Annotated in this window: 59 protein-coding genes and 4 tRNA genes (2 of these 63 only partly in view); 27 read left to right on the plus strand and 36 right to left on the minus strand. The window is 47.8% G+C overall.

The window, feature by feature from the left end:
• Positions 1-575, minus strand: partial view of a molybdopterin-binding protein gene (locus VJ249_00645; GenBank protein HKZ93076.1) — the 5' portion only. 256 nt of this gene lie to the left of the window's left edge; 575 of the gene's 831 nt are visible here — the first part of the coding sequence; the start codon lies at positions 573-575; the stop codon falls past the left edge of the window.
• Positions 576-701: 126 nt separating this feature from the next.
• On the opposite strand from VJ249_00645, the gene VJ249_00650 reads away from it, so the two are divergent.
• Entirely contained in the window at positions 702-1,367 is a 666-nt protein-coding gene (locus VJ249_00650) for a thioredoxin family protein (GenBank protein HKZ93077.1), read from the plus strand.
• A gap of 18 nt (positions 1,368-1,385) precedes the next feature.
• Positions 1,386-2,279 carry an MBL fold metallo-hydrolase gene (locus tag VJ249_00655; GenBank protein ID HKZ93078.1) on the plus strand — a complete coding sequence of 298 codons (894 nt, stop codon included), beginning with the start codon at positions 1,386-1,388 and terminating at the stop codon, positions 2,277-2,279.
• A gap of 20 nt (positions 2,280-2,299) precedes the next feature.
• On the opposite strand, the gene VJ249_00660 is transcribed toward VJ249_00655, so the two are convergent.
• On the minus strand, positions 2,300-2,722 hold the full coding sequence (locus tag VJ249_00660) for a hypothetical protein (GenBank protein ID HKZ93079.1): 423 nt from the start codon (positions 2,720-2,722) through the stop codon (positions 2,300-2,302).
• 135 nt (positions 2,723-2,857) lie between these two features.
• Between VJ249_00660 and VJ249_00665 the strand changes: the two genes are divergently transcribed.
• The 3 genes from VJ249_00665 (at position 2,858) to VJ249_00675 (ending at position 5,516) form a co-directional block, all read left to right on the plus strand.
• On the plus strand, positions 2,858-3,886 hold the full coding sequence (locus tag VJ249_00665; protein ID HKZ93080.1) for a zinc-dependent dehydrogenase: 1,029 nt from the start codon (positions 2,858-2,860) through the stop codon (positions 3,884-3,886).
• A gap of 81 nt (positions 3,887-3,967) precedes the next feature.
• Positions 3,968-4,372, plus strand: coding sequence for a DoxX family protein (locus VJ249_00670; GenBank protein HKZ93081.1), 405 nt, complete (start codon positions 3,968-3,970; stop codon positions 4,370-4,372).
• Between the two features lie 100 nt (positions 4,373-4,472).
• On the plus strand, positions 4,473-5,516 hold the full coding sequence (locus VJ249_00675; GenBank protein HKZ93082.1) for a zinc-binding dehydrogenase: 1,044 nt from the start codon (positions 4,473-4,475) through the stop codon (positions 5,514-5,516).
• On the opposite strand, the gene VJ249_00680 is transcribed toward VJ249_00675, so the two are convergent.
• A complete protein-coding gene (locus VJ249_00680) occupies positions 5,513-6,151 on the minus strand; it encodes a LysE family transporter (GenBank protein HKZ93083.1) in 639 nt (212 codons plus the stop codon). The genes VJ249_00675 and VJ249_00680 overlap by 4 nt on opposite strands.
• A 16-nt stretch (positions 6,152-6,167) precedes the next feature.
• Positions 6,168-7,190, minus strand: a complete 1,023-nt coding sequence (locus VJ249_00685; protein HKZ93084.1) for a hypothetical protein — start codon at positions 7,188-7,190, stop codon at positions 6,168-6,170.
• A gap of 696 nt (positions 7,191-7,886) precedes the next feature.
• Here VJ249_00685 and VJ249_00690 point away from each other — a divergent pair.
• Both VJ249_00690 and VJ249_00695 read left to right on the plus strand, forming a co-directional pair.
• Positions 7,887-9,083: a multicopper oxidase domain-containing protein gene (locus tag VJ249_00690; GenBank protein ID HKZ93085.1), complete on the plus strand. Its 1,197-nt coding sequence runs from the start codon at positions 7,887-7,889 to the stop codon at positions 9,081-9,083.
• Between the two features lie 357 nt (positions 9,084-9,440).
• Positions 9,441-10,088: a Snf7 family protein gene (locus VJ249_00695; GenBank protein HKZ93086.1), complete on the plus strand. Its 648-nt coding sequence runs from the start codon at positions 9,441-9,443 to the stop codon at positions 10,086-10,088.
• 1 nt (position 10,089) lies between these two features.
• Here the strand turns inward: VJ249_00695 and VJ249_00700 are convergent, their stop codons facing one another.
• From VJ249_00700 to VJ249_00710, 3 genes are all read right to left on the minus strand, one after another.
• Entirely contained in the window at positions 10,090-10,308 is a 219-nt protein-coding gene (locus tag VJ249_00700) for a hypothetical protein (protein HKZ93087.1), read from the minus strand.
• 72 nt (positions 10,309-10,380) lie between these two features.
• Entirely contained in the window at positions 10,381-10,899 is a 519-nt protein-coding gene (locus VJ249_00705; protein ID HKZ93088.1) for a hypothetical protein, read from the minus strand.
• A gap of 154 nt (positions 10,900-11,053) precedes the next feature.
• A complete protein-coding gene (locus tag VJ249_00710; protein HKZ93089.1) occupies positions 11,054-11,551 on the minus strand; it encodes a hypothetical protein in 498 nt (165 codons plus the stop codon).
• Between the two features lie 392 nt (positions 11,552-11,943).
• Between VJ249_00710 and VJ249_00715 the strand changes: the two genes are divergently transcribed.
• Both VJ249_00715 and VJ249_00720 read left to right on the plus strand, forming a co-directional pair.
• Complete coding sequence (locus VJ249_00715; protein HKZ93090.1) at positions 11,944-13,602, plus strand: CTP synthase; 1,659 nt, start codon at positions 11,944-11,946, stop codon at positions 13,600-13,602.
• Between the two features lie 68 nt (positions 13,603-13,670).
• Complete coding sequence (locus VJ249_00720; GenBank protein HKZ93091.1) at positions 13,671-14,753, plus strand: flippase-like domain-containing protein; 1,083 nt, start codon at positions 13,671-13,673, stop codon at positions 14,751-14,753.
• Here the strand turns inward: VJ249_00720 and VJ249_00725 are convergent.
• The 4 genes from VJ249_00725 to VJ249_00740 form a co-directional block, all read right to left on the minus strand.
• Positions 14,736-15,878, minus strand: coding sequence for a dihydrolipoamide acetyltransferase family protein (locus VJ249_00725; GenBank protein HKZ93092.1), 1,143 nt, complete (start codon positions 15,876-15,878; stop codon positions 14,736-14,738). The two genes, VJ249_00720 and VJ249_00725, sit on opposite strands and share 18 nt — an antisense overlap.
• 124 nt (positions 15,879-16,002) lie before the next feature.
• Entirely contained in the window at positions 16,003-16,986 is a 984-nt protein-coding gene (locus VJ249_00730; GenBank protein HKZ93093.1) for an alpha-ketoacid dehydrogenase subunit beta, read from the minus strand.
• A complete protein-coding gene (locus VJ249_00735; GenBank protein ID HKZ93094.1) occupies positions 16,983-17,963 on the minus strand; it encodes a thiamine pyrophosphate-dependent dehydrogenase E1 component subunit alpha in 981 nt (326 codons plus the stop codon). Before VJ249_00735 ends, VJ249_00730 begins: the two co-directional genes overlap by 4 nt.
• Before the next feature lie 38 nt (positions 17,964-18,001).
• Complete coding sequence (locus VJ249_00740; GenBank protein HKZ93095.1) at positions 18,002-18,925, minus strand: D-2-hydroxyacid dehydrogenase; 924 nt, start codon at positions 18,923-18,925, stop codon at positions 18,002-18,004.
• Positions 18,926-19,037: 112 nt separating this feature from the next.
• On the opposite strand from VJ249_00740, the gene VJ249_00745 reads away from it, so the two are divergent.
• On the plus strand, positions 19,038-19,772 hold the full coding sequence (locus tag VJ249_00745; protein ID HKZ93096.1) for a lactate utilization protein: 735 nt from the start codon (positions 19,038-19,040) through the stop codon (positions 19,770-19,772).
• A gap of 58 nt (positions 19,773-19,830) precedes the next feature.
• Complete coding sequence (locus VJ249_00750; GenBank protein ID HKZ93097.1) at positions 19,831-21,036, plus strand: redox-regulated ATPase YchF; 1,206 nt, start codon at positions 19,831-19,833, stop codon at positions 21,034-21,036.
• Between the two features lie 8 nt (positions 21,037-21,044).
• Here VJ249_00750 and uppS read toward each other — a convergent pair whose 3' ends face one another.
• The 6 genes from uppS to VJ249_00780 form a co-directional block, all read right to left on the minus strand.
• Positions 21,045-21,830, minus strand: a complete 786-nt coding sequence (gene uppS / locus VJ249_00755) for a polyprenyl diphosphate synthase (protein HKZ93098.1) — start codon at positions 21,828-21,830, stop codon at positions 21,045-21,047.
• A gap of 167 nt (positions 21,831-21,997) precedes the next feature.
• Entirely contained in the window at positions 21,998-23,191 is a 1,194-nt protein-coding gene (locus tag VJ249_00760) for a DUF373 family protein (GenBank protein ID HKZ93099.1), read from the minus strand.
• Between the two features lie 63 nt (positions 23,192-23,254).
• The gene (locus tag VJ249_00765) at positions 23,255-24,127 is read right to left on the minus strand and encodes a hypothetical protein (protein HKZ93100.1); all 873 of its coding nucleotides are present in this window, start codon (positions 24,125-24,127) and stop codon (positions 23,255-23,257) included.
• A gap of 65 nt (positions 24,128-24,192) precedes the next feature.
• Complete coding sequence (locus VJ249_00770) at positions 24,193-24,903, minus strand: acetate--CoA ligase family protein (protein ID HKZ93101.1); 711 nt, start codon at positions 24,901-24,903, stop codon at positions 24,193-24,195.
• A gap of 90 nt (positions 24,904-24,993) precedes the next feature.
• Positions 24,994-25,641, minus strand: a complete 648-nt coding sequence (locus VJ249_00775; protein HKZ93102.1) for a 4Fe-4S binding protein — start codon at positions 25,639-25,641, stop codon at positions 24,994-24,996.
• Between the two features lie 553 nt (positions 25,642-26,194).
• Positions 26,195-26,381 (minus strand) — tRNA-Tyr (locus VJ249_00780).
• Positions 26,382-26,485: 104 nt separating this feature from the next.
• Between VJ249_00780 and VJ249_00785 the strand changes: the two genes are divergently transcribed.
• A tRNA-Ile gene (locus VJ249_00785) sits at positions 26,486-26,560 on the plus strand.
• A 34-nt stretch (positions 26,561-26,594) separates the two neighbouring features.
• Here VJ249_00785 and VJ249_00790 read toward each other — a convergent pair.
• From VJ249_00790 to VJ249_00800, 3 genes are all read right to left on the minus strand, one after another.
• Positions 26,595-27,659 carry a Xaa-Pro peptidase family protein gene (locus tag VJ249_00790; GenBank protein HKZ93103.1) on the minus strand — a complete coding sequence of 355 codons (1,065 nt, stop codon included), beginning with the start codon at positions 27,657-27,659 and terminating at the stop codon, positions 26,595-26,597.
• Between the two features lie 76 nt (positions 27,660-27,735).
• The gene (gene thyX / locus VJ249_00795) at positions 27,736-28,341 is read right to left on the minus strand and encodes an FAD-dependent thymidylate synthase (protein ID HKZ93104.1); all 606 of its coding nucleotides are present in this window, start codon (positions 28,339-28,341) and stop codon (positions 27,736-27,738) included.
• Positions 28,342-28,427: 86 nt separating this feature from the next.
• Positions 28,428-28,715, minus strand: a complete 288-nt coding sequence (locus tag VJ249_00800) for a MoaD/ThiS family protein (protein ID HKZ93105.1) — start codon at positions 28,713-28,715, stop codon at positions 28,428-28,430.
• A 120-nt stretch (positions 28,716-28,835) separates the two neighbouring features.
• Between VJ249_00800 and VJ249_00805 the strand changes: the two genes are divergently transcribed.
• Both VJ249_00805 and VJ249_00810 read left to right on the plus strand, forming a co-directional pair.
• Positions 28,836-30,701 carry an aldehyde ferredoxin oxidoreductase family protein gene (locus VJ249_00805; protein HKZ93106.1) on the plus strand — a complete coding sequence of 622 codons (1,866 nt, stop codon included), beginning with the start codon at positions 28,836-28,838 and terminating at the stop codon, positions 30,699-30,701.
• 35 nt (positions 30,702-30,736) lie between these two features.
• Positions 30,737-31,255, plus strand: coding sequence for a 4Fe-4S dicluster domain-containing protein (locus VJ249_00810; protein ID HKZ93107.1), 519 nt, complete (start codon positions 30,737-30,739; stop codon positions 31,253-31,255).
• A gap of 30 nt (positions 31,256-31,285) precedes the next feature.
• Here the strand turns inward: VJ249_00810 and VJ249_00815 are convergent, their stop codons facing one another.
• The 4 genes from VJ249_00815 to VJ249_00830 all read right to left on the minus strand — a co-directional run bounded on the left by VJ249_00815 (position 31,286) and on the right by VJ249_00830 (position 34,440).
• Positions 31,286-32,410 carry a winged helix-turn-helix transcriptional regulator gene (locus tag VJ249_00815; GenBank protein HKZ93108.1) on the minus strand — a complete coding sequence of 375 codons (1,125 nt, stop codon included), beginning with the start codon at positions 32,408-32,410 and terminating at the stop codon, positions 31,286-31,288.
• A 70-nt stretch (positions 32,411-32,480) separates the two neighbouring features.
• Positions 32,481-32,666, minus strand: coding sequence for a hypothetical protein (locus VJ249_00820; GenBank protein ID HKZ93109.1), 186 nt, complete (start codon positions 32,664-32,666; stop codon positions 32,481-32,483).
• Between the two features lie 256 nt (positions 32,667-32,922).
• A complete protein-coding gene (locus tag VJ249_00825; protein ID HKZ93110.1) occupies positions 32,923-33,717 on the minus strand; it encodes an FKBP-type peptidyl-prolyl cis-trans isomerase in 795 nt (264 codons plus the stop codon).
• Between the two features lie 63 nt (positions 33,718-33,780).
• On the minus strand, positions 33,781-34,440 hold the full coding sequence (locus tag VJ249_00830; GenBank protein ID HKZ93111.1) for a metallophosphoesterase family protein: 660 nt from the start codon (positions 34,438-34,440) through the stop codon (positions 33,781-33,783).
• Positions 34,441-34,530: 90 nt separating this feature from the next.
• On the opposite strand from VJ249_00830, the gene VJ249_00835 reads away from it, so the two are divergent.
• The 3 genes from VJ249_00835 (at position 34,531) to VJ249_00845 (ending at position 37,385) form a co-directional block, all read left to right on the plus strand.
• Positions 34,531-35,718: a DUF72 domain-containing protein gene (locus VJ249_00835; protein ID HKZ93112.1), complete on the plus strand. Its 1,188-nt coding sequence runs from the start codon at positions 34,531-34,533 to the stop codon at positions 35,716-35,718.
• A gap of 90 nt (positions 35,719-35,808) precedes the next feature.
• Positions 35,809-36,606, plus strand: a complete 798-nt coding sequence (locus VJ249_00840; protein ID HKZ93113.1) for a GNAT family N-acetyltransferase — start codon at positions 35,809-35,811, stop codon at positions 36,604-36,606.
• 2 nt (positions 36,607-36,608) lie between these two features.
• A complete protein-coding gene (locus VJ249_00845; GenBank protein ID HKZ93114.1) occupies positions 36,609-37,385 on the plus strand; it encodes a hypothetical protein in 777 nt (258 codons plus the stop codon).
• A 60-nt stretch (positions 37,386-37,445) separates the two neighbouring features.
• On the opposite strand, the gene VJ249_00850 is transcribed toward VJ249_00845, so the two are convergent.
• Positions 37,446-38,063: a DUF47 family protein gene (locus VJ249_00850; GenBank protein HKZ93115.1), complete on the minus strand. Its 618-nt coding sequence runs from the start codon at positions 38,061-38,063 to the stop codon at positions 37,446-37,448.
• Between the two features lie 207 nt (positions 38,064-38,270).
• On the opposite strand from VJ249_00850, the gene VJ249_00855 reads away from it, so the two are divergent.
• Positions 38,271-39,686 (plus strand): NAD(P)/FAD-dependent oxidoreductase, encoded by a 1,416-nt coding sequence (locus VJ249_00855; GenBank protein HKZ93116.1) that lies wholly within the window; start codon positions 38,271-38,273, stop codon positions 39,684-39,686.
• Positions 39,687-39,850: 164 nt separating this feature from the next.
• Here the strand turns inward: VJ249_00855 and VJ249_00860 are convergent, their stop codons facing one another.
• From VJ249_00860 to VJ249_00885, 6 genes are all read right to left on the minus strand, one after another.
• Positions 39,851-40,126 (minus strand): winged helix-turn-helix domain-containing protein, encoded by a 276-nt coding sequence (locus tag VJ249_00860; protein HKZ93117.1) that lies wholly within the window; start codon positions 40,124-40,126, stop codon positions 39,851-39,853.
• Positions 40,127-40,319: 193 nt separating this feature from the next.
• Complete coding sequence (locus tag VJ249_00865; protein ID HKZ93118.1) at positions 40,320-41,480, minus strand: PLP-dependent aminotransferase family protein; 1,161 nt, start codon at positions 41,478-41,480, stop codon at positions 40,320-40,322.
• Between the two features lie 766 nt (positions 41,481-42,246).
• Positions 42,247-43,221 carry a hypothetical protein gene (locus VJ249_00870; GenBank protein HKZ93119.1) on the minus strand — a complete coding sequence of 325 codons (975 nt, stop codon included), beginning with the start codon at positions 43,219-43,221 and terminating at the stop codon, positions 42,247-42,249.
• 23 nt (positions 43,222-43,244) lie between these two features.
• Positions 43,245-43,388, minus strand: a complete 144-nt coding sequence (locus tag VJ249_00875) for a hypothetical protein (GenBank protein HKZ93120.1) — start codon at positions 43,386-43,388, stop codon at positions 43,245-43,247.
• A gap of 160 nt (positions 43,389-43,548) precedes the next feature.
• Complete coding sequence (locus VJ249_00880; GenBank protein ID HKZ93121.1) at positions 43,549-43,671, minus strand: hypothetical protein; 123 nt, start codon at positions 43,669-43,671, stop codon at positions 43,549-43,551.
• A gap of 105 nt (positions 43,672-43,776) precedes the next feature.
• A tRNA-Pro gene (locus tag VJ249_00885) sits at positions 43,777-43,854 on the minus strand.
• 154 nt (positions 43,855-44,008) lie between these two features.
• Here VJ249_00885 and VJ249_00890 point away from each other — a divergent pair.
• The 5 genes from VJ249_00890 to VJ249_00910 all read left to right on the plus strand — a co-directional run bounded on the left by VJ249_00890 (position 44,009) and on the right by VJ249_00910 (position 50,837).
• Complete coding sequence (locus VJ249_00890) at positions 44,009-45,460, plus strand: radical SAM protein (protein ID HKZ93122.1); 1,452 nt, start codon at positions 44,009-44,011, stop codon at positions 45,458-45,460.
• 69 nt (positions 45,461-45,529) lie between these two features.
• Positions 45,530-47,782 carry an anaerobic ribonucleoside-triphosphate reductase gene (gene nrdD, locus VJ249_00895; GenBank protein ID HKZ93123.1) on the plus strand — a complete coding sequence of 751 codons (2,253 nt, stop codon included), beginning with the start codon at positions 45,530-45,532 and terminating at the stop codon, positions 47,780-47,782.
• 257 nt (positions 47,783-48,039) lie between these two features.
• The gene (locus VJ249_00900) at positions 48,040-48,366 is read left to right on the plus strand and encodes a glutaredoxin domain-containing protein (GenBank protein HKZ93124.1); all 327 of its coding nucleotides are present in this window, start codon (positions 48,040-48,042) and stop codon (positions 48,364-48,366) included.
• The gene (gene nrdD, locus VJ249_00905) at positions 48,350-50,590 is read left to right on the plus strand and encodes an anaerobic ribonucleoside-triphosphate reductase (GenBank protein HKZ93125.1); all 2,241 of its coding nucleotides are present in this window, start codon (positions 48,350-48,352) and stop codon (positions 50,588-50,590) included. Before VJ249_00900 ends, nrdD (VJ249_00905) begins: the two co-directional genes overlap by 17 nt.
• 19 nt (positions 50,591-50,609) lie before the next feature.
• On the plus strand, positions 50,610-50,837 hold the full coding sequence (locus tag VJ249_00910; GenBank protein HKZ93126.1) for a hypothetical protein: 228 nt from the start codon (positions 50,610-50,612) through the stop codon (positions 50,835-50,837).
• A 7-nt stretch (positions 50,838-50,844) separates the two neighbouring features.
• On the opposite strand, the gene VJ249_00915 is transcribed toward VJ249_00910, so the two are convergent.
• Both VJ249_00915 and pyrB read right to left on the minus strand, forming a co-directional pair.
• Positions 50,845-51,612, minus strand: coding sequence for a GNAT family N-acetyltransferase (locus VJ249_00915; GenBank protein HKZ93127.1), 768 nt, complete (start codon positions 51,610-51,612; stop codon positions 50,845-50,847).
• Positions 51,613-51,640: 28 nt separating this feature from the next.
• Entirely contained in the window at positions 51,641-52,561 is a 921-nt protein-coding gene (gene pyrB, locus VJ249_00920; protein ID HKZ93128.1) for an aspartate carbamoyltransferase, read from the minus strand.
• Positions 52,562-52,654: 93 nt separating this feature from the next.
• Here pyrB and pyrI point away from each other — a divergent pair, with 93 nt between their 5' ends.
• Entirely contained in the window at positions 52,655-53,125 is a 471-nt protein-coding gene (gene pyrI / locus VJ249_00925) for an aspartate carbamoyltransferase regulatory subunit (GenBank protein ID HKZ93129.1), read from the plus strand.
• Between the two features lie 12 nt (positions 53,126-53,137).
• Here the strand turns inward: pyrI and VJ249_00930 are convergent, their stop codons facing one another.
• Together VJ249_00930 and VJ249_00935 are read right to left on the minus strand one after the other, a co-directional pair.
• The gene (locus VJ249_00930) at positions 53,138-53,485 is read right to left on the minus strand and encodes a nascent polypeptide-associated complex protein (GenBank protein HKZ93130.1); all 348 of its coding nucleotides are present in this window, start codon (positions 53,483-53,485) and stop codon (positions 53,138-53,140) included.
• A gap of 171 nt (positions 53,486-53,656) precedes the next feature.
• The gene (locus tag VJ249_00935) at positions 53,657-54,013 is read right to left on the minus strand and encodes a DsrE/DsrF/DrsH-like family protein (protein HKZ93131.1); all 357 of its coding nucleotides are present in this window, start codon (positions 54,011-54,013) and stop codon (positions 53,657-53,659) included.
• 104 nt (positions 54,014-54,117) lie between these two features.
• On the opposite strand from VJ249_00935, the gene lysS reads away from it, so the two are divergent.
• On the plus strand, positions 54,118-55,779 hold the full coding sequence (gene lysS, locus VJ249_00940; GenBank protein HKZ93132.1) for a lysine--tRNA ligase: 1,662 nt from the start codon (positions 54,118-54,120) through the stop codon (positions 55,777-55,779).
• A 424-nt stretch (positions 55,780-56,203) separates the two neighbouring features.
• Positions 56,204-56,279, plus strand: a tRNA-Arg gene (locus VJ249_00945).
• A 4-nt stretch (positions 56,280-56,283) separates the two neighbouring features.
• Here VJ249_00945 and VJ249_00950 read toward each other — a convergent pair.
• Entirely contained in the window at positions 56,284-56,985 is a 702-nt protein-coding gene (locus tag VJ249_00950) for a ubiquinone/menaquinone biosynthesis methyltransferase (protein HKZ93133.1), read from the minus strand.
• Positions 56,986-57,106: 121 nt separating this feature from the next.
• On the opposite strand from VJ249_00950, the gene VJ249_00955 reads away from it, so the two are divergent.
• Positions 57,107-57,671, plus strand: the 5' portion of a protein-coding gene (locus tag VJ249_00955; protein ID HKZ93134.1) for a presenilin family intramembrane aspartyl protease PSH. 338 nt of this gene lie beyond the right edge of the window; only the first 565 of its 903 coding nucleotides appear in the window; the start codon lies at positions 57,107-57,109; its stop codon lies beyond the right edge, outside the window.

Consider the following 57,671-nt stretch of genomic DNA (forward strand, 5'->3'; position numbering starts at 1 on the left):
CTGGTTTCATAAAACACTGCGTTGCCCGCCATTTTTTTCAATATGGGTTGAATTGACTCGTCAAATATGGCTTCCATTTCTGGCGGCACGCCGGGCAATGCAATAATGCTTGTGTCATCAACTTTAATGAGGACGCCTGGCGCGGTTCCAAGAGGGTTGTGTAATGGTTTTCCGCTTTCTGGCAACGTTGCCATCTTGACCCGAGGTGGGGTCAACTCCACTTTCTCTTCGATTCTGCCTTCCTGCAGGTACTGGTGATATTTTGCTTCGATCATTTTCATGGCTTCGGGGTTGACTTTCAATGGGCGTTTCAGGGCTTTGCCTATTCCTTCAAGTGTTTTGTCGTCAAATGTGGGTCCAAGTCCGCCTGTGGTGATTATCATTTGAGGCTTGCGCTTCAATGCTTCTAGAATCTCTTTGGAAATCTCGGCGATCTCATCGCCAATAACTGCCATGCGGCTGACAGCCAACCCTGTTGTGGTTATGCGTTTAGCCAACCACTGTGCGTTTGTGTTGGCGATTTTTCCGATTAGGAGTTCGTTTCCTACTCCGATGATTTCGATGTGATGTGTCATCTTTGTGTTTATCCCCTTCGTTTGTTAAGTCTGATTTGGGTTGTTGCTTTTGAGGTTTGTGTGGCTAACCTCGTAGTTACTTTTTTAAGGTTCGCGAAGGCTAGTGAATGCTTGGTGAAAACCGAGTTGAGCTTAATTCCTGAAGAACACAAGGCGCATTTGAAGGAAGAACTGCAGCGCAACATGACAGAGTCTGTGCGCATAGTTGTTTTCACTCAGGAAATGGAATGCGAGTTCTGCAGAGAATCGAGGCAGCTTGCACAAGAAGTGGCCAGTCTCATGCCAGATAAGATTCTGGTTGAAATCTACGACTTTGTCAAAGATGAGGCTAAAGCAAGGGAATATGGCGTGGACAAGGTTCCAGCTGTCATTGTTCTAGGCAAGAAGGATTATGGCATACGCTATTATGGCATTCCCTACGGTTACGAGTTTAACACCTTGATAGAAACCATAATCAACGTGTCCAAAGGCGCCACGAACCTTAGCGAGGACACTAAAGCGAAGCTGAAGGGGTTAGACAAGCCAGTGCACATACAAGTGTTTGTTACTTTAACATGCCCGTACTGTCCCGTTGCAGCTGGGTTGTCACACAAATTCGCTATTGAAAGCGACATGGTCAAGTCAGATGTGGTTGAGGTCGGCGAGTTTCCACACCTTGCACAGAAATATAGTGTAATGGGCGTGCCAAAAATTGTCATAAACGAGCGCACAGAGCTTGTGGGCGCTGTGCCTGAAGCCCAGTTTGTGGCGCATGTCTTGCAGGCGTCCAAGCCGCCAAGCATCTACATGTAAGCTTCGCTGGTCAGAGAGATGCAGGTAGCTAGGTCGGTTAGTGTCACCACTCTAGCAGACAATGTTGTTTACCATAGTGGTCTTTTAGGGCAGTTTGGCTTCTCAGCCTATCTAGAGATCAAGGATTATCGCGGTCAAAGGCATTCAGTTGTTTTTGACACTGGTCGTATTAGAAGCGCCTTGCTCTACAACATCAAAGCCCTCAAGCTGGATCTGTCTCAGTTAGAGTGCATAATCCTCAGCCACGGGCATCACGACCACACTTGCGCAACCGTTGAAATGATAAGAAGATCAAAGAGACGTGTCAAAGTAGTAGTTCATCCGAGCATCTTCTACCCGCGATTCGCAGTTGAAAAAGGCAGAAGACGATATCATGGAATTCCGAAAGGAGAACTGAAAGAAGACATGCTGAAAGCTGGTGCGGAAATAGTTGAAACCACTCGACCCATCGAAATCATCCCAGGGGTTCTGACCAGTGGAGAAATAGAACGTGTTACGCCATTTGAGAAAGTTACTTGGAAAAACTTCGCCATAATTGAGGGAAAGCAGGTGAAGGACAAGGTGCCCGAAGATCAAGCCCTCTTCATCAACATAGAAAAACGCGGCGTCCTCGTTATCAGCGGCTGTGCCCATGCAGGAATCATAAACACGCTTCAATGCGCCTCAGATGTAACGAGGACTAAGCTTTATGGATTCATTGGTGGAACACACCTAATCCGACCGAAGGAAACTAGGCTCAAAGAAACTCTCAAAGGACTCAGGGAATTCAACCTGAAACTGGTTTCTCCGGCTCATTGCACAGGACACAAAAGCATAGCAGCCATCAATCAAGCATTTCCCGAAGCCTTCATACTGAACTACGCTGGGCGCACAATCGACACAGCTAAGAAGTTGAAGGACCCTGTCTTCTGAATGCGCTCTTACTGCTTCTATTAAACCCATCTTTGGTTAAGTAGATCCCAGATTCGACCATCGTGTAAGGCGCCGTGTATGCAGAATGCGGATGTGGTTTCTCCTTTCTCGTTCAGTGTAATCAAGGCAACATGGCGCTCAATCACTTCCAACATGAAGTCTGGGTGCCCACCGTTCGTGGTAGTGAACTCTGCAACAACGACTTTGCCGCCAAGTTTGTGATCATAAGACCTCTCTATTTCGACCACGCCGTTCCAAACACTCCTCACATCTGTGGTATTCAAGAACTCCACCACCTGCAGCTCAAGCTCAGCTTGGCTAACGGGTTTCTGACTTTGCCATAGTACGTAGCCTAAAGCCCCGACGCTGAGAAGGGTAGCTGCCAGCATTAATGCTAGAGTGGGAAAGAGCATTCTCATTTTGGTTACTACCAAAGACATCATGTTACTGACAGCTAGAAAAACCTAGAGTTTAGAACAGGGCTATTCGAATTCCAGAGCAGTGCACAAGATGGAGTTCTGTGGTTAAGGTGAAAACTCTTATGTGCATTCTGGGTCTTCAACTTCAGTTGAACTGAAATGAAAGCTGCCGTATACCACAGTTTGAACGAGATAAAGGTTCAGGATGTGCCCAAGCCCAAGATTGGCTCGGACGAAGTCCTAGTAGAAATGAAAGCCTGCGGGGTGTGCGGAAGCGATTTGATGGAATGGTATTTACACAGTCGTGCGCCGCTGGTTCTTGGTCATGAGCCTGCAGGGGTCATTGTCGAGGCAGGAAGAAACGTCAAGGGTTTCAATGTTGGCGACCGGGTTTTCGCTCATCACCATGTTGCCGACCTGACGTGCTATTACTGCAAACACGGCGACTACACTCTATGCTCGCAGTTTGCACAGACGCATCTTGACCCGGGCGGGTTCGCTGAGTTTTTCAAGGTGCGAGCGCCCAACCTGCAGATCGACACGTTGAAGCTTCCTGATAGCGTTTCTTTTGAAGAGGCAACCTTAATTGAGCCTGTTGGCTGCTGCATCAGAGCCCAAAACAAAGCTGGCATTCAGAAAAGTGACACTGTAGCAGTAGTAGGCGCTGGACCCAGCGGCATAATTCATGCCATGCTAGCCAAGATGGCGGGCGCCAGCCAAGTGATGATCACAGACCTTGTTGATTACAGACTAGAAATGGCTAGACGATCAGGCGTCAACGTGACAATGAACCCCCAAAAGGAAAACGTCCCTGAGACCGTGAAACAAGCAACGGAGAACAGAGGCGCAGACATCGTAATCGTGACCGCCCCAAACGCGAAAGCAGTTGAAGACAGCATTCAAATAGTCCGCAAAGGAGGAAAACTGCTCCTCTTCGCCCCAACTCAACCAGATCAATATGCCCGCTTAAGCCCACATCGACTATTCTTCTCAGAAATCACAGTTATCCCCTCATATTCCGTTTCCCACATCGAAACCAGACAGGCGCTAGAACTCATCAGTTCAGGAAAGCTGAAAGCGAAAGAATTGATAACACATCGCTTTCCCTTGAGCCAAACTCAAGAAGCATTTCAGACAGCAGCCAGAAGTAAAGAATGTCTAAAAGTTGTTGTCTTGAACGAGAAATAGCGTCACAAGCCTAGGCATACTTATTTAGCTGAATCTTCTCAATTCTTAGGTGTAGGGTATCACATTTTGAGGTGAGAAAACATGGTATTTGAGATACTGCTGAGCATGGCGGCATGGGCATCGTTACCTCTGAGACTAGCATTGGGAGTTGCCTTCGTTTTTCACGGGTATCCAAAGCTTTTTGGACCCGGCGCAAAACAGACGCGGGATTACATGAAAACGGTTGGTGTGCCACCGCTGTTGACAACGCTGACGGCTTTACTCGAGCTCCTAGGTGGAATCGCGCTTGTCATCGGTTTCCTGACACCAATCGTGGGTATCTTGATAGCGTTTGAGATGGTAGCAACAACGTTTCTGTCAAAGGCTAAGCTTCAGAAGAAGTCTATGCTGGGCTACGAGCTTGACATAGCGTACTTGGCAATGGCTCTGGCGCTTGTAGTTCTGGGCGGCGGACCTACGTCTCTGGACACTCTGCTTGGGCTTTGACTTCCCAACGCCCCCGTCAAACGAATCAGTTTGGGAAACCATAATACCATAGCCCACCAACTCACTATGCCAACATTCACGTTAACAGGCGTGACAAAATTTGCCTAACCAAAAAATGAAAGCCGCTATGCTGCATGGCGTCAAAGATCTTCGAGTCGAATACGTTGATGTCCCAAGGGTCGGGGATGGTGAAATTCTGGTCAAGGTGAAAGCCGCGACTACGTGTGGAACCGACCTCAAGATCTATCAGCGCGGCTACGTCAGCGGCGTCATCAAGCTGCCAACAGTTTTTGGTCATGAGTGGGCTGGTGACATTGATGAGATTGGGAAAGGTGTCTCATACTTCGAAAAGGGTATGAGGGTTCGCGCTGGCAACAGCTCCCCCTGCCTTCGCTGTTACATGTGCCAGAAGGGCAAGTTCAACCTCTGCAAAGACATGATGTGGCTGTGGGGCGCCTACGCCGAATACATCAAGGTTCCGCAACGAATCGTCATGTTGAACACGCAGGTGATACCTGACCACGTAAGCTACGAGGAAGCTGCTGTGGCAGAACCGCTGGCCTGCGTTCTACACGGCGTTGAGCAGGCACAAGTCGGTTTAGGCGATACGGTTGCCATAATCGGCGCTGGACCAATCGGACTCCTACACCTTCTAACCGCAAGAAAAATGGGTGCAGGCAAGGTCATAATCAGCGACACGATCGACGAGAGGCTCAAACTGGCACAGAAACTAGGCGCTGACGAAACCATAAACGCAAAACAGGAAGACACGGTCGAAAGAACCAAAAAACTCACAAATGGTTACGGTGCCGACGTTGTGATTGAAGCCATAGGCACGCCAGCCACGTGGGAGCAAGCACTAAGGATGGTGCGCAAAGGCGGCACGGTGCTAGAGTTTGGCGGATGCCCACCCGCAACCGAAATCAAGGTCAGCACAGAGCAACTGCACTACGGCGAAACAACTATCATGGGCGCTTTCCACACCACGCCATTTCACTTCAAAAAAGCCCTAAACCTAATCGCGTCAGGCACGATTAACGTCAAACCATTAATCACAGACCGGATGAAACTAGGCGATATCAAGCAAGCTTTCGAAACGCTCACAACATCCAAAACCGACATTAAAATAGCAATATTGCCCTAAACCAATGCGGTTACGAGGAAGTAAAGTCCGAAGCCGATAAGTATCAATCCGAACAACATCAAAACAATCCTGTAGCTCTTTCTGCCCACGAACTTGATGCCCCTTCTAGCCAGATAGGCTGTGCCAGTCAACCAAGCATAGTCAATCCAAACATGCGCCACGTACATAAGAAGCACACCAGCCAAAGAAGCAAACGCCAACGAATCCAGAATCAGCTTCGAACCCACAAAAATCCACCACAAAACAAAATAAGGATTCAACCCCGTGAAAACAGAGCCAACCAGCAGATGACTCTTCAAAGCTGTCCTCTTCTCGCCGACCTCAATAGGCTTGGACCCCAAAGACTCTCGAATCTGCCAAACTCCAAACGCCAAAAGCGCCGACCCACCAGCCAAGCCAATCACAAGCTTCACCACAGGCTGGTCAGCCACAGTCAACAAGCCCAGCGCCAACACCAACACCAGACTAAACTCGACCACCGTGTGTCCAACTGCAAACGCAAACCCGCTCTTGGCACCCGATCTAGTGCCCTCAGTAACATTCTTGACGAACAATGGTCCAGGCGCCAACGCTCCAGAAGCTGTAACACCCACAACTTCTGCCACAAGTGTGAATATGTCCACAGCAGACACCATGGTCAAGACAATTTAATTATCCTATTTCTGCAGTAGCAGGCTTTTGCTCACCTAACGTAGGTTTCTTCCTTTCCAGCCAGAAAAGCGATAAGAGCAACAATATGAGGTAGGCGTCCAACAAACCCCATTGTATGATGCTTCTTCGTAGCGAAGTCAAAACGACCACCATCTCCACGTCTAATTCCGAATAAGTGTCTACAGGCTCAAACCAAACAGCGTACTCTGCCGTATAAGGGACGACAAATGAACCCGAGCCAGACCTACCAGTTTTTTGGGCAAGAAGAATCACGGGAGGCGCACTATCATGCCTGATAGAGAACTCCACGGGCGACATACCAGCATCGACTTGGAAACTGAAGCTTACCGTATCACCATTCATGAAATAGGTGTCTGAACTACTGCTTCCGCCTCCGTTTCCACCAGTTCTAGACGTTACTGTACGCGAGGGCGGGTTCATGTAGAAATATGCCAATGCGAGTGGAAGGAGGAGGGCTGCAAGGAGAATTACGGCAAGTCTCTTTCGGGTAATAGCTATCATGAAAGGTTCCACCCGAAAATACTTAGCCACATGCGGTCTGTTGATGTACCAAAAAGCGTAAAGGGCACCGAGCACGCCCGGAACATAAACCACGCTGTCATTGGCAACTCCAATTATCGAAGCCAACAAGCCTATGAAAGCCAACGCTGCGATGACAAATGACCCAAAACCTCTTCCTGTCCACCACAGCCAAGCAGCAGCAAACGAAACAATGGCAAGCAAGAACAAAGGGGTATACAACCAACCACCCAATACAATACTCGCAACGCCTACGAAAACAAAACTGACCGCCATCAAAGTAATGCCCACAGGTCTCTTCCTCGGGCCCCATCTCCAATAAAGCCCCAAAACAGCAATAATCACGCCCAACCCGACCATGACTGCAGCTGCATACGCAACATACAGGCTAAGGGGTCCATAAATCGCAGGAAAAGCAACCAACTGGCTTATCCCACCGCCCACGAGGGTCAAACCGTAAAGGAAGACCTCTTTACTGGGCAAAAACACCCTCATAAAACACGAGAAGGCTCTGGGCTTTTATGCTTTTTCCACTTACATCAACGTTAACACACCGACAAATAAAGTAGGCATTCAAACCTGTGAAGACAGTGCCGACGAAGAAATGACTCCTCAAAGCAGTAGTCTCCTTACGAGTTTCAATAGGCTTCGAACTAATCGACTCTCTTATCTGAAAAAGCCCAAAAAATCAAGAGTGCTATTCCTCCAACGACGCCAACCACTAACTTCACTGTCGGCTGATCAACCACAGTTAAGAGACCGAGCGCCAGCGTCAAGACCATACTGAACTCGACAACTCTGTGCCGACAGCAAACACAAATCCACTCCTAGCGCCAAACTTGCTACCCTCGGTAATGTTCTTAACGAACAACGGTCCCGGCGCTAACGCACCTGAAGCAGTAACTCCCACAACTTCCGCGATGAAGGTAAAGATGTCCACAACAAACACAGGGAGACAAACACAATAGTTAAACTATTCCCGACTCAGCTAGAACCTCTTAGCCTTGGGAGCAACTTGCAACAAGATACTTCGCACTGAGTCCATCCGTCTTATCCGGCAGCTCTTATCTCTTCCGAATGACGCAATAGCCTCGGACAGCAAAGTGGAACAAACCTATAGAAGTATGTTCCAAAAAATTATTGTGTTTTGCTTCATAACTATAATATGAAGTGTCAAAAATGATTAGGAAAAGATACATAGGCATAACAGTGGTGGCAGTCCTCGTCTTAGCAGGGATACTCACCCAAGCTACTGGTAGTGCATATAACCCAAGGCTGGACTACAACAATGACGGAGTAATTGACATACAAGATCTTTTCGCTTTGGCGCAGGGATATGGCACCTCACCCGCTGCATATACGCCTCGGACCCTAAACCTGACTCTGACAGTTCAAGGCGTGACTATTGAAGCTGTCCCGGGAAATAATTTCAATCTATGGAGCTACAACGGAACTGTTCCAGGACCAACGATTTGGGCGAATGTGGGCGACTCGCTTCATATCACTTTGAGGAATCAACACAGCTTCATACATAGCCTTCATGTTCACGGCATCTCCTACAACATAACGTCAGATGGATCGGAGGGAGATCCGGGATATTCTGACCGTGGAATGGTTGCCACGAATCAGCAATACACTTACCATTACAAAGCCGAAAGACCCGGAGTATTCGTTTATCACTGCCACTCAGATGACAGATATCCCATCTCTGTTCACATGCAACAAGGACTCTACGGAATTATCGTTGTAAAAGCCCCCAGCATGCCCCTGCCGACGCCCGACAGAGAATACGCAGTTTTCCTTAACGAGGTTTACGGACAGCTTTCCCTGTCCATGGCTCACGGTTGCGCCTACTGCTTCGGACAGTCGAAATTCTTCACCATAAACACAAGACAGCTTCCACTGACTCCCACGCTTACGGCTTTGCCGGGAGAACTCGTAAGACTGTACGTCATAAATGTTGGCAACGATATACACAGTTTCCATCTCCATGGACACGCAATGTACCGATGGGAAATAATTAACAATCAATGGGCTTCGGTGCTAATCACAAATGACAACCTAGGATTCGTACCATTAGAGTCAGCAATTATCGATGTAACCGCCCAAACCCCCGGGAAATGGCTGTACCACTGCCATGTTGAGCCTCACGCTGACCTAGGAATGATGGGAGTGTTCGAAATACAAGGGCAACGCCCACTTCAAAGTTCAGAAGTCTACGGACCTCCAAACCTAATGTCCAAATTTGATCCCGACTACGCGTTGCAGGATGCTCCAGCGTCTTCTACCTCCGATTGGTGCTCCCAAAACGCCGAATGCCCCAAAGACCTTGAATGCCCCCACCCTAGTGAATGTCCAAGCTGTCCCGAAATGTAAAGTCAAGCAAATGCTAAGCTATCTCCCCTTTTTCTTTTTCATTCATTTTGGAAGAGCTAGGACATTTCATATGGGATATGCCTTGACCAACTACCAAACACCAAGACAAACAAGTGGTCAGCTTCAACACATTGGCTAGTCACCTTTAAACGGCTAAACGCCTATAACTGGACCAATTATGATTCACATAATCTTGCCAATTCTGCACGTTTTGCTCGTGTCATTCTGTTTGAGAGTTTAAATTTTCAGTACCCAAAAAGGCTGGCAGATACAGTCGCGTATATTCCTACATGTTTTCAACATGTTAACCATCGAATAAAGTGTTCCAGTCATCTTCCTCAACGAGGAACAGAGTAATTGCCTGAACGATTCAAGTGGGAACAAACTGAACGTCCCGAGCCCTTGAACAGTAGAGTTAAGGGAGCCTTTCATCCATCAACATCGCTAAGACCACGCTTACAGTTAGCAATTAACCGCACAGAGGCACAGGCTCAGAAGCTAGATCAAACCTCACAACGACTTGCTGAACGCGACAAGACCATATTTGCGAAGATTGTCGAAGCCTACCAGAAACATGACGTGCAACACGCCAACGTGTTCTCCAGTGAACTTGCGGAAATCCGAAAAACCGAGAAAACAGTGATGCATGCAAGACTCGCCTTAGACCAAATAGTCCTGCGACTGAGAACAGTAACGGAGCTAGGCGACATGGTCGGCGCCCTTGCACCAATCGTAGGCGTGCTAGGCGGCATAAGAACTGCGATAACTGGAGTCTTGCCCGACGCTGGCAAAGAACTCGAACAAATCGGAACAATGCTAAACGGAATAATCATGGACGCCGGCCAAAGCAGCGGACTAACACTGAACTTCGGCGAAGCAAACGAAGACGCCAAAGGCATCCTAGCAGAAGCAGCAACCGTAGTCGAACAAAGAATGAAAGACAAATTCCCAGACCTACCAGGCGCAACGCCAACAGCTACAGACAAAGCACAAGGCAAAACCTAACTCACAATCCCACTTTACAAAAATCATCGCTCGTTCTGCTTATTTTCCACGTTAGGGTCCAACGATCATTCGGCAAACGCTTGAAAGTATTTATGCCTCGGTCATCCACCTCTGACAAATATACATCGAAACCATGCTGAGTAAACTCCATCTTAACGAAGTATTCTGCGTACCTTCCAACTTGCAGTTTGCTAAGCTTATTCCATTCATATCTTTTCATGGCGTTACCCTCCCTTAAGTGCTTGAGAGAGTTGGCTCCATCGTAAGTTCTTCTTTCCTCATGAGTGTACATCTACAACTCGTCGATGTTTAAACGTAGTTGTTGCACGTTGGTTCCAATCAATTCTCTGAACTTCCTCAAGGTGATCTTGACAGGTCCGCTAAAGTATTGGGAAGGATCTCTGATGATAAAGATGTCAATGAACCTTTCACCTGCGTTCATGAAAAAACTCCCAAAATGAATCCAAACCAGGTAGTCCGACGCTATGTCTTTCTCGCCAAAATACTCGAAAGCGCTACTCCCAGTTGCTTTAACCTCGATCTTTAGTGCTTCTCCGGAACTTGTTTCAACAACTATGTCCGCTTCTCTTCCACCGAAACTAATTCCTTGAGCATTTATGTTTGGAACTATTCTGTGTTCTTTGAGCAGATGGATGATTATAGATTCACTTAAGATGGCTGGTATTTTAGGGAACTGGATTTTTTCAGCAAGAGGATTGTCTGACCTCAAAGCGGTGATGTGTTCAAAAACCTCTGAAAGCAAGCTAGCCAATTCTCTTATTTCATCCTTAGTTAGGCATATTCGGGGCATGACAGGTTCTCACCTCAACTGGTTTATTAAATCACTAGTTTTCTTTGACAACTGAGCTGTGCGAACCATCGGTCTTCTTGAATGAGGGGATTTGACACTTAGCAGCTTCTTTATTGAAAGATGATACACTAAGAAAATCCTAGCTTCCATCGCATCATTGCTTCCATGAGTAGAGGAATCCTTTACGATATTTGGTGGAAACAACGAGCTTCTCGTTAACCATTTTTTGAAGAGCAAGCCTTACTCTTGTATATTGACTGGGTGCGCCTTTCGGCCAGTCTCTAAATGGGGCATTCAGTTCCTCCGCCTTATATCCAAAGATCTCGACCAGCAGACCACTTATTGTATAGCCATACTTTGTGTTTTCTTTCAGATAGTTCTTCACTTTGTCATATACTGATTCTTTGTCAAGGTCCTTCAAGGCCACCTTTATCGTTATTCCACGCTTTTTTCTGCCCACGTTGTGCATACATCTCAAACCTCCTTTGTTTTGCTTTACAATAATAACATTATAAACTCTATCATATAGGTCTTGTGGTCCAACAATCATAACAACATTAACATCAAAAAAATGGTGGTAGTGCAGCCATGAGTACGCAGCGCAGACTGCTGTTTCTAAAGCAGAAACCTGTATACTATAATTTCTAATCAAAAGTTACCAACTCATGAAAATTCAGCCCACCTCAAACAGTCTATGCTTGCATGTTCAACTACAACTGTCCAAGCCGACACAATAGAAGAAGGCGCTAAGCGATTGCGCCTTCTTCCTTTGAAATCTCTATATCCGCAGCACCGCCACTCAACATACCTAAGCACCACGCATGTCAACATTAAACGTCACGCTTAGCAACATAGAACGTCACGCTAAAACACGAAAAACAGAGCCAGAAACACCGTACAGAACGATAAACAGCGCCTAGAACGCAAACTAAAAAGTCTAACTTTCACTCTGAAAAATTTTTTCCAGACTCATACTAACGCCCCTCAGAAAGAGTTTATAATACGGTATGGCGCTATTGCTACGTTATTGCTGGGACACCCGCAATGGCAAAATACATTTTCATAACAGGCGGAGTGCTTTCCTCAGTCGGCAAGGGCATACTCACATCATCCATCGGCAAAATGCTCCAAGCCCGAGGCTTCAAAACCACAGCCATAAAAATCGACCCATACGTAAACGTAGACGCAGGAACCATGAACCCCTACATACACGGCGAAGTCTACGTCACAGACGACGGCGGCGAAACCGACCTCGACCTAGGCTGGTACGAACGCTTCCTAAACCTAAACCTCTGCAAACACAACAACATCACCACAGGAATGGTCTATCAGACAGTCATCGAAAAAGAACGAAACGGCGACTTCCTAGGCAAATGCGTCCAAATAATCCCTCACATCACCAACGAAATAAAACACAGAATCCAATACGTAGCCAAAGAATCCAACTGGGACATCGTACTAACCGAATGCGGCGGAACAGTCGGCGACATCGAAGGCCAACCCTTCCTAGAAGCAATACGCCAAATGCGCCTAGAGGAAGGCTACGAAAACACGCTGTACGTGCACGTCGCGCTGGTTCCAATCCTTGAAGTAACAGGCGAAATGAAAACCAAACCCTTACAGCACAGCGTAAACGAGCTGCGCCGCATCGGCATCCAACCCGACACAATCGTGGCACGATGCGACGAAATGATCGACAAGGAATCGCTGGCTAAAATTGCCTTGTTTGGCACGATTCCCGAAAGCGCTGTGTTTTGCAGTTACAATGTTCCATCCATATACCAAGTGCCACAAGTCTTAGATAACCAAGGCATGGGCGACTACATCTGCAAACGACTGCAAATAAGAGAACGCAAAGCCGACTGGACAGGTTGGACACAATTCGTCAAGTCGGCGGTAAACCCCAAGTTTGACGTCAACATCGCCCTAGTAGGCAAATACGCCGGTCTCGTCGACAGCTACGTAAGCATGAACGAAGCCTTCCGCCACGCCGGAGCTGCCTGCCAAACCAAAGTAAAAGTAGACTACATCGAAGCTGAAACACTGGAACGCGACCCCAACGCCATCACTCAACTCAAAAAATTCGACGGAATCTTTATCCCCTACGGTTTTGGACCCAGAGGCACCGAAGGAAAAATGAAAGCCATACAATTTGCACGAGAAAGCGATGTGCCCTTCTTAGGCGTCTGCTATGGCTTCCAACTCGCCGTTATCGAATTTGCCCGCAACGTATGCGGGCTTGACGACGCCAACAGCACAGAGATCAATCCCGAGACGCCTCATCCTGTTATCGACCTCATGCCCGAACAGATGACTGTTAGGCAAAAAGGCGCAACCATGCGTTTGGGCGCTCACAAAATCGTGATACAAGAGGGCACGATGGCTCACAGACTATATGGCTCAGACGAGATTTACGAGCGGCATCGCCACCGCTGGGAAGTCAACCCAGAATATTGGAACACCCTAGATAGACAAGGAATGGCATTCTCAGCAAAAAGCGAAGACCTGCGAAGAATGGAAATCCTCGAACTGCCAAGCAGGTTCTTCTTCCTGGCATCCCAGTTCCACGGGGAATTCAAGAGCCGACCAGCCAAGCCTGATGGCGAATACTACGGATTCATCAAAGCATGCTTAGACAAGAAACAAGGGAGATCCAAGTTTTCACGAGAAATAGAAACAAGCCTCAAGGCAAGAAACGCGTAGGATTGCGAAGACTATAAAACCACATCGTTAGTATTTCCGCTCTATTTACGGCTGGTGTGACGCCGAAGATGAATGAGGAAGGAGGCTTTCCGCTAAAAAGGACAGGCGTGGTCGTAATTGCCGCTGGTTTATTCGTATTTCTCCTGTACCTCTACTTTTTTGTTCCATTCGGCGACTTTTCAAACCAGATAAAGCAGGCGAACCCCATTTACTATTCCTTGGCTTTTGGCTCAATGTTGTTAAGTGCTGCCTTCTACTCCCTTGCTTGGCAACGCCTTCTACACGTCTTGTCTGTGAAATGCTCTTTTTTGAAAGCTTTCCAAATCGTTTGGGTAGGAAGCTTCGTCGACCTACTTGTTCCAGCTGAATCTGTTAGCGGAGACATCTCCAGAGTCTACCTGATGTCGAAGGAATCTAGTGAAAACACGGGCAAAGTTGTCGCCTCAGTTATAGGACATCGAGTCCTCAGCATGACTATGACTCTGGGCGGCTTGGTTGTCAGTTCAGTGTATTTTGCAATCAGAGACCGACCGCCAATGCTTGTCCTGGAATTTGTGAGTTTGATCGGAGCAAGCACACTTGCTGCCATGGTTCTAATATTCTACTTTAGTAGGAAAAGGGAAGCCGGAGCGAGAATTGTCGAATGGCTGGTCGGCGTGCTCGTTCGGCTCTCACGTGGCCGCTGGAAGTTTGCGCGTCTGAAAGAGTCTGCGGAAAAAATGCTTAAATCCTTCTACGATGGAATCGACACGTTGGTTGCGCAGAGAAGACGTTTGCTGTTGCCCGCCTCGTTGACAATGGTCGCGTGGGCTCTTGATCTGCTGATTTCAGTTCTCGTGTTCAGAGCTCTTGACACGAGCGTACCCTTTAGCGCCATAGCAATTGTGTATACAATTACTCTCGCAATCCAAACCGCGCCGCTAGGCATCCCAGGAGAGATTGGAATCCTAGACATCGCGATGGCTAGTCTCTACACACTGCTTCGCGTACCAATTGTAACAGCAACCGTTGCAACTGTGCTAATACGCATTATCACAATGTGGATGCGCTTACTCATCGGCGGACTAACGGTGCAATGGCTAGGAATAAAGGGCTTGAGACCCAAAAGTGCGGCAAGGAAAGACGATGAAGCCCTAAACCCCCAGAGATAGCTCCTCTTCCATAATTCGCTTCACAGTCTTTAGGAATTGAGCTGCTGGAGCACCGTCTACAATTCGATGATCGTAAGCAAGGCTGAGTTGCGCGACAGGTTTCAATGCTACTTGCCCATTTACAGCAACGGGTTTCTCAACGACTCTGCCAACGCCTAGAATGGCTGTCTCAGGCGGATTTATGATTGGGATAAATACGTCAACATCATACCTACCTAGATTCGTAATCGTGAAAGTTCCACCAGTCAAATCCTCTCTTGACAGCTTGCCCTGTCTTGCTTTGTCCGCTAGTTCATTTGCCATCGAAGCTATTTCATTCAGCGACTTCCCATCCGCGTTTCGGATAACTGGAACGATGAGCCCATCTTCGGTTGCCACTGCAATTCCCACATTGATATCTTCAAAAACTTTAATCTGCTCGCCATCCAAGGTCGCGTTCAAGACTCGGTGCTCGCGGAGAGCCTTGGCAACAGCTTTCACCAGCATCTCTGTGTAGGAAAGACGCGTTTCCTGGCGAAGCTTGGCTGCCTTACTCATGTCCACTTCCATAATGATCGTGCTGTGAGGCGCTGTCCGAGCGCTTAGAGAGAGCCTCTCAGCAGTTGTTTTTCTGATGCCGCTCAATTCTATTGTCTCTCGAATTCTCGGCTTCACACCAATCTGCTCTGCGAAACGTCTGACGTCATCTTCGACAATTCGGCTTTCCGGACCTTTGCCGCTAACTTGCGTCAGATCAACGCCCAACTCTTTAGCCAGTCTTCTAGCCGCGGGAGAGGCTGGAACACGTGCCTCAACTTGCTCAGACTTTTGTGGCTCAACTACTGGCGCGGCTTCGGTTGTCGGAAGCATCGGTTCAGGAAGAGTCGCTTCTTTCGTTATGAGTTCATTGGCTCCAGCGATCAGTCCTAGGGGCTGATCAACGGGCACGTTCGAGCCTTCACCCGACAAGATCTTGCGTAGCACGCCAGACTCTGGGGCTTCAACATCATACGTGACTTTTTCCGAGAGCACCTCGACGAGTGGCTCGCCTTTCTGGACAACGTCGCCTTCCCTTTTGAACCATTGAACCACCGTGCCCTCCTTCATCGTCAAGCTGAGCCGCGGCATAACAACCCTAGTGACCAAGAGAGAACTCTCCATTATTACGCCAATGCTAGTGGCGTGTCGAGGTTAAAAGCCTGAGGGATGAACAGTCCCCGGCGGAAAAACCTGAAGTCGAGAACGTGTTGAAACAGTATCGTCATTATGGCTAAGCCTTTGAGACTGCTTCCTTCACTGCTTGAACAATGCTTTTCTCATTTGGGATGACATATTGCTCCATTGAAGGACTGAACGGTATGGGTGTGTCAGGCTCAGCCACCCGTTTGACTGGCGCGTCCAGATAATCAAGCGCCTCCTCAGCCACCAGTGCTGCAATCTCAGCGCTCACTCCTGTCGTCTTGCAGTCTTCACTGACAACGACCAAACGTCCAGTCTTCTTTACTGATTTCACAATTGCCTCCTTGTCCAGTGGCGTCAAAGTTCGTGGATCGACAACCTCAGCGCTGATGCCTTCTTTGCTGAGTTGCTCAGCCGCGGCTAAGGCTTTGTGGACCATGTACAATGTGGCTACTATGGTCGCGTCGCTGCCTTCACGTTTCACATCGGCTACTCCAAATGGAACAGCATAGTCTTCGTCGGGAATCGAACCCTTAATTGGATACAGCAATTTGTGTTCCACGAAGAATACTGGGTTGTCGCCTCTGATGGCGGTCTTCAGTAATCCCTTGGCATCGTAGGGAGTTGAAGGCACGGCTACGTACAGCCCAGGCGTGTGCATGAACCATGCTTCAAGGCTCTGCGAATGATGAGATGCAATATTGACGCCAGCGCCGAAGGGAGTTCGAATCACCAATGACGCACTTGTCTGACCGCCGAACATGTATCGAATTTTAGCCGCCTGATTGCAAATCTGATCCACAGCTAAGGCGGTGAGGTCACCAAACATTATTTCAGCAACTGGGCGCATACCTGTTATCGCTGCGCCGACAGCTACACCAATTATAGCGTTTTCAGAAATCGGCGTGTCTCGAACCCTGTCGTCTCCGAATTCGTCAGCCAAGCCTTTGGTGACGCCGAATGCTCCGCCCCAATAGCGCCCAATATCCTCGCCAAGCAAAAAAACAGATTTGTCTCGCTGCATTTCCTCTCTGAGAGCTTCACGCAACGTATCTCGCATCGTGACTTCTCTCATTTATTGGATGCGCTCTCCTGAGTTGCATATACATCCTGTAGAGCCTCTTGTCCTTCCGGAAAGGGACTCTCTAATGCGAATTTAGTTGCTTCTTCAACCTTGCTCTTTGCTTGCTGAGCGATGCTCTGAATCTCAGCATCGTTCAGGATACCGTTCTCCAGAAGCTTTGTCTGGAAACGCACGATTGCGTCTTTCTTGAGCCATTCATCAACCTCTTCCCTGGGTCGATAGGCCGCTGGGTCAAAGCGTGAATGTCCCTTCAACCGATATGTCTTGCATTCCATCAAAGTTGGTCCTCCACCTCGCCTAGCCCTTTCAACAGCTACACGAGTCGCTTCGTGTATGGCTATTACATCGTTTCCATCAACTACGCTGCTTGGAATACCATAACCTGAAGCTCGATCTGCAATGTTGTCGATAAGCATCGCTTTAGACTGCCGCGTGCCCATAGCGTACAAATTGTTCTCGCAGACAAATACAACTGGTAAATGCCACACTGCTGCTAAGTTGATTCCCTCATGAAAGGTGCCTTGATTAGACGCGCCTTCGCCAAAAAAACAAGCTACAACTTGGTCAGTGCCTCTAAGCTTTATTGATAAACCCGCGCCCGTTGCTATAGGAATGCCTGCCCCAACCACCGCCGTAGCGCCTAACATGCCAATGCTGAAGTCCGCTATGTGCATCGAGCCTCCCTTTCCCTTGCAGTAACCTGTTTTCCTGCCCAAAATCTCCGCCATAGTCTTGTCTAATCGTGCGCCTTTGGCAATGCAGTGCCCATGTCCACGATGCGTGCTTGTTATGTAATCGTCTCGGCGCAGGTTGGAACAAACCCCCACGGCAACAGCCTCTTCGCCTGCATAAAGGTGAATAGTTCCAGGCACGAGGTTTTGGCCGTACAACTCGAAGACTTTCTCCTCGAAGAACCGGATAGTCAGCATTTGACTGAACATCTCGATCAGTTTGCTGTTCTCAAGCATCTTAGCACATCCTTGCACTAGTCAAAGCGTTAACGTAACTATGAGAGAGCGCTAATAATCTTTTCAGCCAGCAAAAGCGATGCTGCTTTCTGTGCTTCTTCAGTTTGGGCGCCAATGTGAGGGGTGCACACCACATTTGGCAACTGCATCAGGGTCCAATCAGTTGGCGGCTCAATCTCGTAAACGTCCAAAGCAACGCCGCCCAATTTGACTGATTTCAGGACATTGCATAGGGCTTTCTCGTCGATTATGGCGCCTCGAGATGTGTTAACCAAGTATGCCCCTCTTTTCATCAGAGACAACTCTCTCTTTCCTATCATGCGGTGCGTCTGCAGTGTGTACGGAACGTGGATTGTTACCACATCACTGCGAGAGAGCAATTCATGCAAAGACACGAACTCCGCTTCCAACTCCTTCATTACAACTGAATCCGGGACAGTGCGTTTATGAACCAGAATATGCATGCCAAATGCTTTCGCCAGTCTCGCCACGCGCTCGCCGATGTTGCCCAGACCTATTGTGCCCAAGGTTTTACCTTGGAGCTCCCAACCGGTTAATTCGCCCTTCATCCACCTCTCATCCTTCATGGCACAGTCAGCCTGGGCAATGTTTCGCGCCAGCGAGAGAATTAAGCCAAGGGTGAGTTCTGCAGCGGCTTCGGCTGGCGCTTCAGGTGTGTTCAAAACTGTCAGTCTCCGCTTTTGTGCCGCCTCGACATCAATGTTGTCCAAGCCGACACCTGCTCGACCGATTGCCTTCAACCGAGTGCCTGACTCAATGATTTCCTTCGTTACTCTTGTTCTGCCGCGTACAATCAAGGCATCATAGTTGTTTACGGTTCTTTTCAGTTCCTGAGGCGAAATGCTAGGTCTGACATCAACTGTGAACCCGGCTTGCCGAAGTTTGTGTATTCCCACATCGCTTATGGTGTCGCAAACCAGAATCGTACAACTAGGTTTCATAGGCATCCGGCTCTTGGCTTATTGACGACTTCCGCTTTGACTTATTCCTTTTGATTGACCTAAGGCGTTTATCCTGAAATTACATTAATGATAGTCGGGTGGAAGCGGGCATTTGGATGCTAAGCTTGAGGATACGTTAAGAAACCTTAGAGCAAACAACTTCGAAGCAGAATTCGTAGAGAACAGACGCGCCGCCAAAGAAATCGTCTCAAGCATCGTTTCAAATGCGATGGTTGTTGGCATCGCTGACTCAGCCACCATTCGCCAGATCAAGATTGTCGAAGCGTTGGAGAAGCGCGGAATCAAGCTTCTGAACCCCTTTACAAGAGGGTTGACAACTGATCCTTCTAAGACCATAATACGCGACCAAATCTCAAGGGAGATTTTTTCATGTGATGTGCTACTGGCTGGAACAAACGCGGTTACGAATGATGGAAAACTCGTCAACGTAGATGCAGTAGGAAATAGGGTCGCATCCATGATTTTCGGACCACGAAAAGTCTTGGTCATGGTGGGAAAGAACAAGATTGTGAGGAATGTTGATGAGGCACTCGACCGAATAAAGAATGTTATTGCGCCATTTCACGCCAGGACTAGGCAATTCGCAGTTCCCTGCGCACAGACTGGCAGATGCATTGACTGTAACGTGCCCAAGAGGATTTGCAGCGTGACAACAGTAATTGAGAAGAAGCCTTGGCGAACCGAAATGACTGTTATACTTGTTGGCGAAGATTTAGGGCTAGGCTGGGACGAAACGTGGCCAAAGCACCGAATTGAAATAATCAAAAAGGCTTATGAGAAAGAGACATGGGTCTTCGCAAGCGCCAAAACCCCTTTAGAGGTTTGAAAGCAATAAATTGAACTACGATTCAACTCATAATATTGTCTGGGGGCGTTAGAAGACCATGATGGTTGGCATAGTTGGCAAGCCTAATACTGGTAAGTCAACTTTTTTCAGTGCTGCCACGTTAGCGCCTGCTGAGATTGCGAATTACCCTTTCACTACCATCAAGCCAAATCGAGGAGTGGGCTACATTCGTACGCCCTGTGTTCACGAAGAACTCAACGTTCAAGATAACCCGCAGAACTCACTGTGCATAAACGGAGTAAGGCTCATACCAGTAGAGTTGATCGACTGCGCGGGACTGGTGCCTGGCGCTTGGCAGGGACGAGGATTGGGCAACCAGTTCTTGGATGAGATCAGAAAAGCAGACGCGCTCATACATGTAGTTGACGCTGCGGGTGCAACTGACAGTGAAGGCAAATTGGTGAAACCCGGGAGCCACGATCCGCTTGAGGACGTTCGGTTTTTGGGAGTTGAGATCACTATGTGGCTATCCCAGATAATCAAGCGGGAATGGCCTAAAATGACTCGAGCAGTTGAGTCAGGTGCAACTGATCTCTATGCTCAATTAGAAGAGCGATTGAGCGGCTTAGCCATAAAGAGAACTCACATCTTCGAGGCTATAAGGAAATCTGGACTGAACGCTGAAAAACCAACAGCTTGGAGCGAAGAAGACCTGTTGAAGTTCTTGGACGCCCTAAGAAGAATCGCTAAACCCATGCTGATTGCCGGCAACAAAATCGATTTGGAACCAGCTGAACAGAACGTGGAGCGCCTCAGAACATCTGAATATCCAATTGTACCGTGCTCTGCGGAAGCTGAGTTAGCTCTTAGGCGAGCGGCTGAAAAAGGAATCGTAGACTACAGACCTGGAGACAGCAACTTTGACACATCCAAGCCTGAGGGGTTAACAGAAGCACAAAAGAAGGCGTTGAAGATCATAAGGGAGAAGATTCTGTTCAAGTTTGGCTCAACAGGCGTGCAAGAAGCCATCAACATGGCTTATTTCAAGCTCTTAAACATGATAGTCGTGTATCCCGTAGAGGATGTTGAGAAACTCACAGATCATAAAGGCAACGTGCTGCCAGATGCTTACGTTGTCCCATATGGCACAAAAGCTCGTCAACTCGCATATCTCATCCACACGGAGATAGGCGAAGGCTTCATCTACGCCGTCGACGCGCGCGAGAAAACGAGAATCGGAGAGGACCACATACTAAAAGACAGAGACGTAATCTCAATTGTAAGCGCCAAGAAACGAGCTTGACCGTCTCGTTATTGTCCAAAACGCCGCTTTCGCTTTTGATAAGTTCGCACGGCTCGCAGCAAGTCAATTCGTCTGAAGTCAGGCCAATAAACGTCTAGAAAGAACAATTCGCTGTAAGCCGACTGCCAAAGCAGAAAGCCGCTTAGGCGCTCTTCACCAGATGTTCTGACTATCAAGTCAGGGTCCTGCTTGGGCAAGTAGGCAGTGTAAAGATGCTCTGCAAAGACCTGCTCATCAATACCGTCGGGTTTCAACTCACCTTTCTCGATTTTCTGGGCTATCTTTCGGGTGGCGTCGACGATTTCAGCTCTGCCCCCGTAGGCGAAGGCAATGTTGAGAAAATGATGGTCATAGTCTCTTGTCGCATCCTCAGCCTTAAGAATGAGTTCCTGAATGCCTTTGGGCAGCAGCCCGATCCGTCCGATTACTTTTACTCGAACTTGATTTCTGTGTATTCTCTCGTCAGCCAAGATTTTCTGAAGTTTCTCACTGGCAATCGACATGATTCGTTCAATTTCTTCAGTTGGACGCTGGAAGTTCTCAGTGGAGAAAGCATACAGTGTGATGGACTTCACTTCCAAGTCCAAACACCAATCGAGTAGGCTTTCGACCTTTGAAGCGCCGAATTGATGGCCGATCCATGGGTTGCTAAACATCTGCTCAGATGCCCAGCGTCGGTTACCGTCCAGAATGATGGCAATATGCTCGGGCTTGTTGCCATTCTTGACCTGACACTGCAGCCACTTCTCGTACAGTCTGTAGATGCCTACAGCCGATAGCAAAGTTTTCAGCATTGTTTACTCTCAAACCTCGCCTCTTGAAGCCTTGGTCGCATTGACACTGATGTTTCTCTGGCAAATGAGACTCCGCGTCTCTTAAGAGTTGCTCCAGAGACAGGACAGTTCGCTTACGATTTCTGCAGTCTAGATTTTGGGTTTCTGTTCCGTCGATTACGACTATGCTAGCTTTCTTCAACCTCACCTTCTTTCTCCCGAAAGGAGGCGTGATACTTTCTGTGCAAGACCATTGTAATTAGGAAAGACGCGACGGTTAGGAATATACCAATCACGATGGCAAAAACCAATCTTTCATACGTCAGTGTTGGCGTTATCAGGATCAGAGATGCTTCATAGAAGATCTGCGACGACCAACCAACGACCACTATGATTACGACTGTGCGGAACAGTTGACCGTCGTGCTCAAAGAAACATCGGATAGCTCTGCCTGAGAGCAAGACACAGATACCTATTACAGCCAGTATAATTGACTGAGTCAAGAACTCGCCTAATATACGGGGTAACACGCCTAACCAGTCTTGTGGAAATCTTGGCATCGGGTTAAGCGTACCTATAAAATTCGAGGCTTGGAAGCTGCCTTGATACAGCCCAAGTCCCATGAGCAAGAAACCTGCCATCGCAGCAAAGCCTGCAATCAAGACGGGAAAAGGCGGCGGAGAGTATTCTCTCACCCAAATGTAGAATTCGTGCGCTGCTTTATCAAGCATAAAGCCTTTGACAACCAATGCGCCTCCAAACACGAGTAAGAAAGCAATCCAAGAGTAGCCTATCCAGTTGAGCATGTAGAGGATTCCAAGAATAATCAGTAGGACCCCCGGCAGACCAAGTACGATGCGAGAGTACCGAGGATTCTCGAAAAGCATCTTCAAATAACGTGAAAAAAGCCAAACTGTTTCCTCAATAGACTCGCTGTGCCTAACCGTAATTCTCCGAACCGAGGAAACCGGCACTCGCGATTGGACCAATGGCAGAATTGCTTCGTCTGCAAAACCGTCTGTAACGAGGATGACTTCGCTGGCTTGGAAGGTGTTCAATACTTGAGTCAATTCCCCAACAAGCGTTTTGTCTGCGCCAACATCACCCAGCTCAGAGCCGGCAATGGTTGCGATTTGACATTCATCCTTTGGCTCTTTTTCGGAGCTTCCCTCGCTGAAGCGGTCGAAGATGCGTACTGCCTCAAAAATGGCATTTGCATCTGGCTCCTCAGGATCTTTAAGGGCTAGGCTAACGGCGGCGTTAATGTTTTCATCTCTTCCTATTAAGGGTGTCTTTATGCCAGCCTTAGAGCCTAAATCGTCGTCTCTGTCCACGCATAGAACGAGTGTGCGTTCCGGCGCTGAGACGTCTTTCTTTGCCAAGGCAGGTCTGCCAATGCTCTGCTACATGTCCACTGGCACTTTAATGTTGTGAATTTGTGTTCTTTAATGTTCCGTTGACTCTTCCTGTTCGGAAAGCAGCTTGAACTCGTTCCAAGTAAGTTTTTCGCCGCGTTTCATCTTTTCTTTAGCTTTAGCCGTCGCTTCCGTTCGGAGCGCTTGCTCCTTTTCCACATACCGCTGTTTCGCTTTCATCTCCAGCTCTTCTTTCAGCGATCTGGCTTGCTGCTGGATTTCAAGGAACTTCTCATGCGCCCTGTCCGCTTTTTGGCGAAGTTCTGAGTATTTTTGATGTGCTTCGTCTGCGCTCTGCCGAACAGTCCGTATTCTATTTGAGGTTTCGAGCGCCTTCTGGTGAAATTCCTGGCTTTGGTCTGCCTGTTGAGAAAGCTTTTCGTGTTCAAGTTTGGCTTGAGTTCCAAATGTTTTTGCCTCAGCCTGCAGTTCCAGTAACGAGTTTTTCAGATTGTGTAGTTGCTTGCTAGCAGCTCGTTGGGTTTCAAGTGTCCTAACCTGTTCCACAAGTTCTTTTTCGTCCTTTATGGAAAGCGATGACGTCTGAATCTTCCATTCGAGGCTTTGAATCTGCCTGTCAAGTTCGTCAGATCTGGCTGACGGTTTTTGTTCAGTAAGTGACTTCATTTTTTCTTTGAGTTTCGCGGCTTGCCCCTGTCTTTCTTTTCTCTGGGATTTTGCCTTTTCTCGTGTCGCTTTTAGGATTTGCACTTGCAGGTTTGTCTCGTCGCGTTTTTCTCTGAGGTTTTTGACTTCGTTTTGCAGTTGTCTGATCTGTTCATGGTACTCATTTCTTTTTTCAGCCCATTTTCTGGCTTCCTGGCTCAGTTGGTCTCTTTCCTGTCTCGCTTTGGCTAGTTGCAGGTTAAGCTCCTGTATTCTTTGCTCAATTTCGCTTGACAATGAAGTCCATACCTTCCAAGTCTTTATCGACCATCGGTCCTGGCACATGTCGCTTCATTAATCATCTAGCTACTGATGGTCTGCTCGATGATGATTCGGGCGTCTACGGTTTTTGCTCCCTTCTCGTAAACCATGATGGGGTTAAGGTCAAGCTCCTTGATTTCCATGTGGTCCATAACAAGCTTTGATGTGCTCATCAAGATCCTTATTATGGCGTCAATGTCGGCTGGCGGCTGACCTCTGTAACCTTTGAGAATCGGGTACCCCTTGACCTCTGTTATCATCTCTTTCGCATCCGCCACAGTTATGGGCGCGATGCGGAAGGTAACGTCCTTCAGGACCTCAACGAAGATTCCGCCTAATCCGAACATCAAGGCGGGTCCGAACTGGGGATCTTTCATGGAACCCACGATGACCTCAGTTGAGGAAGGCACCATCTCCTGCACGAGCACGCCAACAATTTTGGCGTCAGGTTTGTGTCTTTTCACGTTTAACAATATCTTTTTGTAGGCGTCTTCCACCTCACCAGCATTTTTCAGATCGAGCACGACTCCGCCCACATCCCATTTGTGAAGGACGTCAGGGGAGACAATCTTAAGAACGATCGGGTAGCCGATCTGGCCGGCAAATCCCATTGCCTCATCTTGCGTAAGTGCAACTTTGAAACGTGTGACTGGTATGCCATATTCCATGCATACAATTTTCGCTTCAGGCTCAAGCAAGTAGCTTCTACCTTCCTTTCTTGCTTGGGCGAACATGTCAACAGATTTCATCATACTGAAATCATCGACCTTGAAGCTACATCCGGAGTGGAATACTCTGCATGACTGTATCTTAAAGTCTGTGGTAAAGCATGGACTACTGGGTCAATTGCCTCTTCTGACCAGTTCTATTGATTTTGTTTGGCAAGTGCTGACACATAAACCGCAGCCGAAGCATTTGTCAGAGTTGAAAACTAGTTTGCTTCCCGAGTCGAGTTGCCTCGCTTTGAATTGACAGCGTTGAACACACGTTCCACAGCTATTGCACGTATCGTAGTTTTGTTGGGCTATCAGCTCTGATGCTACAACAGCATTTGGCATGCCAAACCTGATCAAGGCGCTTAATGAATGACAGCAACATGAACAACAGCTACAAATGACTTCAGGTTTTTCTGTGCCTTTAAGCGTGTAGGCCATGTGCACTAAGCCTGAACGATGTGAACGTTGAAGAACCACAAGTGCTTGAGCTGAAGAGATTCTTCTGGCCCCGCGTTTGATGGCTTCGCGTGCCTCGTCGTCAAGGCTGATGCACACGTCAAGCGGCGCGTCGCATTTATGCCACTTCGCTCGGCAACCACAATCTTCAACGCTGATAATCTCGGCGTCTCGGAGGATTTTCTCTATGGTTGATAGATCAAGTATTGTCTGTTGACCGTGAATTGAGATGTTGACTGGTACAGTGACTGCCGTCATTTGTTCAACGTAATCCTTTTGCAGTTGCTCGCGCGTCCAGTCATTCTCTTCTTCTTTCACAGGAACGAACTCCGCATAGTTGTGGGAAATTTGTGAGAAGTGAACTTAGATATTTAAGCTGATATGGCTGCTACGATTGCTTGGCCTTTTTAAAGAACAAAATGACTTCAATCAAGGCAAGAACTACACCTAGTATCTGAAAACTGTGGAATTCTTCTCCTACGGCGACTGCAGTTAACACTGCGGCTGACAAAGGCTCCATTACACAAGGAATTCTTCCCTTCGAGGCTTAACATACTTCAATGCACAGCTGTACAGTAATAGGCCGGCAATGAAGAAAGGAGAATTGTTGGAGACATCGCAGGCGCTCTTATGCCGTCACCATAGAACATCAGAGTCCAAGTAGCAGCCGCGCTAATAGGATGGCTTAGCAAGAACCCCAATCGTTCCTCATAAGGTGACGCTCGCGATTAGAAAATAGCCCTGCATCTCTTTCTCAAATTCCACTTGTTTGCGTTGGTTGTTCACTGATGCAACTTCCCAATGTCTACAAGGCGTTTTCTAGGTTGGAATTTGCATTAGCCAAGAGTCAGAATATAAACTGATTTTGCTGTGGTCGGGCGGGCAGGATTTGAACCTGCGACACACCGGTTTCTGCACTGTCCGGCGCCTACACTTGTTGTGTGCTTGATAGGCTGGGTGACCCTACTACCAGTTGCGGTAGAGGTCTACAGCGTCTCCGCCGAAAGGCTTAGGGCGCCTATCGACTCGGAAGCTCTACCAAGCTGAGCTACCGCCCGTGCCAACCAAAGCTATCAGTCAAAAACTGTTGATTTATGCGTTTCGTTTGTTGTGAGAGGTGAAAACGCTTAAATGAGAACGTTAAATCGAAGATAGTAGACACGGGCCCGTAGCTCAGCACGGCTAGAGCGCCAGGCTCATAACCTGTTGGTCAAGGGTTCAAATCCCTTCGGGCCCATTATTCGGAACGAATAGAACGCCTTTTTGCTCAGTTAAACAGTTAGCTCGTAGGACGCTTTGGTCAACCGTTCAGCTCCTTCTTTCTTGACCAGTACAGTATCTTCGACTCGGACGCCTCCGTAGCCAACTATGTATATGCCCGGCTCATCTGTCACAACGTTACCCGCCTTCAGGATGTCTTTGCTTGCTGAGTTCAATGTGGGCGGCTCATGCACAGCTAAGCCGACGCCGTGACCAAGACCGTGCACAAAATTATCGCTAAAACCGTGTTTCTTGATGTGCGCTCTGGCGATAGCGTCAACTTGTTTTGCTTTGACCCCTTCTTGGATTTTTTGGAAGGCTTTTTCTTGCGCTTCTTTGACTATTTCGTAGATTTTTGCTTGCTTGGGCGTGGGCTTTCCAATCAGAAAGGTGCGTGTCAAATCAGCGGCATAGTTTTGGCAGCGAGCGCCCACGTCAAACTGGATTAGTTCGCCTTTCTTGATCTTCTTACTTGTGCATCCGCCATGTGAAAACGCTGATCTTGGGCCTGAAGCTACTATGGTGTCGAAGGCTGCGCCCTGTGAACCCTGTTTGCGCATGACGTATTCCACTTCAGCTGCAACTTCGTACTCTCGTATTTCATGCTTGATGACTTCGCGCGCTGTTTTCGCGGCAACATCGGTTAACTGTGCTGCTTTTCTGATGCAGGCTATCTCAGATTGGTTTTTCACCTTGCGCATATCCCAAATTAGTTGACTGGCGCTGGCAAGCTTTCCGCTTCTGAGCGTCTTCTTGAGTTTATTGTAGGCTGAAACTTCGAGTGAATCGAAGCCTACGCTTTTCAACTTGAGTTTCTTGGCTTTGTCGGCAAGCCTTTTGTCGGCGTCTTCTCCTCGTTGAAGAAGTTCGATTGTGCAGTTCTTAGCTGTGGCTTTGGCTGCCTCGTAGTTGACACTGTAGACGTAGAGCAGGCCTTCGCTTTCTTTGGGCACAAGCAGACGATACGCGCCGTAAAAACCTGTGAAATACAGTATGCTGGTTTCATCAGAGACCAAGTATCCTTCTAACTTGCTGTTCTCTAAGGATCTTTGCAGAAGCTGAACCCGATTCGCCACGACGATTTCATCTCACTTTAGTGACGATTTAGAAGCTATCGAACTATAACTTTTGCCATATCCCTGAAGATGCGTTTCAGCTCTTAGGCTCTATGTTTTCAAACATTCTAGGCGCCACTTTTCTGACTTCTTGCAGCATTTTTTGTGCGAGCACTCTGATTTCCCATTGAGCCGATGCAGCCAATCGAAGCTTGAAAAAGTGGATTAGCTCTCGAGCATTCATGGACAGAGTCATGTTTGTTTTCAAAGCGTTGGGTAGGACATAGCGGGCATCTTCTAGTTTCGCGCCTAACCTGCCTAGCTCATCGAAGGCTTTGAAGGCAGTGTTCACGCATTCTTTGAAAATTGTCAGGCTTTGGGGATTCTCATGAATTAATGGAGGAACTACGATGTCTGAGCGTGTCATTGCCACTGTTCTATGACTTTGCTGGGAATATGACGCCATTCGGTGTCTGACCAGTTGATGACTACACACTCGAGATATGCCCGAAATCGAAAAGGTGAAAGAGGCATGCTCCAATACGGAGAAGTGCTCCAGTTTACGTGCACTCCTAATCAGTCTGGCCACGTCTTCGCTGGACAGCTCCAGTTCGCTTGCAGGCTGTTTGGTTCGACATGCTCTCATTGCCTTGGCGCACACTAGTTCAGGCTTACCAGTGTAAGTTAGTAGTTTGACTTGCATAGGTTACCCTCCATACGGAGTAGGAATGCTCTTGCTTCTCATAACTGCTTGCTTATGTTGGTTTCTGCCTGTCAGGAGTTAAGCCCTTAGCCACCACTCATGAGCGACATTAGAATAACGTTGTCGCCATCGCTCAGTTGTGTGTTCACTCCATGCAGTTGTCCCATCAGGATGCCGTTAACGGTTATTACGAAGCCCATTTTCACGTCTTTGAGTCCGGGTTCGAACACTTCTTTCCGGAAAGGTTTGCCATATAACCTGGCGATTTTGTTCAAAACTTCCGACAGCGAGGCTCCTTCCTCAAGCTCGAATTCGTCTTCGCTTCGTTTTATGAGGTTTTTTATGAACCCTAAGTACTGTACTTTCACCTTCACGTTGAGGACCTCGCGTTCCTGTTAGTATTTGTTACTCATAGAAAACTTAAATATTCCCAATGGGTAATGTGATTCTTCTTTCACAATGATGGGAAAGAGTTTAGAAAGGGAGCTATTAAGATGTTAGGTTACGCTGGACGGATTCTGCATGTTGATTTAACAAGCGGCAAAATGTGGACTGAGCCTCTCAAGGAGGAGTTAGCCAAGAAATACATTGGCGGTATAGGCTTAGGGATGCGCCTTTTCCTTGATCTTTCGAAGCCAGGCGTAGACCCGTTTAGCCCAGAAAACCCCCTTTTGCTTGCCACCGCACCGCTATCGGGGTCAATGGTTCCAACAGGTGGAAACGGACATGCATTCGTGTCGAAGTCTCCACAAACCTTCGGGGTTGGCGAGGCTAAAGCCCACGGACATTTCGGCACAGAGCTTAAGCGAGCAGGATACGACGCTGTGATTTTCTACGGAAAGGCTGAGAAACCAGTTTATCTTTGGATAGACGACGATTCAGTGCAGCTGATGGATGCCAAATATCTGTGGGGTAAATCACCTCAGGAAACCGAGGATGCAATAAAGAAAGAACTGAAAGACTTCTACATCCGCGTGGCATCGATTGGCGTTGCCGGCGAAAAACTAGTTAGAATCGCCTGCGTCATAAACGAGAAAAGTCGAGCTTGTGGAAGGACAGGCTTAGGAGCAGTAATGGGTTCAAAGAACCTCAAGGCCATAGCGGTTAGAGGCTCAAAGGACATAACAGTGGCAAATAAAGAGCGCTTGCTTGAGCTTGTGAAGCTTCAGCATGAACGAATGAAAGGGCCAGCAGCTCGAAAATATCGAACGCTTGGAACACCTGAGAACGTTCTTGTGTTGAATGCATTGGGCGCTATGCCTACTAATAACTTCACTAGTGCAGTCTTTTCAGGAGCTGACAAAATCAGCGGAGAATATCTTAACGAGCGTTTCGTAGCGAAAATAATCGGCTGTTCCTCCTGCGCTATGCGATGCGAACACATAGCCGTGGTTCCAGAGGGCCCGTACAAGGGAACGACGACCCGTATTGAATATGAGCCTTTGTGGGCTATGGGACCGAACTGCGGCGTCGGCAACCTAGACGCCATTCTGAAAGGAATGGACCTGAGTAATTATTATGGAGTAGACGCCATTTCTATCGGCCTCGTTATAAGCTTCGCCATGGACCTCTACAAAAACGGACTTCTCAGCAAGGAAACTGCCGGATTAGAACTGAATTTCGGCAACCCAGAAGCCATGATCGAGATGATAAAACGCGTAAGCCTACGCGAAGGCTTCGGCGATGTCCTAGCTGAAGGCGTGAAACTTGCTGCCGATAAAGTCGGCAAAGACGCTTACAAATACGCTGTTCACATAAAAGGCGTTGAAATGACTGGGTACGACATCAGAGGACTTAAAACTGCAGCTTTAGGCTATGCCGTGTGTTTCCGAGGCGCGGATCACAACCGACACGGCGCTTACGGACCTGACGTAGCTGGCAAAGTGAACCGCTTCAAGGCTGAGAAGGGCAGGGGCAAACTGGTAAAGGAAACCGAAGACTTGTACGCAGTAATCGATTCCATCATGGTATGCAAATTCTCAAGAGGCACATACGTGAAGGGATACGAAGATTTGGCCGCCCTCTACAACGCTGTCACGGGCATCGAGATGCGTCCTGAGGAACTGCAGAAGGCTGGAGAACGCATCAACATCTTAGGTAGACTTATCAATATAAGGGAAGGTTTAACCCGAAAAGACGACACGCTGCCATGGAAAGTCATGCATGTACCCATACCAGATGAAGGCCCATCCAAGGGAAGCTTCGTCAGCCAGGAGGATCTCGATCTGCTGTTGGACGATTACTACGAGGTTCGCGGATGGAACAAAGAAGGCGTACCCACGCTTGAGAAACTAAACGAGTTGGGTATGGAAGACCTTGCCTACATCGTTAAAGACAAGCTTGAACCGCATAGAAAATGAAACCAAAAAATGGAGGAACAAAAGGAGGAATACTGATGGCAGCGGTCCCAAAAGCCGAAGCAGCAAAATGGAAACTAGTGTCATGCGACCCCGAGAAATGCACAGGATGCGCAATCTGCGAGTACATATGCTCATTGGAAAAGGAAAACGCATTCAGCGCTCAGAAATCCAGAATCCGAACAATGCGTCTGCACCCATTGATTAACATCTCAATTGCCTGTCGACTTTGTAGTCCAGCTCCATGCGTAACTGCGTGCCCAAGAGATGCTTTAAAGCAGTCTGAGCAGACAGGCACAATAATGATTGACGATGAGAAGTGCGATGGCTGCAGTTGGTGCATCGAAGCCTGCGACTACGGTGCCATAACTCTGCACCCAGAGAAAAAGGTTGTGCGCATCTGCGACACCTGCGAAGGCGATCCTGAATGCGTCAAATGGTGCCCTGAAGAAGCTCTGGACTTCGTCACTAGAGACATTATGGCTCAAAAGGCACGGCTGGCTGTTTCAAAGAAGCTCTTTAAGGAAGCCATGGAAGCCCAAGGCATCAAACCTTAAGCTTCCCCTTTTCAGGTCAGACCTTCGCCTTTAAGCAGCGGCTCTCTTGCTTGGACCTTGATCTTTCACGATTTTCTCTAGGTTTTTAATATGCTTCTCGTGATTATATTGCCATTTCTTTTTCTCGAAATGTTCGTATGAGATGGTTTGGCGCAGGGACTTTGAAGGATCGAGGATTATGTAGCTGTAGTTCTCTAGCATTCCCGCGCGGATGAAACCTGACAAGTCGCTAACGAATCTCCTGAATTCGCTTCTTGGCAGGTACAAATGGGCAAGTAACGCATTTTGACCTAAGACCTTGCCTAACCCTCGGGCAAATGGTTTATCTAAAAGGGACGATGAAAACTTGGCGAAATTTTCATAATTGCTGAACTCCAATAGGAACACGAAATTGTCTGATGAGGGTTTGTCAAAGTACGAGAAGGCAATCTCAAAGCTCTCGATCAGACCTTGTTCTTTAATGTGTCTAAGATAATGATATGCCGCGAGTTGCTGAGATATTCCAATCCTCTTAGCTAGTTCGGTCATTCTGATAAGTGGATTCTTTTCGAGTTCCTTCAAAATTAAAATGTCCGTTTTGTCCCCCTTTATGGGAAATTCTTCGGGATCTAGTAGTGTGGGTGGCAGTTTAACTCCTTGCTTAGGGATTTCCTTGGTCCAGTCATCCCATTTGAAGTTCCAGATTTTTGAAGCCTTGTCAAACCATTTGCTTGTCAGATGCACATAATGGAAACAGGTTGACCAGACAAGCCTAGATTGGCTAGCAACTCCAATATCCTGTAAATGCCGAACAAACGCTTCGAAGTCGCCAGTTTGGTTGCTTGGAATAGTATAGATTGCAAAGCATCCTTCGTTCATACCGTAGCAGCGGTTTATGGAGAGCCAGAAGTCGTTCGTCTTCAGCGAGTCGAAGAGCATGTTCTCGTATCCAGGGTTTGCTTGGGCGAAGACAACTGCCTTTTTAAGTCCGAGGTTTGCGTGATAAATGTTCAAGTAAAAACGTAAGGAAAATCGGGAAGTCATACGTCGCACTCTTTTTCGCAACGTCTCAGCGGGCATGCCAAGTTTTCGGGCTACTTCTGTAATGTTTCTGGGACCTTCCACTTCCAAGGCTTCTATTGTTCTCAAATCTCTGAACTCTAACTTTTTCGGCATAGGCTATTTCCCGCCTCTTTTTATGTTATCCAGTTATATGAAGTTATCATTTACCACTATTTAAGTTGGCTCAATGTGGAATGTTCCCTTCGTCGTCGATTGGATCTCCCGTGGGCTGCACAGGCGGATCATCATATCCAGTGAGGATGTTTGAGGAACCGTAAAGCTGCCGGACAGACAGGTTGAAGGTCGTGATTGTTGGCATGGCAAAGGCAAACAGGGCAAGAGCGAGCAAGATGACTACTTTCACCTTCAATGTTTTCACCTCCTTTATTTTTCGTCGCATAACGGCCATTTTCGTATGAGATTACTACAGAAGGGTGCATCTGGAAAATAGCATCTATGCCCGATTCAGAATCAGAATACTGATTCAAAAACAGCTGAAAGCCGCAAGGCTAGGGGCTAAGCAAGCTCATTCGACAAGGATTACTTCGCGATGTTATTCTTAGGCAAAGTTCGTACCTAAGTTGCAGCGCGCGATTGTGTATCAAAAACTGTTATTCTGTAAGAGTCTACGAGGCGTCGGTAGCTTGCACGGCTTGAGTCTTGGTTGGCTCTGGTTTTGTCTCACTTCGCTGTTCAGGCGCCGTTTCTTTTGGAGCAGGCTTCTCTACTGCGGGCACTTTCTTTGTGAAGTTTTCGGTGAACTTGATTGTCTCCTTTTCTGCGAAGAATTTCTGTATATCTATAGCTATGCCTCTTTTGGCCGCTTGCAAGCCTTCAATATAAAAGGCTTCTTCAGGCACCTCGATTTCGACCGCCGCCTTCTTTATTTTGACGTCGAATTTTGCGGTGTCAACTGACGGTATTCGACGGTGAATCAACGCGTTGATTTTCTCTTCATTCGTCTCAAGTTTCTTCTGAACAGTGACTTCGTACACAAGGGTTTTGCCTGCTAACGGTGGGTTAAAGTCAAGCTGGACTCTTCCAGCGCCAATAGTTCTGACAATGGCCAGTTTGCCTTCGAATTCTACCCGCATGCCGAGCTGTGGTGTTATGCCTTTTGCAATCAACCGTTTCAATGGAATTAGCCGCACCTTGTCTGGATCACGGCTTCCAAACGCTTTTTCAGACGGAATCTCTACAGGCATGGCTTTATTCAGTTCAAGTGTGAGTATATTCTCGTCCAAGGCCTTAAGAACCCAGCCTTCGCCTACGACTACAAGGTTGGGCTCATAGATTTCGCCTTCCTTGTATAACTTCTCAGATTTCGCTACATCTTCCCTTGTGGTGTCGAATACTTCGCCTGTTTCCTTAACTTTGGCTGTGTAATCGATGAGTACGAAGTCTCCTTTTTCATAGGGCATTTAACGTCATCTCGCGATTCCCTATACATTATCACATCCACTTTTAAACTTTAAACACGGGAGTCAAACCTCATCAAGTTTGACTTCAATTTTGTCTTTCAGCGCGGCTACGGCGCAACTTCCATGTCTGACAGGTCCGGGATTGACTATGATGGTGTCGCCTATGCGGTCTATGCTCTTTGCTTCATGAATATGCCCGCAAAACACGATGCTAGGTTTTCTTTCCTCAATAAATGCTCTCAAACTGACGCTGCCTGCGTGAACCTTGGAGAACGCCAAATCAGCGGCAGTGTTTTTTGGGGGCGCGTGTGAGATAATCACAAGCCATCGATTCGCCGAGCAACGGTCTGCACCCTGTTCCAAAGTGTTCATGATTTGGGCTTCAGACAATTCAAACCAAGAGTAAAACGGGCTGGCAGGTGCTCCTCCGAGGCCTATGAAGGAAACGTGGTTCAGCTTTTGACACTTTCCGTGAATGTTTGTGGCGCCGTTGATCTGCGCTTCAGCAAGTTGAGATGGATCGCAATTTCCGGGCACGTAGAAGACTGGCAGTTCTAGCGCTATCAGGGGCGCTAGTGTTTTCTCTGCATCTTTTACAGAGCCAAAATGAGTTATGTCTCCGCAGATGGCTAGTGCATCTACCTCAGCTTGCTTGGCTTTTGCAGCTGCTCTGTGCGCTGCCTCTGTGCTTCCGTGAAAGTCGGAAGTGACCATTAGCTTCATAGTAATCCAAGCTCTTGATGAGACCAGTAATGAAATAATATTACATGGTAGCAGTGTCTATATTGTTTGTGAAAAAGAGGCGAAAAAAGCATGGATAATGTGTGGCTCGGTTGTTCAGGTTGGTCTTACAAAGAGTGGGTTGGAGCGTTCTACCGAGAAGGCGAAAAAAGCATGCTGACGACTTACTCGCGTGTTTTCAAAACAGTCGAAATCGACTCCACCTTTTATCGTTATCCAGCTAAAGGCATGGTCTTCGGCTGGCTTAGATATACACCACAAGACTTCATCTTTGCAGCCAAATTGCCTCAATTGATCACTCATGAAAAGAAACTTGATCCGGCGAAAGGCGTTGAAGAGGACTTGAGCAGGTTTCTCGAGTTAATGGAGCCTTTGCAGTTCAATGGCAAACTTGCCTGCCTCTTGGCCCAGTTGCCTCCGGGATTCAAATTCAACCTCAACTTGCTCGAAAGCTTCTTCGCTCTGTTTCCAACTCAATTCAGGTTGGCCGTGGAGTTTCGTCACCCATCTTGGACGGACCCTCAAGCACTCAGGCTCTTGGAGAAGTACCAAGTGGCTTACACTGCTGTAGACGAGCCTTTGTTGCCACCGGACATGCATGTAACTGCTGACATCGCCTATATTCGATGGCACGGCAAAGGCGAACAACCTTGGTACAATTACCACTACAAAACCGAAGAACTCAAACCTTGGGTGCCCAAGGTAAAAGCTGCAGCCCAGAAGGCAAAGAAGGTCTTTGGCTACTTCAACAATCATTACCACGCTTATGCAGTCAAGAACAGCTTGGAGATGGCCGAGATGCTCGAGATAATAACCAAAGAGCAGAAGACTGTCAAGGACAAGGTCGGAACCTATCTAGAAACCAAGCTGAAGGCGCCGCCTCCCAAACCTTCCATGGAGTTGACTGCCTTCATGCCCGAGAAAATCGCAGGTATGAAGCTAAGCGACCTGCTAAAAGTTTTCATGGATGACAACCGAATCAAACGAGCGAGGGAAATAAAGGACGATGAGGTGTCTATTGAACACGCGTTTGAAGATAGTGTGAAAGCCAAGGTGCGCGAGTATCACATCTCTATTGACGTCCAACAGCGGCTGATCCTGCATGATTGCCCGGACTGGAGCAGGTCTGCACCTGTGCGGCAATTCTGTAAGCATGTGGGCAAAATCATGATGATCGTTCATGAGGATATCTCAGTCGGAATTCTGAAAAAGATAGGCGCTGAAAGGGAAAAATGGGAATTCAAGCCTTATGTAGCCTAGATTTAGCAGAACACTCTCTCTCATACCATAACAAAGCTTTAGGTCGAGTTCCACGCCTAAATAAAAGTTCTTACTAGCGGAGAATCGCGCTTGGAGAAACCTGTTCAGTACAGTGTTCGCAACTATCAGAAAGGAGACGAAGATGCCTTAGCCAAGATTTTCAGCGAATGCTTTGGACACGTAACGCCTACCCTAATCAGAAGATGGCACAGACGGGCAACAATTCGGCCAGAAGACGTTTTCATAGGCGTCGCAAACGGCAAAGTAGTTAGCCATGTGAACACGGAGGAAAAGCAACTTCATCACGGCGAAGGAGTCTTCATAAAGACGGCTGGAGTTGCAGGCGTTTGCACGGACTCAGATCATAGGAAGAAAGGCATACTGACCAACCTTCTCAGTCTGGCCCTGCGCCACGCTAAGCAAGAAGGATTCTCTAACGCTTCGCTCTATACCGACACTGATGGCCCAGGTCATGGAATCTACCAGCGCTGCGGGTTCGTCGACATTGCCACCGCCCGGTCATACTTGAAGTACATTGATTACCCGTTCATCTTCGCCAGATGGGTCCGCTATCTCAACATAGCCCTTAAAGACTCCAAACTTGCGACCAGAAAGCTTGAAGGTTGGGACAAAACCGTGGCGGCACGTATAACAGAGGTCGGAGTACTCTCTTTTAGATTCAGGAACAAAAGATTCCAACATCTGAAGAAAGCCCCCAAAAAACCTGACATACAGTTCTACACCGATTTGCAAACCTACGCTAAAATACTTCGAGGAGCTGTTCAGTGGGAGGACGCAGTTGAAACACGAAAGCTCACCGTACAGAGGGGTGAACCAGCAGACATCCAAATACTGAGACGCATTCTGAAATGGGACTGGAGAGACTAGATATGGAAACAACAATGCGCCAGGCGACGAGGGGAGACGCACAGCAGATGCTACAAGCATACAACAACTTCACGAGGCAGTTCGTGGGTTCAGCCTCAAGAACCATAAAACAATACAGAATCATGCTACGAAAAAAGGAAAATATAAACTGGGTTACCCTCAACAGGGAAAACCGAATCATCGCCTACTTGCATGCCCGAATAGAGAAGAGGCTTAACCGAGGCGAATACAGAGAGGTAGTCGTTGACCCCGAATACAGTTTTGATGATGTCTCCAGACCATTGGTCGAAAAAGTCCACGCCGTTTTCATGGAGAAGAAAGTATCTGCAATAACTGCCGGTTCGATTAGGAATCCAGCGTTTCAAAAACTGTTCTCACGGCTGGGTTTCTTCGAATCCGAGTCGACTGACGTGTTCATGTATGCAGTCTTGGACGTTCAAAAGCTGCTCAATGAACTCACACCAGTGTTCGCAAACCGCTTGAAGCAAGTTCGAAACTGGAACGGTCTAGTTCAAATGGAGTGCAACGGCCGTAGCATCTTCTTCCAGAAAGCGGGTGAAAATGTGAATTCTGTTGTCTGGACAAACCAGCCTAGCGACTTCAAGATTAAGCTTGATCCATCAGTCTTGACGAAGTTGATCTTTGGCGTTGCCGATGCGCTGGAATGCCTCAAAACTGGGCAACTTGAGGTAAAGGCTCAGAGTGGCAAGAAACAGATTGGCCGGCTTCTGAAAAGTTTGTTTCTGCAGAAGCAGTTTCTCATAATGGATTACTGGTAATGTTGATGCTTTCTAGAGCAAATGCTCGAGGCTGTTACACACTTCCGTAGCAGAAAGCAACTAAGACGTTTCTCGGGTCACTGTCAATATTCTAACATAATCGGCTGTATCGTCACAGCTGTCAGCCACTTCCTCCAGCGACTGCAGCAGGTCTCGGAGAATAAGAAGCGTACCCGAATCCAAATCATGCCCATGCTTAAGCAACATCTCCCTAAGCTTCAGATAACGCTCATCAACCCGGGTCTCAATCTCGTCTACCTTCTTTGCCAATGTCCGAACCTCAACCGCGTCTACGCCAAGCCTTTCAATACTCTTTCTCAGTGTCGCAGATTCCTCAACTAAATCCTTGGTCATATCCACTAGCTCGCTCCAAATGTCCTTGGGCATCTGAGCTTCAAAAAGCAATTTTAGGCTACGACCCGCGTCCTTCACATGATCAGCCATCGTATCCAAACGTTTGACCAAATGCATGATGTCTTCCCGATCTTTAGGCGGCAAACTCCCACGAGTAAGTTCCTCAAAAACCGAACGCCGCAATTCATCAATTTCAGTTTCAACCACAAACAAACGTTCAATCGCCCTCCTAGCTTCGCCAGTCTCTTTCTTCGACGCTGCGATCATAGCTTTCTCCAGCTCAGTAACCGTGTCTATAGCCAAAGTTATCTCGCGATAAGCCATCTCCATAACTTTAGACTTCCGCCGTTCAGCAAACCACCGCTCCAAATTCGAACCCCGCCGTCAAGCAATACGCACAATAAAATTGCACTCACGCTTAAAAAAATGCCTATGTTCTCAGACCGTTTTTACGCTTTACCGATTAGCATATATGTGGGTTACATTATCATCTTTTGGGCTTTCACTCCAACCCGCAGGTAGTGCTTCAATTTGCCTCAAACCTACGACGTAATCATCGTGGGTACGGGTCCCGCCGGAATATTCTCCGCCCTAGAACTCACTAAAAACAACCAGCAACCACTCAAAATCCTCATGCTAGAGAAAGGACCTGACCTGGAGAAACGCCGCTGCCCGGCAAGCCGAGGCTTCGGATGCGTCAACTGCGACCCATGCACGTTGCTCCAAGGATGGGGAGGCGCAGGAGCCTTCAGCGACGGCAAACTCGACCTCTCCACCGAAATAGGCGGGTGGCTCACCGACTACATAACAAAAGACAAACTGGCCGAATACATAGACTATGCCGACAGCATCTATCGCCGATTCGGCGCGCCCAATAACATCTACGGCACAAACTTGGACAAAATTGACGAAATCGAACGAAAAGCAGCCTTCGCGGGACTCAAACTGATACACCAGAAAATACGTCATATGGGCACTGATCAATGCCTCCAAGTTTTGCGTAACATGCGCCGCCACTTGAAAGACAAAGTCGACATACAAACAGGCGTCGAAGTCAAAAGCCTAGACATAAAAGGCGACCGAGTCGAAGCCGTGGAAACTGAGAAAGGCGAAAAAGTTGAGGGCAAATACGTAATCGTTGCGCCTGGCCGAAGCGGCGCAGAATGGCTTAAGACCGAAGCCCAGACACTTGGTTTAAAGACGCTCAACAACCCAGTTGACGTTGGAGTCAGAATAGAAGTTTTAGCCTCAGTTATGGAAGATCTAACCGAAGTTCTTTACGAGCCCAAGTTTGTGTATTTCTCCAAATCATTCGATGATCACGTGCGTACTTTCTGCGTGTGCCCACGAGGCGAAGTAATAACCGAGTCCTACGGGGGCATCATAACAGTTAACGGCCAAAGCTATGCTGAACGCAAGACCGATAACACAAACTTCGCTATTCTGGTAAGCACAAGGTTTACTGAACCGTTCCGTGAACCCATTGCCTACGGCAAATATATTGCAAGACTTACCAATCTTCTGAGTGGCGGCATAATAGTCCAGCGCCTAGGCGATTTGGAAGCGGGCAGACGAAGCACAGAGGAACGAATCAGCCGCAGTCTAGTTGTGCCAACATTAAAGAACGCGACACCAGGCGACCTAAGCTTCGTTCTGCCTTACCGCTACGTAGCCGATATACGTGAAATGCTCCAGGCTTTGAACTATGTTTCTCCAGGAATGAGCTCCAAAGACACGCTTCTATATGGCGCTGAAGTCAAGTTCTACACATCGAGGCTTGAGCTTAGCAACCACCTGGAAACCAGAATTCGTAACCTGTTCACGATTGGCGACGGCGCAGGCGTCACTCGAGGTTTGATTCAAGCTTCAGCCTCAGGCCTCATCGTAGCTAGAGAAATTGCGAAGCGAGAGAAAAAAGCCAACCAAGTGGCGGTTGAAAGAGCTTAGGTACAGAAGATTATTGCATCAGTTTTTTATACCTATGCTTAGCCAGAGTTCTTTCGGTGCGGGAAGTTGGCAATGTTAAGCTTCTAACCTTCCTCTCACTCCATTGCCTCCGCTTCCGAAAAACCCGCACCGCCCCAATCTCTTGTTCTTTCCCTTTGGACGATCTACATGAACCTTTGTGAAAGCAGCTCCATAGCAGTATGCAGAGTGTACAACTGCTTGAAAACCTCAAAACCCTGAGACGTCAAATGATAGTTGGTCAACTCGCGGTCGCCTTGACGAACTTTCTCGCCACGAACATAATCGCATAACGTTAGAAACTCCAGATAACGACACGTTTGTTCATAGCTCAATCTGGCGCCACGCATTATCTGCGTTTTCGTGCGCCCACGTGGATGATTGCGCTGAACTGTGTCCAAGATGTCAACGACTATGCCCATTCTTCCTCTATTCTTGAATTGTGATAGAAGTACTTTTAGACATGTTAGGGGCGAAACTACGACGTTTGTCAAACTCAACATAGGTCCTCCCCTCCCTATTCTCCCTAAAACCTCTAGAGGTATTTTTCTTTTTCGCCCATAATCTTTACAAATGTAAAGCAAGTGACGTGGTCTTTTCGCATTTGGAGCAAGGCTACATGTTTTCTTTAATCATTTTTGCTAGACGTCTGATTCCTTCGTCTATCTGTTGTTCTGAGGGATAAGAGAAGTTGATTCGCATGGTGTTGTGTCCTTTCCCATTGCAGTGGAAGGCTGAGCCTATGACGTAGGCTACTTTGTTCTCAATAGCTTTCGGGAAGAGTTCTGTAGCGCTCATTTTTTTGGGCAGTTCAACCCATAAGAAAAGGCCGCCCTCGGGCTCAGTCCATTTCACGCTTTTAGGCATATACTTTCTCAAGGCTGCCAGCATGACCTCGCGTTTTCTGGCATAGAGCTTGCGTATGCTTTCAACTTGGGCTTTCAAAAGACCACGTTTCAGGAACTCAGCGACTATGAGCTGAGTATAGCTAGGCGAACAAAGGTCCATGCCCTGTTTGGCCACAATCATCCTGTCCATCCATTCTGCGGGTGCGATTATCCACGCTAACCTAAGGCCAGGGCACAGTAGCTTCGAGAAAGTTCCTAGTACGATGACTTGGTTTTCCGTGTCCAAACTGTATATAGCTGGGATGGTCTGTCCGGCGAAACGGAGGTCTCGGTAGGGGCTGTCCTCCAGTACGGGTATCTCGTATTTGTAAGCCACTTGCAAGAGGGCTTTGCGTCTGTCCAAGGACATTGTGACGCCTGAAGGGTTCTGGAAATCTGGAACTACGTAGATGAATTTGGGTTTTTTGTTTCTTTTTGCTAGTTTGGCTAGCAGTTTTTCGAGCAGGTCGATTCTCATGCCGTGGTTGTTTTGGGGTATGCCGATCATCTTGGCTCTGTAGGATGTGAAGGCTTGTAGTCCGCCGATGTAGGTGGGTAGTTCCATGATGACGATGTCGTTGGGGTCGAGGAAAATTTTGGAGACGATGTCTAAGCCTTGTTGTGAGCCTGTGGTGATTAGGATGTTTTCGGGTTTTATTGTGGCTTTTTCGTGTGATAGCCATTTTGCTAGTTCCTCGCGTAACGCAGCTTCTCCCTCGGTTGGTCCATATTGTAGTGCCGTGGCTCCCTTTTCCCGTAGTAGTTGGCATGAGATTTCCTCGAGTTCTTTGACGGGGAAGGTTTCTGGGGCTGGTAAGCCGCCTGCGAAGGAGATTATGTCGGGTCGCCGGGTGACTTTGAGAAGTTCTCTTATTTCGGAGCGTTTCATGTTTCGTGCGTTTTTGGAGTAGAAAGCTGATAAGTCCTTAATCGTGTTTGATGCCCCCTCTCAATGTTGAAGTATTTGTGTGATTGCGACTGAACTATGATTTCAGATATAAGGTTGCTGCTAGCTTGGTCGAGAATGACGTTGAGTTAGTTGGGTAGGGTTAGTATGGGCTGCTGAAAATTTTTTTGTGGTGAAAGTTAGACTTTTCTGTTTGTGTCTTGGGTTGTGTTTTTGTGTTGGGGTTGTTTTGGGTTGGGTTTGAGGTTGGTTTAGCGCACTTTCAATGTTGTTTAGCGTGACGTTTAATGTTGGCAAGCGTGACGTTTGCGCATGTTGGCGGGCTCTGCGGAAAGAGAAATTTCAAAAGAAGAAGGCGCTAATTCCCTTTAGCCTTCTTCTACCGTGTTGCGGCTGTGGCTGTGTGGATGTCGTCGTCAAACTGCTTCCTAGTGACATCAACAAGTTTGAGCATTGTGCTTTTGGGGTCAGTTTGGGCTTCTGTATGATGCCTTGGGTCCTGTTTGCCTGCTGTCTTGTGTCAGGTTTCGTCGCTGTTTAGGCGTGGTTTTGTCAAGGGGTGGCGTGTGGAGCCGGTTTCTGTTTCAGATGTTATTAACTTTCGCTTGGAAACAGTAATAATACCGAACCGGTTTCTGTTCGGAAGTAGTCTGCGCCGCGACCTCTTAGGTTCCACAATGAAATTCTAAAAGCCTTGAATCTAGTTAACCATGAGCAGGTTTTGCATTATTGGTTTGGGATTTGGAAGCTAAAGTTTGTTGGGGAGACGGGATTCGGGCTCTGATGGAGGAGCTTGGGAAGGCTGTATCACTCGCTTAGGTTGCTGTGGCGGTCGTTGTTGTCCCATTACTTGAATGTGCATGGTCAGGGAAACTGTCTCGCTCTCAAACAGCTTAGCTGCATTTTGTTGCTGGAGGAAGAGAACCGATCTGCAGTATAACTCCCAAATGTTGTTCCATAGTTCGGAACTATGATCGATTTTTTCCACATTAAGCTTCAGAACCTCGCGTGCTTCATTGTAATCAATTACCTTTCCATGAGATTTGTACTTAACACCCTGTGAAAGCCATTGTGCCACTTGCTTGGCTTGTTCTGGCTTATCCTTCAACATGCAAGTCCGAAGCCACTTCTCTGCGAACTCGCACGATCCATCAATCACGCTTTGACATTGCGCAATAATCTCTGGCTTGATTTGGGATAGCATCGGAAGATACATCTGGACCGGATCGCCCTTCTCCTTGATGTAATGGCGAATCATTTCAAGACCGTCAATAAAAGACCTTGCAGGAATCAAGCTGCCGGTGAATGGATTACCTAGCTGAGGGTCTATGGGCCCAAGCTCTGCAAGGTAACCCATAAGTATTTTGTCACTTCCAAGTGCTATCATTGTGGCAGCACTTTTAGCGAAGTTAGGCACGATAACCTTGAACGACTTGCTAAACCTTTGTCTACACATCGTAATCATCTTTTCTGCAACATTTCCATCACCGCCAGGAGAGTTGATGATCAGATAGCCTTCATCTGCTCCAGCAGTAGAACGAAGTAGGTCCTCAAAAAGAGGTATGTCTTGGTTCATTATCATCGGAATAGGATGATATAGACTTGCAGTATACGTGATGACTTTGGCATTGAGCAGTCTCTGCAGGTTCTGAATTAATGGCTTCCGATGCAACTGAAAATCATTCGAAGATATTAGTTTCTGGAATGTTGTATCGCTCGACATGAATTAAAGTAATATGTGTCGATTTATAAATTGCTCGTTACATAGAAGCTATATACTTTCGCTTTTTCTTCCTGCAATTCCTTTAGAATGTCAAGTAGCTTCTCAATCGCTTCTATGTCTTCTTTATGTTTCTCTTGAAGATCTTTGACGAATTGTTCCGTAGACATAGAACCTCATAGGAACAATATGCAAATCATGCAAATATCTTTTTTGTATCCAAGATCAAATGCTATATCTTTTTTACACACATCTTAACAAGCATGTTGATATTGTTTCGTCCCTGCAAGTTTCCGTGAATTGATCAGAAAGGCAATGCATTGTTCTTCATTATTGTAGCATAGTGCTGCTGTGGCGCCTGTTGTTTCTGGCGAACCATATGATTGTTGCTGTTATGTTTCCTTGGCTGACTATGTAGGCTAAGCCCACTGAAACACCGTTGAGAACAGCCAAGACCGCAGCTAACCTCGGCTTAAACTGGAATCCCACCACGTTACTGCAAGTTACGAAAAACACGAAAAAACAACAAAAAACAACCAAATTGACAAAGCAAAGAAATGGTGGGGCTGGGAGGATTTGGACCCCCGTCACGAGCGCCCGAGGCTCATAGCCTAGACCAAGCTAGCCGACAGCCCCTCCCTTATGGTTCAGTACTTGAAAGAGCGGCTTTGAGATAAGCGTTTTCAAAGACCGATCTCCGGTGGTCATGAGGGTAACGCGGAGCGTGGGCTAAGCAGGATGCAGCAAAGACTTATTTCACTATCACGCGGAAGGATTGTGGAGCGTGTCTATGAGCATGAAATTCTCTTTCATCTGCCCAAGCCCTGCGCCTGAGGCCAAGGGAAAAATTGAAGCGCCTTGGCCGCCTTTGGGCGTGCTCTATTGTGCTGGCATGCTCATGAACGCTGGCTTCGAAGTTTCTATTCTTGATCAGGCTACAAGAGGACTCTCTTCTGAACAGGTTTTGAAATGGGTGAAGAGGGAGAATCCGGACATTCTTGGTTTCTCGGTTTTGATAACTTCATACAGAGAAGCTTTGAATTTGGCGCGGCGAGCAAAGGAAGACAACCCAAACTTGCTCACCGTTTTCGGAAACTATCATGCAACCTTCAACGCTGAGCGAATACTGAAGAAGTATCCGTTTGTCGACGCTGTTGTGCGCGGCGAAGGCGAACACGTTGTTCCTGAACTCGCAGGCTGCATGAAGAAGAAGAGAAATTTCAAGGAAATTGACAGCTTAACCTTTAGGAACGAGGGGCATGTTGTCTCAACGCCTGATGCGCCGCTGATTGGCAACATTGAATCTTTACCTATACCAGACCGTGATTTAATAGACGCCGAATACACGTCTGAAATCTTCGGCATAAAGGTAGCCACGAGGAAGTTCACGTCTATGATCTCGTCACGCGGATGCCCATTTCGCTGCTCCTTCTGTGGATGTCGAAAATTCGCTCGCGGTGTGTGGCGACCTCGCTCAGTTGAAAACATAATGAAAGAGCTGCAACTGCTCTACAGCAAGGGCTTTAGACAGTTTCTCTTCGTAGACGACAACTTCACCTTGAACCTACGACGCATACAGAAACTGTGCCAAGAGATAAGAAAAGAGAAGATGGATATAGAATGGTTCTGCGACTCGCGTGTAGACAACTGCAAGTACGAAGTCTTCAGAGATATGGTGAAGGCGGGTTGCCGCCTACTCTATTTCGGCGTGGAAAGCGCCAATCAACGCATCCTCAACTACTACAACAAGGGCATCACACCAGAGCAGACCCGAAGAGCTGTCGGATGGGCTAAAAAAGCTGGCATCGACGTCATAGTTGGCTCATTCATAGTCGGCGCTCCAGACGAGACTCGCAAAGAGGTGGAGACCACTCTCAAATTCGCATATGAATTGCCCATAGATGTACCTCAGCTTAACATCTTGAGCGCTTTCCCAGGAACCGACTCTTGGAACGATTTGGTGCAGAAGGGTTTCATAGATGAAGAAAAATACTGGGAACAAGGCGTCTACGTTTCCCAAATCTCGCCCCACGCTGTGCCTTTCGAAGAAATCCAGAGAATGACGTATGATTACTTCAAAACATTCTACCTTCGACCTGCAAAACTGATAGACGAGGTTCTCAAGACGTTCAAAAGCCGCTATCGAATGACCGCGTTTCTAAGCAATTTGGTCAGAGCCGGTGAAATCAGGGATACTGTCAGGCGTGAGACCAAACTTGAGCCCATAAAGGCCAGTTCGTAGACCCTGTGTTTAACTTATAAATGCTGGGCTGCTGCTAGTTAGGAAGCAACTAAAAAAGCGTGGTGTCCTATGCCCCGTCCGCGTCCGCTTGGAGCGCGTGTGCTGAAGGCTGTTGCTTCATCGCTGCGGCTTCAAGTGTTGAACATGCTTCTTGACAGAGGCCCTCTGTCCTACACTGAGATAATGAACATCCTCCATCTGAACCCGAGTAGAGACGCGGGCAGATTCGCTTATCACTTGAAATCCCTTATGAAGGCTGACTTGATTGAGCCAGACGCAGAGACAAAGAAGTACAGGCTCACAGACCTCGGGCGAATGCTTGTCGATGTCACAGAAGCCATAGAGGAACAGACGTTCAAACGACGCAGAATGATGGTTCGCACTTCACGCTTGGCGATGGAGGAATTTGACCGCAACAAAATCGCTCGAGCATTAGTGAAAGAAGCGAAAGTCCCTCAAGACCTAGCGCAGAAAATAGCCCGCGAAACTGAAGCAAAACTCTTGGAAGTAAAAGCCAAATATCTGACTGCGCCCCTCATCCGCGAATTTGTCAACGCCATTCTCATCGAAAAAGGCTTGGAAGAATACAGGCACAAACTGACGAGGCTTGGACTACCCGTCTACGATGTTACTCGACTCATTAAGTCGGCTGGCACGGAATCCTCAAGCGTCAAAGCTGTTCACTCGTCGGCAGGCAATTCGGTCATTGAAGAGTACACGCTTCTGAACGCTTTACCGCGTGATATAGCAGACGCTCATCTCTCCGGCTCGCTTCATCTAAACAACTTAGGCGTTTGGATTCTCAAGCCAAGCGAGTTTGCACATGACGTGAGACACTTCTTTAAGCATGGACTCCAGCTGAATCGACCCCAACAGGCGATAGCCTCTAGCTCCGCTCCCAAAAGCTTGGAAGCGGCACTCGCAACAATAACGAACCTGCTAAGAATAACGGCTACCGAAGTTACAGGCGAGCAGTTGCTCGACTACTTCAACGTGTTCCTAGCGCCTTTTATCCGAGGAGTTGAAACTGACAGAATCCGAGAGAACTTGCGCCTCTTCTTGATTAACCTTAATCAGACCCTTGCAGACTTTGATTCCGTCTTGCCTGCATCCTTTGCCCTCGAACTTGTTGTTCCAGACTTCTTGGGAAACGAAAAGGCAATCGGTCCAGAAGGAAAGAGAATCGGCCCCTACGCGGATTATCTTGAGGAGGCACGCCTGTTAGCGACGCTGCTCATGGAAACGGTTTTAGAGGAGAGCAGGGACAAGCCGTTCTTTCAACCAAGTCTTGTAATCAAACTGCGACCAAAAGCACTTCAAAGCAAGGAGTGTGAATCGCTCCTAGTTCTAGCACATCGACTCGCGGCTGAGAGAGGACTGCCATTTTTCGCAAACCTCGGCTGGCGAGAACAAGCATGCGCCTCTTACTCGGCGACAGGCACCCGGTTCTCAAATGACTGGAAAGGAGATTGGGAGCTTGACACTCTAAGAACAGGCACCATGGATAGCATCCTAATCAACCTGCCCAGACTCGCATATGAAAGCGAGCAGAAAGCCCCTCGGTTCTATGAGCGGTTGGACGAACAGCTTGAGATGGCATTGCGAGCCTTGGAGATCAAGTATCAAACGATCAAATTGCGTGCCAGAGAAGGGCTACTTCCATTCTTGACTCATAGGGCAGATGGCGAGCAATACGCCAGATTTGAAAACTTCACACGCCTCATCGGATTTGTAGGCTTGAACCAAGCCGTAGAATCATTAACGGGCAAACCGCTTCACGAGGAAGCAAAATCAACAGAGACAGCTGAACAGATAATGAAGCACATTCATGACTATGTCCGGAAAAGCTTCAGAAAACCCGAAACCCGCGTTGTTACAGCAATGATTCCTTCCCCTAGCGCTGCAAAACGCCTCGCTCAACTAGACATTGAACGCTATGGCTGGGCACGGATTCGCGTGAGCGGAAACAAAGAGCAGCCCTTTTACACGGATTTAGTTGCCGTTCCAAAACAAGCTCAGATCACTTTAGATCTGAGACTCAAAATCGAGGAACGAATGCAGCAACTGGCTTCAGGAGGGCATCTAACCCCGATACAAATCGAAGGCGACGAACCTGACCCTGCCAAACTCCTGGGAACCTCCAGAAAACTAGCCTCGGATAGCAGAATCGGCTTACACACTTTTAGTCGCGTCGTTACCTACTGCAACCGTTGCGGGAAGGCGGTTTTAGGGCAGCCGGCAAAGTGTCCCACCTGTGGTTCAACCGACGCGTTGGCAAGTTACAGTAGGGCTTCAGCAAAATATGCACTGGGCTCAGGTTGAATCCAGAAATATCTCTGTGAGCTGCCCTGACCGCATATTGCTTGTGTTAATTTCTCGAGCAGCTTGTACAGAATTTTAAACAATTTATTCCAAAAAACTTAAGTAAAAACCATCATGCGTGTTTTGAGCAGGTTTATGTATAAAAAGTTCGTGTCTTCTGTCTAATGTTTTTGAGGTTTTACACAAGAAAGTGTATGTAAGATTAAAGACTAACTTAAGCAGTTAAGTTGGTCTTTGCTCCTGTGCTGGTGTTCTCAGTGGTTTCTCATTACACTTCGGCTCCAGATTACTCCAACTCTTCCGAGACAAGGAAGATTGTGGTCTACACTTCAAACGGTTGCCACAAGTGCAGCATGCTCAAAGATTGGTTGAAAACAGCAAACAGGCAGTTTGAGGAACGCAGCCTCGAAAACGTGGACGTTATGGCTGAGCTTGTTATGAGAGATGTGGTGGTGCTTTCAGCGCCAGTGCTTGAGGTTGAGAACTCGGTCTACAGTGAGACTGAACTCTTTGAGGGCAACGCACTTGCAGTGAGCAGGTTGCAGGAGATTCTGGAGGGCAACGGCAATGGCCGACGATGCTGACGGTAACGGCGACGGAGAGCTTGTTCTTCAACCCTATGAAGAGCTCATGCCCAAGGTCAGAGGCAGCGACGGCTTCATAGTCTCTTGGAACAGAGAAGCAATTGTAAAACAACTTCTCAACGAAACAAAACTCGCAAAAGAGTTTTTCGACACACCGCCCATGAGCCAAGAAGAAGCTGAAGGAATCGCGTCTGATGTTGAACGCAGAATCCTAAGCCTTCGATTGAAGTTTGTAAGCGGGCCCCTAGTTAGAGAACTAGTCAACAACGTTTTGCTCGGCATGTCTAAGGAAAAGCCCGAATACGCTGTGTACCGCAACATCCTCACAAGAGTCGGTGCGCCGGTCTATGATGCATACCTTATGGATTTGGGTCAAGGCTTCAAAGCCAACGAAAACGCCAACCTCCAGCCAAATGCGGAAACCTCCCACAAACGCAAGGCCGATTGGGTTTCAGGTGAAGAATACCTGCTTCTTATGCCGCACAAACTGGCGGATGCTCACTTGTCCGGTGACTTGCACATTCACGATTTGGAGTACTTTGGCACCAGACCTTTCTGTCAAGACTGGGACTTGCGTTACTTCTTCTACTATGGCTTAATGCCTGACGGAATAGGCACGCGAACCAGCGTGGCCGGTCCAGCCAGACATCCTGAAGTAGCGATCTTACACACAGCCAAGATCTTGGCTTCGGCTCAAACTAACTTTGCAGGCGGAGAAGGCTTTTACAACTTTCTGGTTTTCTTGGCGCCATTCATGCGAGGAATAGGTTACGACCGCATCAAGCAAATGATGCAGATGATGTTCTTCGAGTACACGCAGGCATACGTTGCTCGCGGCGGTCAACTCGTCTTCAGCAATATTCAGGTGCAGCCTGGAGTGCCCGAGCTTTGGCGCAAGGTGCCGGCGGTCGTGCATGGACGAGTTGGACCAGACTTGTACGGCGACTTTGAAGACGAAGTTCGCATGATGTTCAAAGCTCTGTATGAAGTGGCGTTGAAAGGTGATTTCCGAGGCAAACCCTTCAACTTCCCCAAACTCGAGAATAGCATCAGCCCCGAGTTTTTCAAGCCTGAATACGATGAGTTTTGGCTGGACGTGCACAGAGTCGTAGCCAAATATGGAACGCCGTACTTTGACAATTTGCTGCCCCCATACAGAGGCTACGGGAAAGGTGTCTCGTGCTATCAATGCTGCGCCTACTGCTTCGTGGAAACACCGGAGAGCAGCGCTGACTTTCATGAAAAAGTGAACTTTGTCGACGGCAAACACTTCACTATGGGCAGCTGGCAAGTTGTAAGCTTAAACCTTCCCAGAATGGCTTACAAGGCAAATCATAATGACGCCGCGCTTTTCGAGGAAGCCCGTCGACTAATGGACTTGTCCGTGGAGATTTTCAGGATCAAGCGCAAATGGATGGATTTAATTCGCAAGCGAAACAGGATTCCTTTTGCCACTCAACGCCCCATCGACCCCCGCACAGGTGCGAAGGGACAGCCTGCTATTGATTTTGATGGTTTAGTCAACACCATTGGATTGGTGGGCGGCAACGAGATGGCTCAGTGGCACACAGGCTATCAACTGCACGAGAACCCTGAGGCAGTCAAAATCCTAGTCAAACTTATTCGGGAGATGCAGAAATACAAGAAGGAACTTGAATCGCGGACAGGCGTCAAACTGGCTTTGGCGCGCACGCCAGCGGAGTCGACGGCTCAACGTTTTGCTATTGCTGACTTGCTTACGCCCGCGTTTCATGACAATGCTCAGAAATTGGCGAAAGGCGATTTGGGCAGGGCTGAACACATGTTGGCTGAAGGTGAGAAAGACGTGCCCATCTATTACAACAATGGCACGCATGTCTACGTAGGCGCTAACATAGGTTTGCTTGACCGAATTGAAACTGAGCAGAAGTTCTTTCCGTTGTTGAACGGTGGCAACATGTTTCACGCTTGGCTAGGCGAAGCCCAGCCTGATCCTGAAGCTTTGTACAAGTTGACTAAGCGGATAGCTACTCAGACGCATGTGGGCTATTATGCTTACACTAAAGACTTGACCATATGCAACCATTGTGGCACGGTTTCGCCTTTAATGAGCAAGTTGTGTCCAAACTGTGGCTCTGACAATGTGGAATGGTGGTCGCGTGTCACAGGGTACTATCAAGCTGTGAGCGGCTGGAATGAGGGCAAGAAACGAGAGCTGCAGGACAGATTCAGAGTCATTGTATGAGCAATTATGGAGGATTGAGATGAAAATGGAAACCACAAGTGTATGCTTCGGCAGATGGATTGCGAATAGCGCCAATAAATGTGACCAATGCAACATTCAATTAGCCTGCTACAGTAAGATGAAGGAAAACGAGAAAACACAGCAGAAACAACAGAAGCTGGATGCATTGAAGGAAATCCCATGGTACAAACGGAACAACGGCGACCAAGACACGCCCACCTACGGCGTCTGCGAAAAATGCGGCTGATCCCTACTCAGTTGAAGTAGCACTTTAGGTCGCGGTGTGGTTGAAAGCCTAAACCTTCTGCGACAGCCATCGAAGCGGGGTTTGTGACATCTGCCGCGTAGACTCCGATCAGTCCTTTTCTGATTAGAGACTCGGAGGCTAGTGACGTTAAGCATTTGGCTATTCCCCTTCCTCTATACTCGGGTTTGGTTTCTGTGTAGCTGACGCCGAAGGATTTCTTTGTGAGCCATCCAACTCCAGATGTGGCTACGAGTTCGCCTTTCTCGTTTACGTAACCGTAGACAGAAGCTGTCCTCAAACGTTTGATGAACGAAGGCGAAGCAGAAGGATCTAGTCGTTTTACGTTTTTAGGCGTCAACTGCACAGCATTTGCCCGATGCTGACAACTTGGCTTGAAGGTTGAAGCATTAGCGCGGAAATAACGTACTGTGTAGCTCTCAGTTAGCCAAGGCATGAACCGCTTGACATAACCCGGCTTTACTGAAGTTTCCAAATGCATGCGATAACTTCGTCTCCGTTCCAAAACACCTGCAAACTCCTCTACGGTTAATTGCCTTTGAGCTGACATGTAGGCGCTGAGGCTTTTGCCACTCCAGTAGAAGGAGGGCGGATGCAGAATGAGAAACTCTTCCATTGAATTCGACTCTTTGACGTAGACTTGGGCATTGCGCCACAGATAGCCCTCTTCAATTAAGGATATTTCTTCAACGTGAACGACGGAGTCTCGGTAGAGCCTTGGAAGTATAGATTTCTTGTCAGGTAACCGTAAAACCATGTTGAGTTGGCTCTTTCAGTCGTCCAGCTCAGTTTGTTGCTCCGAGAATAAGCGCTAGCAGCGCCATTCTTGTGACTATGCCGTTCCAGACCTGCTGGAAGTAGCGTGCATGCTTTGTGGAGTCGACTTCGGCGCTGATCTCGTCTACTCTGGGCAATGGATGCAGCACGATCATGTCTTTCTTGGCGTTTTTCAATGTGTCAGCGTCGATTTTATACGAGCCTTTGACTTTGGTGTACTCAGCCGCGTCGGGGAATCTTTCTTTCTGGATGCGAGTTACGTAGAGCACGTCAAGCTTAGGCAGGGCTTCGTCGAGGCTGCTTGTTTCCACAACTTTGATGCGTTCACCTATCGTGTCAAGAACTTCTCGGCGCATGCGCAAGAGCTCAGGTGAGATAAAGTAGAGCTTGACATCGTAGAGTGAAAGCGCATAAGCCAATGAATGCACAGTTCTGCCGAAACGAAGATCCCCTGTCAGAGCAATGTTCAACCCGTCTATCTTACCCAGCTCCTTCTTCATCGTATACATGTCAAGCAGGGCTTGTGTGGGATGCTCTTCAGCGCCCGAACCTGCGTTGATCACTGGCACTTCGGCGAATTCAGCTGCCAGTCGAGCTGCGCCTTCTAAGGGATGCCTCAGGGCTATTATGTCCGCGTAGTTTTCCACGACTCGCATAGTGTCGGCGAGGTTTTCGCCTTTTCTCACCGAGGCTATTTCCGCTTCAGCAAAACCTATGCTTGAACCGCCCAGTCTGTGCATCGCCGATTCGAAACTAAGTCTTGTTCGGGTGCTCGCCTCGTAGAATAATGTGGCCAGTATCTTGCCTCGAAGCATGGTTGACCGGCTTTTCGCGATCGGCTCCATGGCTGAGGCTCTGTTAAGCATGTAATCAATTTCCTTGCGCGTAAAATCCTTGATGGAGATTATGTCTCTTCCTTTGAACTCCAAGGGTAAACCCCAAACAAACTCTGACACAACACAAATAACCTTTTTTATTCGCAGACAGCACAAATGGTAACGGCTGGAATGAGCTGAGGCTAAATGGCTAAGAAGGAACCGACTTTAAAGGTTTCAAAAATCAAGGACGGCACAGTTATTGACCACATAACAAGTGGACACGCTCTGGATGTTGCCAAAATCTTGGGCATAGCCGAACGCAGAGCCGGCGTTATCACGATAGCCATGAATGTACCAAGCAAAACGATGGGACACAAAGATATGGTCAAGATTGAAGGCCGGTTCCTCGCTGGTTCTGAAGTGGATAAAATCGCATTGTTGGCGCCACGGGCCACGATAAACATCGTTAAGGACTACAAGGTAGTTGAGAAACAGCGCGTGAAACTGCCCGACACCGTCAAGGGCATGGTGAAATGCGGCAACCCGTCATGTGTTTCAAACAGCAATGAGCCTGTACAAGCAAGATTCTTCGTTGGAAAAGCAGAGCCGTTGCGCTTGAAATGCCACTATTGCGGACACATAATGGAAAGGGAAGACGTTCTCAAACAGTTCTAGAAGGCGCGACGTCTATTTTGTCTGGCTCAGTAAGAGGATGGCTTGGGCTAGGTCGCCCTTCGTCTGCTCCAACGCGGCTCTGGCTTGTTCAAGGCTGACGTTGGCTTGAGTCGCAACCAACTGCGCATCTTCCTCAGGAATCTTGAAGGCTTTCTCCACGGCTTTCTCTACGATTTTTTCGCCCATGACTTGGAAGATCTTTTGTCCCTGCATCTCCATAACTGCGACTTCGGGGTTTTCAACTATGATTTCTTTGGTGCTGGTTTTGAAGATGACCTGCTCCACATTGGGCATGGCGTCCATGCTCATGCCCATGCGCTGCATCATGCGCTTGGCTTCACGCGGGTTTACACGTCGCACAGTCTAAAACCGCCTCCCAAACTACATCATTAATCAGTCTACTAGTTAATAACTTGAGAGTTTTGCTCTCTCCCAGAAAAAGGGTATCGTGAGAAAGGCTCAGAGACGATTAAGTTACGGTGGAACGCCAGTGGCTTTCACGTGGAGTTGAGAGGAATCTTTGGGTTTTCTTTAGATGAACGTTAGAACAACGTCAGAGTCTGCAGCTTCGTTTATGAAAGTTGCCGTGCCAGCGATCTTAGCTTCGGCTATTAAGTCGGATTGTTCAACTTTGTAGATTTTCGTGGCCAGTTCGCAGGCGTACAGTTTGACTTTGAACTCCTTGGCTCTTCGAAGTTGTTCATCCACAGTTGGGCCGCCTTCCAGTCGTGGAATGTTCTTGGTTCCGTCTTTCATAATGGCTTTGAGTCCTCTTGTGGCGAAGTACATGGTGACTTGGGCGCCCATGGCTGCGGCAACTGTCCCTGCGTCAAGCGCGCAACACAGTTTTTCATACTCATCTGACCCAACGAACAGTGTAACTTTCATAGATTTACGCCTCCTGTTTTTGTTATTTGTATGAAAATCTTAAGAAAAATTACGTTAGCAAGCTGTGGTATTTAAGATTATCTTTAATGACATCGCGAGAGCAAATGAGTAGAAGAAACCGTTTTATCAGGATACTGAAACTATTATTCTGGCTTGGACGAGTGATGCCTGAGAAAATTATTGGTCACGGCACATGGTACGATAAGACAGCGCTTCAAGTGGTAGAGCGCGAGCGAAAGCTGGGCAGACGGATCGATTTGCTTCGCACTGAAATGGGATTCGGGGCTTCAGGCATTCCGCATGTTGGCAACGTAAGCGACGCGATCAGGTCGTATGCCATAACCGTGGCGCTTGAGGCGCAAGGTCATCAATCTGAGCTGATTGCCTTTTGTGATGACAAAGACGGTTTGAGAAAGGTCCCAGCGGGGTTTCCCAAGTCGCTGAAGAAGTTTCTGGGTTTTCCGGTTACATCCATTCCTGATCCTTTCAAATGCCACAAGAGTTTCGGTGAGCATTCAAGCTTGCTTTTGCTTGAGGCGTTTGACAAGTGCGGTGTCAAGTACACTTTCACGTCAGCAGCCGAGGTTTACAAGCGTGGTCTGCTGAACAACGAGATCAAGATTATACTGACAAATGCTAGGCGTGCGGGCGAAATCATCAAGGAAGAGGTTGGTCAGGAGAAGTTTGAGGAAACTTTGCCGTATTTTGCGGTGTGCGGCAACTGCGGACGAATCTACACGACCAGAGCGCATGAATTTCTGCCCAAAGAAGGCAAAGTGCTCTACTCGTGTGAAGGAATGGAGATCAAGGGACAGCGGTTTGAAGGCTGTGGGCACAAGGGCGAAGTAAACTACCGTCGAGGCGAGGGCAAGCTTGTGTGGAAGGTTGAGTTTGCAGCTCGCTGGAAAGCGTTGGACATAAGGTATGAAGCATATGGCAAGGATATCGCTGATTCCGTGCGCGTTAACGATCGCATATGCCGAGAAATATTGAAATGGGAGCCGCCGTTCCATTCGCGATACGAAATGTTCTTGGCGAAAGGAGGCAAACGATTCTCAAAATCTGCGGGCACAGTGTTCACAGCGCAGGAGTGGTTCCGTTATGGCTCGCCGCAATCATTGAACTTGCTCATGTTGAAGCGGTTTGTGGGCAGCCGCACCATATCCATACTGGACATACCTACCTACATGAACGAGTTCGACGAGCTTGAAGACACCTACTTCGGAAAGAAGCAAATCGTCGACAAGAAGGAATTGACCAAACTCTCTGGATTATTCAAGTATTGCTGGTGGCTGAAGCCGCCTGCTAAGCCAAGCCTTCACGTGTCCTTCAACCTGCTCGCCTACTTAGCCAAAGTGGCGCCTAAAGGCGGAGAAAACCAGTACATAGCAGGGAAGCTTCAGGAATACGGTTACCTCAAGGAGAAAGACGCAGTCACACCTGAGTTGCAGCAGAGAATAGAATACGCGCACAACTGGAACCAGGAGTTCTCCGAGATCAAAGAAACCACGATAAAGCTGACAGACAATGAAAGAGCAGCCGTTAAGGAGCTTGTCCAGATGCTTCAAACCGAGGCTGACGCGGATCAGATACAGACCGCGGTTTTCAATGCAGCAAGAAAAAACAATGTTCAGCCCGGTCAATTCTTCAAAACGTTGTATACAGTTTTGCTTGGGACGCCGGCTGGTCCAAGGCTGGGTCCATACATGGTGGCGATGGGAAGAGAAAACGTGGTCAACGCATTAGAGAGAGTTCTGAAAGAATAGGCTTGTCTGTAGACTGCGTTCGGAAAGTTTTTATAGTATTTGTGCTATTGAGACTGAAGCCTTTGAAATTGGGGTCCTACTATGTCCAGAAGCAAGCTTGACTTGTTCGCTAAAGTGCTTGAGATGGCTAGAAACGGAACCACGGGAGCCAAAATTGCGTCTCAGGAAAACCTGCAACGAGAACTCGTGGATAGCTCGCTCAGACTATTGACAAACCTCGATTTATTGATGGAAACACGCAACAGCCCGGTCTCCTTCGTCACTACACAAAAAGGTTGTCAATTTCTACAAGATTATCAACATCTGGCGAAGCGGTTGAATTCTGAATTTTAGCAATAAGTAAGAGGTCTGCGGAAATCGATTCAACATTGCCTATTGAGAGAACGAATAAGCTTAAACTAGAGTCTGTTCCACAAATAGCGACGGGCCCGTCGTCTAGCCCGGATTAGGACGCTGGCCTGCGGAGCCGGAGATCTGGGGTTCAAATCCCCGCGGGCCCGCTTTTCATCGCTTTGTGCGTGCTCTGGCTTCCTTTACGGCGACGTGTAATGCAATCGTGCCCAAAGTCTTGTCCTTAAAAGACACTTTGTGGAATCCTGCCTTCAGCAAAAGGGCGTTGATCTCCCTAGCTGATAGGAAGTCTGCAGCAGAGGCTCCCAAGTATCTGTAGGGGGCTTTGCGTTTGGAGACAAGCCAACCAACCAAAGGCACCACTTTCTTACAGTACAGATGAAAGAGTATTTGGATCATGCGGGAATCGGGCTGGCTGGTTTCGATGCAGGCAAATCTGCCTTTTTCTCTTAGGGTTCTAGCAATCTCCTTAACATGGGTCATAGCTTTTGGGTTCCTAAATACTAGGTTACGGAAAGAGAATGATATGGCAACTCGGTCGACACTTGCGTCTACGAATGGCAGGTAGGCGGCGTCCGCGACTATGAAAGTCACCCTCGATCTGGTCTCCTGAACAGCTTTATTGAGCATAGCTTTGTTGAAGTCGAGTCCAAGCAAACAGGCTTGCGGAGGTAGACGCTTTTGGATGTTTTGGGCTAGTTTGCCAGTTCCGCAACACAGGTCGATCACCACGCCTTTAGAGATGCATTCTCCTGCGCATGTTTTGCGCCAGACGTCGTCAAGGCCAAAGGTTAGAATGCGATTAAGTAAGTCGTATCTTGAAGCAACACTGGTAAACATGGATCTGAGCGACATGATAAACACTGTATATCTGTTGGGGGCGCTCTTGTCTTGATCTAAACATTGTACGGGATTCCATAAATACTTGAATGTTCTTTCTTGAGGAATCAATTGAGAAACCACAAGTGTTGGCAAAATGAAGGATGTAGTTCCTGTTTTTCTGATGGGCGGCTTGTTCGTCTTAACCTACGGTTTGGCCTTATTGGTCATCGCTCCATTTGAGACTGCTGGGCTGGGGGTGTACGAGAACCCTGATGATCCATTAAACGTAGTGGTTTTCTTGCTCACTCTCTTAGTCATTACAGCTGTTTTGCTACTTATCGCTAAGTTTTGGAAGAAGCGAATGGTACAGGTTATTGTTTTGAGCTCTATTGGCTACATTGTGTTTTACGTGTTTTACGCATTCTTAGCCATGGTCGTTTCGAACGTGTTGAGTTTGGTTTTTTCTGTAGCTGCTGTGGCTGCCGTGATCGTTTTGCTTGTCAAGTACCCTGAATGGTACGTGATAAATGTCACAGGCGTGTTGCTGGGCCTTGGGTCCATTGCCATGCTCGGCATATCGCTGAGCCTTTCGCTGGTTATCATTCTACTTTTTGGATTGGCTGTTTATGATGCGATTTCAGTGTATAAGACCAAGCACATGATTGATCTCGCGGATGTAGTTCTTGATCTTAAATTGCCAGTGATGTTGGTCATACCAA

The organism is Candidatus Bathyarchaeia archaeon (assembly GCA_035283685.1).
Classification (GTDB): domain Archaea; phylum Thermoproteota; class Bathyarchaeia; order Bathyarchaeales; family Bathyarchaeaceae; genus DATETJ01.

Bases quoted from the DNA above. Each gene is read 5' to 3' on its own strand.
- VJ249_00655 (HKZ93078.1), top strand. From the start codon at position 1,386: ATGCAGGTAGCTAGGTCGGTTAGTGTCACCACTCTAGCAGACAATGTT.
- VJ249_00660 (HKZ93079.1), bottom strand. From the start codon at position 2,722: ATGATGTCTTTGGTAGTAACCAAAATGAGAATGCTCTTTCCCACTCTA.
- VJ249_00665 (HKZ93080.1), top strand. From the start codon at position 2,858: ATGAAAGCTGCCGTATACCACAGTTTGAACGAGATAAAGGTTCAGGAT.
- VJ249_00670 (HKZ93081.1), top strand. From the start codon at position 3,968: ATGGTATTTGAGATACTGCTGAGCATGGCGGCATGGGCATCGTTACCT.
- VJ249_00680 (HKZ93083.1), bottom strand. From the start codon at position 6,151: ATGGTGTCTGCTGTGGACATATTCACACTTGTGGCAGAAGTTGTGGGT.
- VJ249_00690 (HKZ93085.1), top strand. From the start codon at position 7,887: ATGATTAGGAAAAGATACATAGGCATAACAGTGGTGGCAGTCCTCGTC.
- VJ249_00700 (HKZ93087.1), bottom strand. From the start codon at position 10,308: ATGAAAAGATATGAATGGAATAAGCTTAGCAAACTGCAAGTTGGAAGG.
- VJ249_00705 (HKZ93088.1), bottom strand. From the start codon at position 10,899: ATGCCCCGAATATGCCTAACTAAGGATGAAATAAGAGAATTGGCTAGC.
- VJ249_00715 (HKZ93090.1), top strand. From the start codon at position 11,944: ATGGCAAAATACATTTTCATAACAGGCGGAGTGCTTTCCTCAGTCGGC.
- VJ249_00720 (HKZ93091.1), top strand. From the start codon at position 13,671: ATGAATGAGGAAGGAGGCTTTCCGCTAAAAAGGACAGGCGTGGTCGTA.
- VJ249_00730 (HKZ93093.1), bottom strand. From the start codon at position 16,986: ATGAGAGAAGTCACGATGCGAGATACGTTGCGTGAAGCTCTCAGAGAG.
- VJ249_00735 (HKZ93094.1), bottom strand. From the start codon at position 17,963: ATGCTTGAGAACAGCAAACTGATCGAGATGTTCAGTCAAATGCTGACT.
- VJ249_00740 (HKZ93095.1), bottom strand. From the start codon at position 18,925: ATGAAACCTAGTTGTACGATTCTGGTTTGCGACACCATAAGCGATGTG.
- VJ249_00750 (HKZ93097.1), top strand. From the start codon at position 19,831: ATGATGGTTGGCATAGTTGGCAAGCCTAATACTGGTAAGTCAACTTTT.
- uppS (HKZ93098.1), bottom strand. From the start codon at position 21,830: ATGCTGAAAACTTTGCTATCGGCTGTAGGCATCTACAGACTGTACGAG.
- VJ249_00770 (HKZ93101.1), bottom strand. From the start codon at position 24,903: ATGATGAAATCTGTTGACATGTTCGCCCAAGCAAGAAAGGAAGGTAGA.
- thyX (HKZ93104.1), bottom strand. From the start codon at position 28,341: ATGCAAGTCAAACTACTAACTTACACTGGTAAGCCTGAACTAGTGTGC.
- VJ249_00805 (HKZ93106.1), top strand. From the start codon at position 28,836: ATGTTAGGTTACGCTGGACGGATTCTGCATGTTGATTTAACAAGCGGC.
- VJ249_00810 (HKZ93107.1), top strand. From the start codon at position 30,737: ATGGCAGCGGTCCCAAAAGCCGAAGCAGCAAAATGGAAACTAGTGTCA.
- VJ249_00815 (HKZ93108.1), bottom strand. From the start codon at position 32,410: ATGCCGAAAAAGTTAGAGTTCAGAGATTTGAGAACAATAGAAGCCTTG.
- VJ249_00825 (HKZ93110.1), bottom strand. From the start codon at position 33,717: ATGCCCTATGAAAAAGGAGACTTCGTACTCATCGATTACACAGCCAAA.
- VJ249_00830 (HKZ93111.1), bottom strand. From the start codon at position 34,440: ATGAAGCTAATGGTCACTTCCGACTTTCACGGAAGCACAGAGGCAGCG.
- VJ249_00835 (HKZ93112.1), top strand. From the start codon at position 34,531: ATGGATAATGTGTGGCTCGGTTGTTCAGGTTGGTCTTACAAAGAGTGG.
- VJ249_00845 (HKZ93114.1), top strand. From the start codon at position 36,609: ATGGAAACAACAATGCGCCAGGCGACGAGGGGAGACGCACAGCAGATG.
- VJ249_00850 (HKZ93115.1), bottom strand. From the start codon at position 38,063: ATGGCTTATCGCGAGATAACTTTGGCTATAGACACGGTTACTGAGCTG.
- VJ249_00860 (HKZ93117.1), bottom strand. From the start codon at position 40,126: ATGGGCATAGTCGTTGACATCTTGGACACAGTTCAGCGCAATCATCCA.
- VJ249_00865 (HKZ93118.1), bottom strand. From the start codon at position 41,480: ATGAAACGCTCCGAAATAAGAGAACTTCTCAAAGTCACCCGGCGACCC.
- VJ249_00870 (HKZ93119.1), bottom strand. From the start codon at position 43,221: ATGTCGAGCGATACAACATTCCAGAAACTAATATCTTCGAATGATTTT.
- VJ249_00875 (HKZ93120.1), bottom strand. From the start codon at position 43,388: ATGTCTACGGAACAATTCGTCAAAGATCTTCAAGAGAAACATAAAGAA.
- VJ249_00890 (HKZ93122.1), top strand. From the start codon at position 44,009: ATGAGCATGAAATTCTCTTTCATCTGCCCAAGCCCTGCGCCTGAGGCC.
- nrdD (HKZ93123.1), top strand. From the start codon at position 45,530: ATGCCCCGTCCGCGTCCGCTTGGAGCGCGTGTGCTGAAGGCTGTTGCT.
- nrdD (HKZ93125.1), top strand. From the start codon at position 48,350: ATGGCCGACGATGCTGACGGTAACGGCGACGGAGAGCTTGTTCTTCAA.
- VJ249_00910 (HKZ93126.1), top strand. From the start codon at position 50,610: ATGAAAATGGAAACCACAAGTGTATGCTTCGGCAGATGGATTGCGAAT.
- VJ249_00915 (HKZ93127.1), bottom strand. From the start codon at position 51,612: ATGGTTTTACGGTTACCTGACAAGAAATCTATACTTCCAAGGCTCTAC.
- pyrI (HKZ93129.1), top strand. From the start codon at position 52,655: ATGGCTAAGAAGGAACCGACTTTAAAGGTTTCAAAAATCAAGGACGGC.
- VJ249_00935 (HKZ93131.1), bottom strand. From the start codon at position 54,013: ATGAAAGTTACACTGTTCGTTGGGTCAGATGAGTATGAAAAACTGTGT.
- lysS (HKZ93132.1), top strand. From the start codon at position 54,118: ATGAGTAGAAGAAACCGTTTTATCAGGATACTGAAACTATTATTCTGG.
- VJ249_00950 (HKZ93133.1), bottom strand. From the start codon at position 56,985: ATGTCGCTCAGATCCATGTTTACCAGTGTTGCTTCAAGATACGACTTA.